This is a genomic window from Thalassolituus sp. (assembly GCF_034111725.1).
Classification (GTDB): Bacteria; Pseudomonadota; Gammaproteobacteria; order Pseudomonadales; family Oceanobacteraceae; genus Thalassolituus.
On record NZ_JAWUWR010000063.1, the window covers coordinates 1 to 57,671 of the forward strand.

52 protein-coding genes and 1 pseudogene (1 of these 53 running past the window's edge) are annotated in these 57,671 nt (G+C 47.1%); 20 read left to right on the forward strand and 33 right to left on the reverse strand.

All coding sequences use genetic code 11. From position 1 onward, the window contains the following. On the forward strand, positions 1–203 hold a 203-nt coding region (locus tag UXZ23_RS10565; protein ID WP_320820542.1), incomplete at its 5' end, for an IS3 family transposase. Between the two features lie 106 nt (positions 204–309). Here UXZ23_RS10565 and UXZ23_RS10570 read toward each other — a convergent pair. From UXZ23_RS10570 to UXZ23_RS10600, 7 genes are all read right to left on the reverse strand, one after another. Then, positions 310–1,992, reverse strand: a complete 1,683-nt coding sequence (locus UXZ23_RS10570; protein ID WP_320820543.1) for a methyltransferase domain-containing protein — start codon at positions 1,990–1,992, stop codon at positions 310–312. Positions 1,993–2,548: 556 nt separating this feature from the next. Then, positions 2,549–2,767 carry a Nif11-like leader peptide family natural product precursor gene (locus tag UXZ23_RS10575; RefSeq protein WP_320820544.1) on the reverse strand — a complete coding sequence of 73 codons (219 nt, stop codon included), beginning with the start codon at positions 2,765–2,767 and terminating at the stop codon, positions 2,549–2,551. A 363-nt stretch (positions 2,768–3,130) separates the two neighbouring features. Continuing rightward, on the reverse strand, positions 3,131–3,928 hold the full coding sequence (locus UXZ23_RS10580) for a transglutaminase family protein (RefSeq protein WP_320820545.1): 798 nt from the start codon (positions 3,926–3,928) through the stop codon (positions 3,131–3,133). Positions 3,929–4,032: 104 nt separating this feature from the next. After that, positions 4,033–4,710 (reverse strand): hypothetical protein, encoded by a 678-nt coding sequence (locus tag UXZ23_RS10585; RefSeq protein WP_320820546.1) that lies wholly within the window; start codon positions 4,708–4,710, stop codon positions 4,033–4,035. Positions 4,711–4,834: 124 nt separating this feature from the next. After that, positions 4,835–6,352 carry a type VI secretion system contractile sheath domain-containing protein gene (locus tag UXZ23_RS10590; protein WP_320820547.1) on the reverse strand — a complete coding sequence of 506 codons (1,518 nt, stop codon included), beginning with the start codon at positions 6,350–6,352 and terminating at the stop codon, positions 4,835–4,837. A 172-nt stretch (positions 6,353–6,524) separates the two neighbouring features. Further along, entirely contained in the window at positions 6,525–7,376 is an 852-nt protein-coding gene (fghA, locus tag UXZ23_RS10595; RefSeq protein WP_320820548.1) for an S-formylglutathione hydrolase, read from the reverse strand. Between the two features lie 26 nt (positions 7,377–7,402). Beyond that, positions 7,403–8,515 (reverse strand): S-(hydroxymethyl)glutathione dehydrogenase/class III alcohol dehydrogenase, encoded by a 1,113-nt coding sequence (locus UXZ23_RS10600; protein WP_320820599.1) that lies wholly within the window; start codon positions 8,513–8,515, stop codon positions 7,403–7,405. Positions 8,516–8,625: 110 nt separating this feature from the next. Between UXZ23_RS10600 and UXZ23_RS10605 the strand changes: the two genes are divergently transcribed. Both UXZ23_RS10605 and UXZ23_RS10610 read left to right on the forward strand, forming a co-directional pair. Continuing rightward, on the forward strand, positions 8,626–9,492 hold the full coding sequence (locus UXZ23_RS10605; protein ID WP_320820549.1) for a LysR substrate-binding domain-containing protein: 867 nt from the start codon (positions 8,626–8,628) through the stop codon (positions 9,490–9,492). Between the two features lie 58 nt (positions 9,493–9,550). Continuing rightward, positions 9,551–11,074 carry a carbon-nitrogen hydrolase family protein gene (locus UXZ23_RS10610; protein ID WP_320820550.1) on the forward strand — a complete coding sequence of 508 codons (1,524 nt, stop codon included), beginning with the start codon at positions 9,551–9,553 and terminating at the stop codon, positions 11,072–11,074. Positions 11,075–11,144: 70 nt separating this feature from the next. Here UXZ23_RS10610 and UXZ23_RS10615 read toward each other — a convergent pair whose 3' ends face one another. The 13 genes and pseudogenes from UXZ23_RS10615 to UXZ23_RS10675 form a co-directional block, all read right to left on the reverse strand. Continuing rightward, a complete protein-coding gene (locus UXZ23_RS10615) occupies positions 11,145–11,603 on the reverse strand; it encodes an acyl-CoA thioesterase (protein WP_320820551.1) in 459 nt (152 codons plus the stop codon). A 458-nt stretch (positions 11,604–12,061) separates the two neighbouring features. Then, entirely contained in the window at positions 12,062–13,354 is a 1,293-nt protein-coding gene (locus UXZ23_RS10620) for an adenylosuccinate synthase (RefSeq protein WP_320820552.1), read from the reverse strand. A gap of 23 nt (positions 13,355–13,377) precedes the next feature. Beyond that, complete coding sequence (locus UXZ23_RS10625; protein ID WP_320820553.1) at positions 13,378–14,544, reverse strand: ATP phosphoribosyltransferase regulatory subunit; 1,167 nt, start codon at positions 14,542–14,544, stop codon at positions 13,378–13,380. A gap of 10 nt (positions 14,545–14,554) precedes the next feature. Next, positions 14,555–14,824 carry a DUF2065 domain-containing protein gene (locus tag UXZ23_RS10630; RefSeq protein ID WP_320820554.1) on the reverse strand — a complete coding sequence of 90 codons (270 nt, stop codon included), beginning with the start codon at positions 14,822–14,824 and terminating at the stop codon, positions 14,555–14,557. Positions 14,825–14,877: 53 nt separating this feature from the next. Further along, positions 14,878–15,747, reverse strand: coding sequence for a protease modulator HflC (gene hflC / locus UXZ23_RS10635; protein ID WP_320820555.1), 870 nt, complete (start codon positions 15,745–15,747; stop codon positions 14,878–14,880). Further along, the gene (hflK, locus tag UXZ23_RS10640) at positions 15,747–16,937 is read right to left on the reverse strand and encodes an FtsH protease activity modulator HflK (RefSeq protein ID WP_320820556.1); all 1,191 of its coding nucleotides are present in this window, start codon (positions 16,935–16,937) and stop codon (positions 15,747–15,749) included. Before hflK ends, hflC begins: the two co-directional genes overlap by 1 nt. A 118-nt stretch (positions 16,938–17,055) precedes the next feature. Continuing rightward, entirely contained in the window at positions 17,056–18,369 is a 1,314-nt protein-coding gene (hflX, locus tag UXZ23_RS10645) for a ribosome rescue GTPase HflX (protein WP_320820557.1), read from the reverse strand. Between the two features lie 17 nt (positions 18,370–18,386). Then, positions 18,387–18,641: an RNA chaperone Hfq gene (gene hfq, locus UXZ23_RS10650; protein WP_320820558.1), complete on the reverse strand. Its 255-nt coding sequence runs from the start codon at positions 18,639–18,641 to the stop codon at positions 18,387–18,389. A 145-nt stretch (positions 18,642–18,786) separates the two neighbouring features. Continuing rightward, positions 18,787–19,707: pseudogene (gene miaA / locus UXZ23_RS10655) on the reverse strand (tRNA (adenosine(37)-N6)-dimethylallyltransferase MiaA). Positions 19,708–19,766: 59 nt separating this feature from the next. Continuing rightward, a complete protein-coding gene (gene mutL, locus UXZ23_RS10660; RefSeq protein ID WP_320820559.1) occupies positions 19,767–21,638 on the reverse strand; it encodes a DNA mismatch repair endonuclease MutL in 1,872 nt (623 codons plus the stop codon). A 52-nt stretch (positions 21,639–21,690) separates the two neighbouring features. Further along, complete coding sequence (locus UXZ23_RS10665; RefSeq protein ID WP_320820560.1) at positions 21,691–23,001, reverse strand: N-acetylmuramoyl-L-alanine amidase; 1,311 nt, start codon at positions 22,999–23,001, stop codon at positions 21,691–21,693. A gap of 54 nt (positions 23,002–23,055) precedes the next feature. Next, entirely contained in the window at positions 23,056–23,544 is a 489-nt protein-coding gene (gene tsaE / locus UXZ23_RS10670) for a tRNA (adenosine(37)-N6)-threonylcarbamoyltransferase complex ATPase subunit type 1 TsaE (protein ID WP_320820561.1), read from the reverse strand. After that, complete coding sequence (locus tag UXZ23_RS10675) at positions 23,544–25,064, reverse strand: NAD(P)H-hydrate dehydratase (RefSeq protein ID WP_320820562.1); 1,521 nt, start codon at positions 25,062–25,064, stop codon at positions 23,544–23,546. The genes tsaE and UXZ23_RS10675 overlap by 1 nt, the downstream gene beginning before the upstream one ends. A gap of 155 nt (positions 25,065–25,219) precedes the next feature. On the opposite strand from UXZ23_RS10675, the gene queG reads away from it, so the two are divergent. After that, positions 25,220–26,290, forward strand: a complete 1,071-nt coding sequence (gene queG / locus UXZ23_RS10680) for a tRNA epoxyqueuosine(34) reductase QueG (RefSeq protein WP_320820563.1) — start codon at positions 25,220–25,222, stop codon at positions 26,288–26,290. A 236-nt stretch (positions 26,291–26,526) separates the two neighbouring features. Here queG and orn read toward each other — a convergent pair whose 3' ends face one another. Next, positions 26,527–27,069 (reverse strand): oligoribonuclease, encoded by a 543-nt coding sequence (gene orn / locus UXZ23_RS10685; protein ID WP_320820564.1) that lies wholly within the window; start codon positions 27,067–27,069, stop codon positions 26,527–26,529. 99 nt (positions 27,070–27,168) lie between these two features. On the opposite strand from orn, the gene rsgA reads away from it, so the two are divergent. Further along, positions 27,169–28,197, forward strand: a complete 1,029-nt coding sequence (rsgA, locus tag UXZ23_RS10690; RefSeq protein ID WP_320820565.1) for a small ribosomal subunit biogenesis GTPase RsgA — start codon at positions 27,169–27,171, stop codon at positions 28,195–28,197. A gap of 76 nt (positions 28,198–28,273) precedes the next feature. On the opposite strand, the gene motB is transcribed toward rsgA, so the two are convergent. Next, positions 28,274–29,299 (reverse strand): flagellar motor protein MotB, encoded by a 1,026-nt coding sequence (gene motB / locus UXZ23_RS10695; protein ID WP_320820566.1) that lies wholly within the window; start codon positions 29,297–29,299, stop codon positions 28,274–28,276. Then, positions 29,299–30,150, reverse strand: a complete 852-nt coding sequence (gene motA, locus UXZ23_RS10700; protein ID WP_320820567.1) for a flagellar motor stator protein MotA — start codon at positions 30,148–30,150, stop codon at positions 29,299–29,301. The genes motB and motA overlap by 1 nt, the downstream gene beginning before the upstream one ends. Positions 30,151–30,295: 145 nt before the next feature. On the opposite strand from motA, the gene UXZ23_RS10705 reads away from it, so the two are divergent. From UXZ23_RS10705 to UXZ23_RS10735, 7 genes are all read left to right on the forward strand, one after another. Continuing rightward, a complete protein-coding gene (locus UXZ23_RS10705; RefSeq protein WP_320820568.1) occupies positions 30,296–32,020 on the forward strand; it encodes an HDOD domain-containing protein in 1,725 nt (574 codons plus the stop codon). A gap of 53 nt (positions 32,021–32,073) precedes the next feature. Next, the gene (locus UXZ23_RS10710) at positions 32,074–32,913 is read left to right on the forward strand and encodes a sulfurtransferase (RefSeq protein ID WP_320820569.1); all 840 of its coding nucleotides are present in this window, start codon (positions 32,074–32,076) and stop codon (positions 32,911–32,913) included. A 10-nt stretch (positions 32,914–32,923) separates the two neighbouring features. Beyond that, positions 32,924–33,781, forward strand: a complete 858-nt coding sequence (asd, locus tag UXZ23_RS10715; RefSeq protein WP_320820570.1) for an archaetidylserine decarboxylase — start codon at positions 32,924–32,926, stop codon at positions 33,779–33,781. A 4-nt stretch (positions 33,782–33,785) separates the two neighbouring features. Further along, positions 33,786–34,700 (forward strand): LysR substrate-binding domain-containing protein, encoded by a 915-nt coding sequence (locus UXZ23_RS10720; protein WP_320820571.1) that lies wholly within the window; start codon positions 33,786–33,788, stop codon positions 34,698–34,700. A gap of 110 nt (positions 34,701–34,810) precedes the next feature. Further along, complete coding sequence (locus UXZ23_RS10725) at positions 34,811–35,329, forward strand: hypothetical protein (RefSeq protein WP_320820572.1); 519 nt, start codon at positions 34,811–34,813, stop codon at positions 35,327–35,329. Beyond that, positions 35,326–36,825: a GMC oxidoreductase gene (locus UXZ23_RS10730; RefSeq protein WP_320820573.1), complete on the forward strand. Its 1,500-nt coding sequence runs from the start codon at positions 35,326–35,328 to the stop codon at positions 36,823–36,825. Before UXZ23_RS10725 ends, UXZ23_RS10730 begins: the two co-directional genes overlap by 4 nt. Continuing rightward, on the forward strand, positions 36,822–37,412 hold the full coding sequence (locus UXZ23_RS10735; RefSeq protein ID WP_320820574.1) for a carboxymuconolactone decarboxylase family protein: 591 nt from the start codon (positions 36,822–36,824) through the stop codon (positions 37,410–37,412). Before UXZ23_RS10730 ends, UXZ23_RS10735 begins: the two co-directional genes overlap by 4 nt. A 34-nt stretch (positions 37,413–37,446) precedes the next feature. Here the strand turns inward: UXZ23_RS10735 and epmA are convergent, their stop codons facing one another. Continuing rightward, a complete protein-coding gene (epmA, locus tag UXZ23_RS10740; protein WP_320820575.1) occupies positions 37,447–38,406 on the reverse strand; it encodes an EF-P lysine aminoacylase EpmA in 960 nt (319 codons plus the stop codon). Positions 38,407–38,425: 19 nt separating this feature from the next. Further along, positions 38,426–38,992 (reverse strand): elongation factor P, encoded by a 567-nt coding sequence (gene efp / locus UXZ23_RS10745; RefSeq protein ID WP_320820576.1) that lies wholly within the window; start codon positions 38,990–38,992, stop codon positions 38,426–38,428. A 39-nt stretch (positions 38,993–39,031) separates the two neighbouring features. Between efp and epmB the strand changes: the two genes are divergently transcribed. From epmB to UXZ23_RS10760, 3 genes are all read left to right on the forward strand, one after another. Beyond that, entirely contained in the window at positions 39,032–40,051 is a 1,020-nt protein-coding gene (gene epmB, locus UXZ23_RS10750; protein ID WP_320820577.1) for an EF-P beta-lysylation protein EpmB, read from the forward strand. 151 nt (positions 40,052–40,202) lie between these two features. Continuing rightward, positions 40,203–42,023, forward strand: a complete 1,821-nt coding sequence (locus tag UXZ23_RS10755) for a hypothetical protein (RefSeq protein ID WP_320820578.1) — start codon at positions 40,203–40,205, stop codon at positions 42,021–42,023. Positions 42,024–42,148: 125 nt separating this feature from the next. Beyond that, entirely contained in the window at positions 42,149–44,254 is a 2,106-nt protein-coding gene (locus UXZ23_RS10760) for an EAL domain-containing protein (protein ID WP_320820579.1), read from the forward strand. 47 nt (positions 44,255–44,301) lie between these two features. Here the strand turns inward: UXZ23_RS10760 and serB are convergent, their stop codons facing one another. Together serB and UXZ23_RS10770 are read right to left on the reverse strand one after the other, a co-directional pair. After that, a complete protein-coding gene (gene serB, locus UXZ23_RS10765; RefSeq protein ID WP_320820580.1) occupies positions 44,302–45,510 on the reverse strand; it encodes a phosphoserine phosphatase SerB in 1,209 nt (402 codons plus the stop codon). A 34-nt stretch (positions 45,511–45,544) separates the two neighbouring features. Next, positions 45,545–45,715, reverse strand: coding sequence for a hypothetical protein (locus UXZ23_RS10770; RefSeq protein ID WP_015488155.1), 171 nt, complete (start codon positions 45,713–45,715; stop codon positions 45,545–45,547). A 136-nt stretch (positions 45,716–45,851) separates the two neighbouring features. Between UXZ23_RS10770 and UXZ23_RS10775 the strand changes: the two genes are divergently transcribed. The 3 genes from UXZ23_RS10775 (at position 45,852) to UXZ23_RS10785 (ending at position 48,936) form a co-directional block, all read left to right on the forward strand. Further along, positions 45,852–47,192 carry an adenylate/guanylate cyclase domain-containing protein gene (locus UXZ23_RS10775; RefSeq protein WP_320820581.1) on the forward strand — a complete coding sequence of 447 codons (1,341 nt, stop codon included), beginning with the start codon at positions 45,852–45,854 and terminating at the stop codon, positions 47,190–47,192. 188 nt (positions 47,193–47,380) lie between these two features. After that, positions 47,381–48,499 carry a hypothetical protein gene (locus UXZ23_RS10780; protein WP_320820582.1) on the forward strand — a complete coding sequence of 373 codons (1,119 nt, stop codon included), beginning with the start codon at positions 47,381–47,383 and terminating at the stop codon, positions 48,497–48,499. Positions 48,500–48,510: 11 nt separating this feature from the next. Continuing rightward, positions 48,511–48,936 (forward strand): phosphate ABC transporter substrate-binding protein, encoded by a 426-nt coding sequence (locus UXZ23_RS10785; RefSeq protein ID WP_320820583.1) that lies wholly within the window; start codon positions 48,511–48,513, stop codon positions 48,934–48,936. Positions 48,937–48,978: 42 nt separating this feature from the next. Here UXZ23_RS10785 and UXZ23_RS10790 read toward each other — a convergent pair whose 3' ends face one another. From UXZ23_RS10790 to UXZ23_RS10800, 3 genes are all read right to left on the reverse strand, one after another. Next, on the reverse strand, positions 48,979–49,536 hold the full coding sequence (locus UXZ23_RS10790; RefSeq protein WP_320820584.1) for a tRNA-uridine aminocarboxypropyltransferase: 558 nt from the start codon (positions 49,534–49,536) through the stop codon (positions 48,979–48,981). Between the two features lie 14 nt (positions 49,537–49,550). Beyond that, positions 49,551–52,382: an excinuclease ABC subunit UvrA gene (uvrA, locus tag UXZ23_RS10795; RefSeq protein ID WP_320820585.1), complete on the reverse strand. Its 2,832-nt coding sequence runs from the start codon at positions 52,380–52,382 to the stop codon at positions 49,551–49,553. A gap of 68 nt (positions 52,383–52,450) precedes the next feature. After that, the gene (locus UXZ23_RS10800; protein ID WP_320820586.1) at positions 52,451–53,131 is read right to left on the reverse strand and encodes a LuxR C-terminal-related transcriptional regulator; all 681 of its coding nucleotides are present in this window, start codon (positions 53,129–53,131) and stop codon (positions 52,451–52,453) included. A gap of 274 nt (positions 53,132–53,405) precedes the next feature. Here UXZ23_RS10800 and UXZ23_RS10805 point away from each other — a divergent pair, with 274 nt between their 5' ends. Then, positions 53,406–54,776 carry an MFS transporter gene (locus tag UXZ23_RS10805; protein WP_320820587.1) on the forward strand — a complete coding sequence of 457 codons (1,371 nt, stop codon included), beginning with the start codon at positions 53,406–53,408 and terminating at the stop codon, positions 54,774–54,776. After that, positions 54,760–55,425 carry a single-stranded DNA-binding protein gene (gene ssb / locus UXZ23_RS10810; protein WP_015488162.1) on the forward strand — a complete coding sequence of 222 codons (666 nt, stop codon included), beginning with the start codon at positions 54,760–54,762 and terminating at the stop codon, positions 55,423–55,425. The genes UXZ23_RS10805 and ssb overlap by 17 nt, the downstream gene beginning before the upstream one ends. 103 nt (positions 55,426–55,528) lie before the next feature. On the opposite strand, the gene rpoS is transcribed toward ssb, so the two are convergent. The 3 genes from rpoS to UXZ23_RS10825 form a co-directional block, all read right to left on the reverse strand. Further along, entirely contained in the window at positions 55,529–56,497 is a 969-nt protein-coding gene (rpoS, locus tag UXZ23_RS10815; protein ID WP_320820588.1) for an RNA polymerase sigma factor RpoS, read from the reverse strand. A 77-nt stretch (positions 56,498–56,574) separates the two neighbouring features. After that, a complete protein-coding gene (locus tag UXZ23_RS10820; RefSeq protein ID WP_320820589.1) occupies positions 56,575–57,354 on the reverse strand; it encodes a peptidoglycan DD-metalloendopeptidase family protein in 780 nt (259 codons plus the stop codon). A gap of 244 nt (positions 57,355–57,598) precedes the next feature. Further along, positions 57,599–57,671: the 3' portion of a DUF368 domain-containing protein gene (locus UXZ23_RS10825; protein WP_320820590.1), read on the reverse strand. The gene runs 824 nt beyond the window's last position; only the last 73 of its 897 coding nucleotides appear in the window; its start codon lies off the right edge, out of view — the gene reads right to left on this strand; it ends in the stop codon at positions 57,599–57,601.

Sequence of the window (57,671 nt, forward strand, 5' to 3'; positions counted from 1 at the left end):
ATGCCTGTGCAGAAAGCTTCTTTGCCTTGCTAAAGCGAGAACGTATTCGCCGTAAAATTTATCGCACAAGAGAAGAAGGAAAGGCAGATATATTTAATTATATTGAGCTGTTTTATAATTCCACGCGTCGCCATGGTAATAGTAATGACTTGTCGCCAAGGGACTATGAAAAGGATTATTTTTTGAACCAAATGGGTGTCTAGATAACTAGGGGCGATTCAAATGCCTCTAACTCAAGATCTTTCATAATGGTCATTCGTTGTGATATGAATTTCAGCTTAGAAATAAGCGGTGCTATCATCCTCAATTCTAGCCATATTCCCATGCCGTTTCACCACGACGATAAATCGCCGCAGCAGCCCGTTCAGATAGGTACTGAAACAACTCCTCTTCCCAACTAACTTTTCGGAATTTTCCGAGCGTGCGCTCAACTTCAAAACTGAATACTTTAGGTTCGACACGATTGGCAAAACGCCACAAATCTACAATCACCTCTTTTCGCTTACGTAACAACTCAGGCGTCGGGATTTTATCGCGCTTTTGGTTATTAACCGCGCTAGCCGCAGGTAACAGATTCCATAAATCGTTATTACGCCACAAAGAAAACGGTAAAGCATGATCGACATCCATCGTCGCGAGAGTTATGGATTTATCACTCCAAACACAGGTTAGGTCGTCATGCTCTTCGTACATCCGCCGTGCAATACTTTGCTCTTTTTCTGGAAGATTTTCTTTTACGAGATACGGAAGTGTTAGACCGCGATCAACGGATGGATCGAATTTTTTAGCAAAGTGTTCACAGAGATTTGCCCAGCGCAGAATGAGCGAATCTCTAATCCAGTGCCCAGACAAACAGAACTCGCGCCACAAATCGACATCCAGCATTACCAGTTTTTTCTCGTTGTCATACCAAAACATTTCGCCTTGCGCGGAATACTTTACAGGGCCTGATACTATCGCGGTTCTAATTGCTGTTAGTGTGATTTTAAGCTGACGAGCAATATCATTGCTTAACGTACCCTTCTTCCAAGCGAGTACAAATAAGGTGTGAGCGATCTCGGAGTGAGGATCAAAATAGGCGCAGCATTGCTGATTCAATAACGAAAGATGAGACCGAAAAGAAATTGGCCGCGCAGAATCGGAGTAGTCGGTCGTGCTCTGGGGAATATGCACAGGTGCTGCAACAAGAGGCCAATAATACGCTAACCAGCATTCGGCCAGTGCAGCAACAGGCATTCCTACATAACCTTTAGGAAACCACTCAACAGCATTTTCATCACGCTCAGCGATATCACAGAATGCCCGCATTAAGGCTAGTTTATAAGTCGCTACTTTACGGTCATTTTTTAGCACTGACTCCACTCTATCTAATGGCCGAGTCGATTCACTGGATTTCTCGAATATAAGTACATTCCAAGACAAACCTGACCGCCCAAGGGAGTCAGCAGTTGTTGCCTGACTGAGAAAGGTAAAACCAATTTGCTCAGCAATTAAACGAATTCGTTGCGGGTCCATCGGTAGAAATAACCGACCATCTGGATCACGAAAATCGTCATCTAAATCATTCCGCGATTCTGGTAAAGAGAGTAATAATCGCCCGCCAATTTTCAATAGATTACGCAAGTCAATAAACGCCTCAAGCTGCTGCCCAAGTGGAATATGCATCAATACCGCACTGCAGAGTACACCGTCGTATTTCTCGACAGATTTAATGCCAGGCAAAACACCTGAAGACACTCGGTCATTAAGGTGAGGAGAGTGTTCTATGATTTTTAGCCGTAGTGCTTCGACAGGCTCAATACCAAACGCATCGTACCCTTCGTCTAACAAAGCCTTTAGATCACGGCCTGACCCACAACCGATATCTAAAACCTTTGCACCAGCGCGGAACGCCAATGGAAAATGTTGCGCAACTGGACTTTTGACGGCTTCATATTGTGCGAAAACATCGTTCACATTGTTGTGGTAAAACTGCTCTGTCTTGTAATCCATCGGTTGTGAACAACTCTTAATCCTTCAATGCAGTAAACTGTACAATACCATCAGCTAGCGTGCGATACTTCTCCACATTTAAACCTCAAAAACAAAAAAGATATAGTAACAACGAATGCCACTACACTTTAACCCTACTATTGATTAATCTCGCCATTGCTTGAGTGGAGTAATCATTTTCTTAAACCCAGTAAAAATTACAACGCTGTGGTTGTTACCTTGGTCGTGATCATGGCTATTACCTCGGCCCTGATGAAATGACTTATGACACATCAAGCCACCACAAACACAAAGCACAGTCATACTCAAATGTAGTGGCCTACCTGAAAAACAACACGAAATCAGCGCTGCTAATGTAATATTTTTATCAGACATAAAAGAAGAGTTAGACGCTGCTAAAACAGCAGACATGCAGACGGTGTGGTTAGTGCGCGAAGGCAAACGACCAAAAGAAAGTGCTCACAAAGCCGTGAGTAGTTTTGCGGATATCAAGCTTTAATGGCAAGCATCCGAGTCAATGAGTCCTCCCATCGACTCAAGCGCTAAAACAAAATCACTAAACGCGCAGTAATGCCTTAGCAAGACGCTCTGACAACTGCTCTTCAGTGAACTGTGGCTCATTAGGTGGATACAAAGCATCCTCCACAAATTCAAAACCGTTCTCACGTGCTAGAGCAAATAATTCCTTCATTTTTAGGCACGCCTTTAGGCTCTCTGCCAATGCTGGATTACTCTTCGCTTTTTCAGAAAATTGCTTGATCGCTTCGACCGACATTTTCAGCACCCTCGTTTGCGTTAATGTTATCAATGTAAAATACCCTATCGCAAAATATAGGCCATGTAGGTTTTCGATCCGTAAATATAAAATTCTTTATATTCAATGAGTTAGAATATGATAAATTGAAGTGAAAGTGTCGTATTTAAGACAATCGAAATAATTGAATGGGGATTATTGTCAGGTTTTGGACAAAGTGGATTGGATGTTAATAATGAATATTACATGTATCAGATATTGATATATGAACCCAACCCCCTTGTTATATTTTACCAACACCCATCACTGCAAATACGAATACAATAATGAGCATTACTAATTTCTTTGTTTCTCCGGTAATTCAAGCAATTCACGGACTTGAGCTTAAACGTCACTCTCATCAATAACCTGCACGCTAACATTCTTAGAAAGCAGGTTCACTGGTGGGCCAAACTGATTAAAAATAGCCACATCGGCTGCGTCGCGGCCATAGCCAATCGAAATATAACCGCCAGTCACTTCACTTTGCGTTGCATCAAAGGTGTACCAACGTCCACCAACGTAAGCTTCGAACCAAGCGTGCAAATCCATGGGCTGTAGGCCGTATAAATAGCCCACCACCAAACGCGCGGGAATACTCAAACTGCGACACAGTGCGATACCAAGATGCGATAAATCACGACACACGCCCCACTGCCTGACATTCACTTCAGCTGCAGACATAGGAATATCGCTACCATCAGCGTCGTAGCGAATGGTGTTACGCAGCCAAGTTTCGATGGCTTTAACTTGGTCGTAACCTAGCAATTGACCTGCAGTAATGTTGAGAGCCATATCGCCGAAACGATCCGATTCACAATAACGGCTTGGTAAAAGATACCCGAGTACAGTCTCAGGTAAATGTTCAATGTCGACAAACGGCGCACCCGGACACTGATCTACATAATCCGCCGTCATCACAGTGGCAGAGGTATGGATAGAGAAATTCCCCGGAGGTGCAACCAGTCGCTGACAAAGATTGCCGTAACTATCGGTAAACTCGTACACAGGAACCATCGGCTTGAGCCCATATTGCTCGCTAGCAACCCATTGCTGGGCGCCGCTGCGCAGTCGTAGCATCAAGATAAAGGGGGTTGGAATAGTGATATCGAAGGTCATATCACAACTAACGCGTAACCACATAGCGTAGATCCTTCAGTAGCAGGCGCAAAAACACTTAACGCCTGAGCTCACCCTACGGTAATGGTGATAGGTGTCAATCGAAAGCCTTTGCCTCAATAAACAATTCAGGCACCCTTTAGGCTAATTTGTGACGTTTCAATCGAAAATATTTCTCCAGAATCTAACGTCACCTCAATAAAAAATATGAAACTATCGGCTACTTCTGGGGCACGATTGAGCACCAACTGCAATCTTGCACCTGCATGCAGATCATCTTGCGCTAAGTACTCAGGCAAACGATAGAAGACTGGTTCGTTATTTTCATATTCATAGTACTCGGCACTCGATGATTCGGCAGCACTAGAATAACTAACATCAAAAACGTCCACTAAAGAGTCGCCAGCGGCTAGTTCGCTCGAGAATGGGGCTGATGATGTGACTTTAATATCTACAATCTTCTCATTCGTATGTGGCGGTAAAGGACTGCAAGCATACGCTTTACTAAATAATGAGAAGCTTATCCCCCGAGACTTATTTAAGTTAACGGCTAGATACTGAACATCAGCCTCAAGTGAAATAATAATACCGTCGTAGTCAACCTCGGTATTGTCATAAGTATTAAAAAAATATCCAGAAATAATATTTCTATCTTCCGGCCTAAGATAGACCTCTGTAGCAAAATCAGTGATATCGAAAACAGAAGAACTAATATTTCCGCATCCCATTATATCTTCTTGTTTTTCCGCGCCACAGGCCACCAGAGCAAGCAAGCTAAAGACGAGTGGTAAAATTTTTAAATTCATTTAATGACGTCCGTATATAAATAATAGGCTTCAATCTTTCACTATCAAAATATTTTAAAGCATCAAGTCTATCGCGAAAAGTTTTCGCTTCTACCGAGTTTCAGTCTCGTTCGTTAAAGCTTGGCTAACGCACTTCACTCCACGGCCCGAGCAGTTCGCTTGATTCACTGCTAATCGACTGTAGTGCAGGAATGACGACGCTATCTTGATCGCGCACGGAGCGAATAGGCATAAGTCCTCTATCGCGCAACGCAGACGCTACACGATCCAGCATATTAATTTCTGCGCAGGGTTTTACTCGGCTTTCGCCATGTTCTTTATATACATGCAACGGTAACTGAGTAATGTGACTGCTGTGAGTCGCCTCTTCCGACCAGCCGCCACCGCTAAAATAATTACCTAGCTGTGCGGTGATTAACCATGCGCCATTACCCCATAAGTAATAGTCGTGTTGGCCATCTTGAGGGAGTTCTTCAAAAGCAAGGGCTTCTACTGAGCTGGTTTTGGCCCCATACGGCATGCGCAGCATAAAACGCGGACACGTAAGCAATGCATACTGGCTATAGTCTTGTTCTCGGATCGCTTGCCACATTAAGGTGAAATCGCTTTCAACTTCACGATGAAGATACCAATGCTCGGGATCTGGTACTTTAACTAGGCTTGGGCAACCTGCAATGCGCTCCGAAGCCCCACTAAGCAATACTGCATGGGAGTCGGCAGCGGCGCTGGCCAAGTTAGCGAGTGCTTCACAGTGACTAACCTCGTCTTGCAATTGATAGTCGGCCATCACCACACTAAAAGGCACAGAGCCTTCTTCTAAGCGATCATCAAGTAATAGCTTATGCAGCTGCGTGATCGATTCTGGATTGGCTTCGTTATCTGTGATTATTTCTTGCAAGCTGATGTCGGCAATAAACAGACGCACGCTACCGTCAGTATCTAATTGTTTTAACAGCCAATACAAACCACGCCAGGACGATTCAATTTCTTGAAAGGCGCTGCTATGCAGGATTTTTCGTAGTAAATGGCTAGCGCCTTGATCGACGGCGTCCATTAACTCAGCCTGACGAGGATCTGGGCTTGGAATCACATAAGGGGCGACAATTTGTTGTATTAAATTTTTAACCGAACCTTGTACATCTGACTTTACTTCGGTTTGCGCGCGGCGAGAGTTCAGCAACATATCGAGTACATCACTGGTTTGCGTAGATACCTCAGGCGCACGTTCTTCCGCTGGGGGCTGAGCAAACCAGCGTTGAATTTCACTCGCGGCAGCAGCAAAACGGTCACGATTCAACAAATCGCGTTTTAAATCGCGAAACTGGCCAAACAGATCAACTCTTTCGTAAATATAGTCGGGGTGCAGGTCATCCATTTCTTCAAATTTGATGGGCCGAGAGCTAACCGGTAGATCCAGAGTAACCCCCATGGTGGCAAATACATCGTCGAAATTATCGCGTATTAATTCGTAGATTTTACGCTTAGAAAGGCTGCCAGCATCGTTTTCGTTACGATGATCACGGCCACTAAAGTCTGCCAACACAAGGATATGACAAGGACGATGACGCACTAATGTGGGTTGGCTTTGCTCAGTAGATGAAGAAAACGAGATACCGCCGGTGTTCAGGGTTGCCCTGCTCATGGTTAAGTCCTTTTATTGGCTTTTCGAAAGAATGCCTGATTGTACCAGAAGATCAAGATAGGGAGATCAATGCTGAATTGTTTGCATCATTGACCGCTATTTAAACGCATAAACGTAAAAAGGCCGTTGATATCAACGGCCTTTTCCTAATCAAGCAGTCAATTCAATGCCATTACAGCCCTTTAAAAAACTGCGCATGAAAGCGTAAATGCTCATCTATAAAGCTGCTAATAAAATAGTAGCTGTGATCATAGCCTTCATGGCGATTCAGAGTCAGCGCATGGCCACCTCGCTTAGCGGCTGCTTCTAGCGTTTCAGGTTTTAGCTGTTCGGCTAAAAATTGATCCGCTTCGCCTTGGTCCACCAACACCGGTACGGCTGATTCCGCTTTAGCGAACAACACAGAGGCGTCATAGGCTTCCCACATTGTGCGGTCATTCCCCAGGTAATTGCTAAAGGCTTTTTGTCCCCATGGGCAATCCATTGGATTGCAAATTGGGCTAAAAGCCGAGACCGAGGAATAGCGTTCAGCATTCTTAAAGGCGATTGTCAGCGCTCCGTGCCCACCCATCGAATGACCGGCAATAGCGCGCTCCGACGACACAGGAAAGGTTGCCTCAATTAATGCTGGTAACTCATCCACAATATAGTCGTACATGTGGTAGTGCTTATTCCACGGCGCTTGGGTCGCGTTCAAATAGAAACCCGCACCTAGGCCAAAATCATAGCTGCCATTCTCATCATCAGGCACGCCTTCGCCACGCGGACTGGTGTCCGGCGCGACAATGGCAATCCCTAATTCAGCGGCCACCGTTAAGGCACCCGCTTTTTGCATAAAATTTTCATCAGTGCAGGTTAAGCCAGACAACCAGTACACAACCGGTACTGGATGACTGCTGCTCGCCTGCGGCGGTAAATAAATCGCAAAACGCATGTCGCAGCCACCAAGGGTTTTTGCAACGTGCGTATATTGTTTATGCCAGCCACCGGCGACTTTATTTTGGGTTACTAATTCAAGTGTCATAACGCCTCGTTAATTCTCAATCGCTATTAATAGTGAATCACGCTGCGGATACTTTTGCCTTCATGCATTAAATCGAAGGCTTCGTTGATTTTATCCAACGACATCGTATGAGTAATAAAATCGCTTAACTTAAATTCACCCGCTAAATAACGTTCGACGTAATCTGGCAATTCGCTGCGACCTTTAACACCACCAAAGGCCGTGCCACGCCAGACTCGACCGGTAACCAATTGAAATGGACGTGTCGAGATTTCTTGACCAGCACCGGCAACACCAATAATGACCGACTCGCCCCAACCTTTGTGGCAGCATTCCAATGCCGAACGCATCACATTAACGTTGCCGATACATTCAAATGAGAAATCCACGCCGCCATCCGTTAATTCTACGATGACGTCTTGAATTGGCTTATCGTAATTTTTCGGATTAATACAGTCAGTTGCACCGAGTTGCTTCGCCAGTTCAAACTTACTTTCGTTAATGTCGATGGCGATAATGCGCGACGCTTTGACCATCGCCGCACCAATCACAGCCGATAGACCAATACCGCCTAAACCGAAGATGGCAACGGTATCACCCTCTTTCACTTTCGCCGTATTCATGACCGCACCCATACCCGTGGTGACACCACAGCCAAGCAAACACACTTCTTCAAGCGGTGCCGTTGGATTCACTTTCGCCAATGAAATTTCTGGCAGTACGGTGTATTCAGAAAAAGTCGAACAGCCCATGTAGTGATAAATCGGCTCACCATTAATGGAAAAACGCGTGGTGCCATCGGGCATTAAGCCTTTACCTTGGGTCGCACGGATCTTTTGACACAGATTGGTTTTACCCGATAAGCAAAACTTACACTCGCCGCATTCTGGGGTGTACAGCGGGATCACATGATCGCCGACGGCAACACTGGTCACGCCTTCACCAATAGACTCAACAATGCCGCCGCCTTCATGGCCCAAAATCGTTGGAAAGATACCATCAGGATCTTCACCTGACAGCGTGAACGCATCGGTATGACATACGCCAGTCGCCACAATACGCACACGCACTTCGCCCTTCTGCGGCGGCATAACATCCACGTCTTCAATAGAAAGCTGCTGATTAGGCCCCCAAGCAATCGCAGCGCGAGATTTGATGATACCGGTCATAACATGCTCCAACGAGAATCTAAAGTTGACCATCATTGTAATTACATACTCGTAAGAGATAATACACTCAATTATAAAATCTCTATTACCCAGAGGTAACAATGGCAAATTGGCAAGGCGTGGCAGAGTTTGTCGCTGTGGCAGAATCGCAGAGCTTTACTCGGGCAGCGGTACAATTAAATGTTTCTACCGCACATGTCAGTCGTCAGGTACGAGATTTAGAGCAACGCTTAGGCTCTGAGCTGCTGTATCGGACGACTCGCCGAGTCAGCCTTACCGAAGCTGGGCAAATCTATTATCAGCACTGCCGGCCTCTTCTTGATGGCTTAGGCAATGCTGAGCGCGCCGTCGGCAACCTGCAAACCATTCCCCAAGGCTTATTGCGCATTACTGCGCCCGTCACTTATGGTGAGCGCCACATAGCGCCGCTGATTAATCGTTTTTTGCAGCAACACCCAAAAGTGACGATTCATTGCGAATTGACCAACCAACAACTCGATTTAATCGACAGTAATTACGATTTAGCGATTCGTCTTGGGCGTCTAGAAAATAGTGATTTGATAGCTAAACGGCTAGGCAGCCGCCAACTATGGACCTGCGCCTCACCAGCGTATTTGGCCGCCCATGGCGAGCCGCATACCTTGTCGGAGTTAAGCCATCATCAATGCCTTGTCGGTACACTAAATCATTGGCGTTTTAATAATGCCGGACAAGATCAAATGCTGCGTGTTGAAGGTGTATTACGTTGCAACAGTGGAGAGGCATTATTGGATGCCGCCCTATGTGATTTAGGCATAGTACAATTACCGGATTACTACGTGACCACCGCCATCGCCAACGGCAAGCTGGTTTCAGTTCTCAACAGTTATCAACCGGAAAACGAAGGGATATGGGCACTCTACCCACCCGGTCGCCAACATTCTCCCAAAGTGCGCATGTTGATCGACTATCTTGTAGAACATCTTTAATTCACCGACACTAACCGCAGTAGCGAGTGAACACGACCTTACTTTTATAGTGGATATTATGTCTTCAGAAAAAACCCGATTAGAAATATGTAACTTAACCGCCGACCAGTATCCTTTGATTAAAGAGCTTATGGATGAAGCATATCCAGAGCTAGGCGGCGCTTGGCCAAAACACACGATATCCTTGTTGATTGAGAAATTTCCAGAAGGCCAAATTGGTGTAATCGACGGCGATGAATTAGTTGGCCTAGCGCTTAGCGTACAAGTTGATTATGCGCGTTACTCCAACCCGCACACCTACGAAGACATTGTCGATAGCAATGATGTGGTATCGAATAACACCGAAGGCGATACCATGTACGGCCTTGATGTGGTGATAAAAAAATCTCACCGAGGTATGCGTATTGGCCGTCGTTTATACGACGCGCGTAAAGAACTATGCCGTCAGTACAACTTCCGTGGCATGTTGGCCGGTGGTCGTATTCCTAGCTATCATACCTATCGCCATGAAATGACGCCGACTGAATTTATCGAAAAAGTTGACCGTAAAGAAATTTACGATCCAATTTTAAGCTTTCAATTAGCCAACGATTTTCAGGTAAAACGTTTATTAAAGAAATATCTACCAGAAGATGAAGAGTCGGTAGGTTTCGCAACCCTATTAGAATGGAACAACATTTTTTATGAGCCAACCGATACCGTATTGGAATCACGTAAAACCACCGTGCGCGTCGGTGCTGTGCAATGGCAAATGCGTTCCGTTAGTTCGCTCGATGAGTTATTAAAGCAGGTCGAATATTTTGTTGATACGGTTTCTGATTATCAAAGTGACTTCATTGTTTTCCCTGAGTTCTTTAATGCACCGTTAATGGGGCTAGGCAGGCAAACCACTCAAACAGAAGCCATTCGATTTTTAGCCGGATTTACAGCCGACATTCGTGATGCTATGTCGCGGATGGCGGTAGAGTACAACGCCAACATCATTACCGGGTCTATGCCGATTAATGAGAATGGCACAATTTACAACGTTTCTTATCTGTGTCATCGCAGCGGTAAAGTGGATGAGCAGCGTAAAATTCATATCACCCCGCACGAAAAAAATGACTGGGTCATTCGCGGTGGCGATAAACTGTCAGTTTTTGAAACGGATGCCGGACGTGTTGGTATTTTAATTTGTTACGATGTTGAATTTCCTGAGTTAGGACGACTCATGGCCGAGCAAGGCCTAGAAATTCTATTTGTGCCTTTCTGGACCGATACCAAAAATGCCTATTTGCGTGTGCGCTTATGCGCTCAAGCACGAGCCATTGAAAACGAATGCTATGTGGTTATTGCCGGTAGTGTGGGCAATTTACCTGAAGTTGAAAGCTTAGATGTGCAGTACAGCCAATCGGCAGTATTAACACCTTCCGACTTCCCCTTCCCACACGATGCAACTTTATCTGAGGCAACATCAAATACCGAGATGCTATTATTCTCGGATTTAGATATGGATAAATTGCGGGTGTTACATAACGAAGGGTCTGTGCGTAATCTTAAGGATCGCCGCAAAGATCTTTATGACGTTATCATGAAGAAATAATAATTTAATTGATGTCTACTTAACGAATGGGTAGCGCTCCCCACCGTCATAATTAGGCATTAATTAGCATTCACACCTTAGCTGTTTCTTTTGCCGGTTCAGCTAAGTGTGGTTCTAACTTCAAAATGCTTTTTACTAAACCTTCTGGAATATCACACGGACGTCCCGCTTTATAGTCGAAAAATACCAACAGGCTATCGCCTTTAGCGACTAAACGAGAGGTTTCGTGACTCCATACCGCATACTCTTGCAGAATACGACCAGACTCCAATCGCACGCCTTTAATACCCACACTGATGGTATCTGGATATTTTAGTGGTGCTAAAAACTTGGCATTGGTTTGTGCCAAAATTGGGCCTTGTGCATAATTATTCATGTAATCAAGAATATTGAGACTATCGAAATACTTCACACGCGCACTTTCGAAATAACGAAAATATACCGCGTTATTAACGTGCTGAAAGGCATCCATTTCTCCCCAGACAACAGGGAGTTCTACAACAACCGGATAATCATATAAATCCAACATAATCGCTCCTAAATTTCATTGGTGAGATACACATTTAAAACCTCCCAACAGGTTTTAAACAGACTGGTAAGAATTAGGTAAAACTTACCAGTAATTCAGTAACAGCAACGAGCGTGCCTGATTTTCAAATAAATTTATAACCTGCATAAAATTTGTTCAATCAGGCCGAATAGACCACCAATTAGCCAAAATGGCCTAAAAACTTAGTTTACTTCTAATGATAATTCATGAATTTATATAGTGGTTAGAAACAAACCGAACACGACTATAAGACTGATAGCGGCAAGATAGTGTCAATGACCGACGAAAACACAACGCTATCTTGCCCGTGTGCCAGAAATCCATTCAATTAAATCGTCAACTTTCCGTGATAATCATCACGAACTTGGTGAAATTATGGGTAAATTAGAGGCAAAAAAAAGCCCGACCATATGGCCGGGCTTTTTCATTTGATTGCTTTACAGATCAAAGCTGTGACGCAATACAATCGTTTCTACGCGATCAGGACCGGTAGAAATAATATCGATTGGAGCACCAATCGCTTCTTCAATAAAACGAATATAGCTACGCGCATTTTCTGGCAGCTCTTCGATGGTTTTGGCACCGAATGTCGATTCGGTCCAACCTGGTAGCTCTTTGTACACTGGCGTCAACTTACAGAACTGATCCGCACTCGCCGGTACTTTTAACGCATTACCGTTTTCGTCTTGATAGCCAACGCATACTTTGATGGTTTCTAAACCGTCTAGTACGTCGAGCTTAGTCAGACAGATAGTGTTGATTGAGTTAACACGGATCGCGTGCTTTACCAGCATGGCATCGAACCAACCACAACGACGGTCACGACCAGTCGTAGTGCCTTTTTCTTTACCCACCGTCGCCAGATGAATGCCGACAGAATCAAATAGTTCCGTTGGGAACGGGCCAGAACCAACACGTGTGGTGTAGGCTTTAGTGATACCTAAGATCTGATCCAAATACAAAGGACCCACACCTGAACCTGTCGCAACACCGCCAGCGGTGGTATTTGAAGAGGTTACAAATGGATAGGTACCGTGATCGATATCAAGCAGCGTGCCTTGAGCACCTTCAAACATAATATCGCCGCCACTTTCACGCACGCTGTGTACTAAATCAACGGCATCAACAACGATGTCTTTAATTTGTGCAGCCCAGTCGATGCATGAGGCTAGGGTTTCTTCATAGCTAACTTCTTCGACACCGTAATAGTGCTTCAGTGAGAAGTTATGGTATTCCATCACTTCTTTTAGCTTGTCGGCAAACTCAGGCTGGTACAAGTCACCAACGCGCAAACCGCGACGGCTAACTTTATCTTCGTACGCAGGGCCAATACCACGACCGGTAGTACCGATTTTATCGTTACCACGTTTAATTTCACGTGCCTGATCCAATGCACAGTGATACGGCAAAATTAGTGGGCAAGCATGAGAAATACGCAAACGTTCCATTACGGGTACGCCACGATCTTCCAGCGCGCGGACTTCTTTTAACAAAGCGTCCGGAGCCAATACCACACCATTACCGATAACGCAGGTAACGCCATCACGCAAAATACCAGAAGGAATCAAGTGAAGAGCGGTTTTAACACCGTCAATCACCAGCGTGTGGCCAGCATTATGGCCACCTTGAAAGCGTACAACAGCGGCTGCTTTTTCAGTTAGCAGATCAACTATTTTACCTTTACCTTCGTCACCCCATTGGGTGCCCAAAACTACAACGCATTTACCCATCGCGGAATCTTTCACTCACAGAATTAAGCTTCGACCAGCTGCCACTGGCCATCCAAGTAGTCCAGACGCGAATCCGCCGGAACCGCATCGTGATTCAATTGCACCAGAACGCGCATGCCTTGGCTGCGCAGTTGCTGGATTGCTTGCCATAGCGCTGGATCATCAGAACTAGGCGCGACCACGGTTTGCTTGCGGTCGGTCTTAACGTCGCCAAGACGGGCGAGTACTTTCAAATCAGCACTGAAGCCGGTCGCTGCACGAGCGCGGCCAAATACAGCACCTGTTTCATCGTAACGACCACCTTGGGCAATAGCATCGCCATATCCCGGTACATAGGCCGCAAACACCAAACCGGTGTGATAATCGTAGCCGCGGAGTTCGGTTAGATCGCACATCATTGAAGTATTCGGAAAACGTTTTGCAACGTGCTCCGCTACTTTCATTACGTGCTCTAACTCGTCTGCTGCGCCTGGAACCAACTCCGCCATACGCGCAAATTGCGCACGCATTGCTTCATGGCCGCCCTGCAAGGTCGCCAATAGCGTAAACGCTTCGACCATACTTGCATCACTCAGTTCGCGCTCAGCCCAAACCGCTAGGTCGGTGGCACACTTAAGCTTCAATAGGGCAAACAATTCCGTTTGCTGATCAGCGTTGATGCCAGCTTGACGTGCCAAAGCACGGAAGACACCAACATTTCCTAAATCCAAATGCACTTGCTGCATGCCGGCTTGCTCTAGCATGGCCAGCATCAAGCTAATAATTTCAACATCCGCATCTAAACCCGCTTCGCCATAAAGCTCGGCACCGATTTGCATTGGCGTGCGGCTGGCTAGCAGTGAGCTGGATTTCGCATGAAACACGGTGCGGCAATAACTAAAACGGCTGATGCCATCTTGGGCGTAGCTGTGCGCATCAATACGTGCAACTTGCGGTGTTGTATCCGCGCTTAATCCCATCAAACGACCTGATAATTGATCGGTTACTTTGAAGGTACGCAAATCTAAATCTTTACCCGTGCCGGTAAGCAAGGAATCGAGATATTCCAAAGCTGGAGGAATAACAAGGTCGTAACCACAGTTATCCAAAAAGTCGAGCAAGTGGCGACGTAAGTGCTCTATTTGCCGTGCTTGGGGCGGCAGTACTTCATCAATACCATCCGGCAGTAGCCAACGGTCAGCGCTTGTCATGGTCCAGCCTTTATACATTGATCAGGTAGAGAAGACCGAGTCCCAGCAACATGCTGAATAGCCCAGTCATACGCATTGTACGATCATCCGTCGCCGCCAATTGCTGTACCAGCCGACGCCACCGCGCGGGATACAAAAATGGCACTATGCCCTCGATGATAAAAACGAGGCCGATAGCGAGCGCCAGAACATGCCAAAAATCCGGTTTCAACAAATGGCCTTTCGATAAATGATCGCACAAAAAAACCGGGCACCAGGCCCGGTTACGGGATTCTACCAAAGCTGGCCGGTAACGGCCAGTTGGTAATCCGCTGACTTACAATTCGTTGAGGACTATTTGCCCTTCGAATTTTTAAAGTAGCGGAAGAAGTCGCTATCCGGCTTCATAAGAATCACATCGTTTTCACGGAATGTTTCTTGATAGGCCTTCAAGCTACGCGTAAACGCATAGAACTCAGGGTCACGATTGTAAGCCGAAGCGTAAACACGAGCGGCTTCCGCATCACCCTCACCACGAGTACGTTCTGCATCACGGTAGGCCTCTGCTTCCAGAACTGTTTTTTGACGATCCGCATCCGCTTGGATACCTTCGGCCAGTTCTTTACCTTGCGAGCGATGCTCACGTGCTTCACGACCACGTTCAGCCGACATACGGTTGTACACTGAATTACTCAGATCTTCCGGTAGGTCGATGGCTTTAACACGTACATCTAATACTTCGATGCCCAATTCTTTTTGGGTTTCAATGTTCAGAGCAGTGGTCAGTTTAGTCATTAACTCGTCACGCTCACCGGATACCACTTCGTGCAAAGTGCGCGCAGCGATTTCGTCACGCAGACCTTTGTTCACTAAGTTAGCCAACAGGTTAGATGCTTGCAGACGATTACCTGAAGCTGCTTTGTAGTAGGCGTTTACATCTTTGATGCGCCATTTCGCGAACGAATCCACGATCACGTATTTCTTACCTGAGGTTAAGAAACGCGACGGGTTAGTGTCGAGTGTTAATACACGTGCATCAAAACGCTTAACCACATCAACAAACGGGGTTTTAAAATGCAGACCCGGTTCGATATCAGCTTGAACCACTTCACCAAACGTCAATTTAATTGCACGTTCAGTTTCATTGATCACATAAAGACTCTGGCTCGCGACTAATCCGACAACCGCGATCAAAATCAAAAGAATGGTAGATTTCGGAGACATTAGCGACCCTCCCTACGAACTGAATTAGTGGAGTTTTGACGCGAACGAATCTCGTTGATTACTTGATCAGCAATAGTCGACATATCGCTGTTGCTCATCTGATCTTTTGATTGTGAAGATGGCATACCTTGGATAATTTTATCCAGAGGTAAGTACATCATGTTATTACCACCTTCAACGTCAACTAAGACCTTGCTGGAGTTGGTATACACTTCGCTAACCGCTTCAATATACAAACGCTCACGGGTAACTTGTGGCGCTTTTTTGTATTCTGATAAAAGATTCTCAAAACGAGCCGCCTCACCTTCTGCACGCGCAACAATGCGCTCTTTGTAGGCAGACGCTTCTTCTAATTGACGTTGTGCACGACCGCGAGCTTCAGGAACAATGGCGTTCGCGTAGGCTTCTGCATCGTTAATAAAACGCTCTTTATCTTGCTTCGCACGCTGCACATCATCAAAAGACTCTTTCACCTGTTGTGGTGGACGAGCATCTTTAATGTTGACGTTAGTCAGCTGAATACCGGTTTGATAACGATCTAGATAATCCTGCAAACGTATCTTCACAGCTTCGGCTAAGGCTGCACGACCCGTGGTCAAAATCGGGTCCATCGCGGTGGAGCCCACTTCATGACGCAAAGCGCTTTCTGCTGCTGAAATCAAGCTAGCTTCTGGCTCTTCTACACGTAAAGCGAATGTCTGAGGGTCTTGTACACGGTATTGAACGTTCAGTTCAACTTCGACGATGTTTTCGTCTTCCGTCAGCATGCGCTCTTTAATTTCAGCTTCACGTACTTTGGTGATATTCACCGGAACCACCTGATCGACGACTGGAATTTTCCAGTGCAAACCTGGGTTCTCAATAGAACTAAATTGACCAGTACGCAGTACAACGCCACGTTCCTGTTCGTCTAAGGTGTAGAACGAATTGAAAGCCAATAAACCGGCACCAATGATCGCAGCGATGATCAACAAACCGCCTAGTCCGTCATTGCCGCCTGAACCTTGGTTATTCCCGTTACCGCCGCCCTTTTTGCCAAATAGACCATTTACTTTGTCCATTAGCTGTTTAAGAACTTCGTCGATATCTGGTGGCTGATTACCGCCGCCGTTTTTATTTCCGCGGTTATTATTTCCCCACGGATCCTTGGGATTGCCTTTTCCGCTTCCGCCAGGCTCATTCCAGGCCATAAATCACTCCAGTCAGTGTGTGCCAGGTGTGTGAATACATGCACACCCAATGATAACGAATTTAATCGTCTACATACTACCGTTCAAAGGACAACAAAACCGGATCTCTCGATCCGGTTTAATGCCATGCCTCTTGCACGGGTTTAATAAATCGTTGTTCTGCAATCTCAGCTCGTGCTAACGCCCGTTTAAAGTCGTGGCGCTGCATCCGCACATTCAAAATAATGTCGCCGTTATCGGCAAAGGCTTCATTACGTATTGCCCCAAACTCATAAAGTATGGCGCGTAATTTAGCTTCTGCAGGACGCAGGCTGATTTCTTGATCGAACACATCTTCGCCAAGCAACTCGCCCATGGCCTGATTTAATAAATCGAAGCCTAAACGTTTTTGTGCCGACAGCCAAACAGCTACGGGCACACCCATATCATCACGCTCAATACGAGCTTCGCCGCCGTGCTCTAACAAATCAATTTTATTGTATACACGCAACTGCGGTACTTCATCAGCTTCAATCTCGCCTAACACCAATTCAACTTGGCGAATATTGCCGTCGCGCTCTTCTGCTGCACAGTCAATCACGTGCATCAGCAAGGTAGCTTCTGCCGCCTCTTGCAAGGTAGCCCGAAACGACTCTACGAGTTTATGGGGTAAGTGACGAATAAAACCAACGGTATCAGCCAACACGACTTCGCCGACATCACCCACTTGAAAACGGCGAATGGTTGGATCGAGCGTCGCGAACATCTGATCTGCGGCATACACCTCAGAAGACGTTAATGCGTTAAATAAGGTTGATTTACCGGCGTTGGTATAACCCACAATGGCGATGGTCGGCACATCAGAACGCTTACGCGAACGACGACCTTGATCACGCTGGGCCCGCACTTTTTCTAAGCGCGAGTTAATGCTTTTTACACGTTCACGTAATAAACGACGGTCGGTTTCGAGCTGAGTTTCACCCGGCCCGCGCATACCGATACCACCTTTTTGACGCTCAAGGTGAGTCCAGCCGCGAATTAAGCGCGTAGATTGATATTGCAACTGCGCCAACTCAACCTGAAGTTTACCTTCATGAGTACGCGCTCGTTGTGCAAAGATATCGAGAATAAGACCCGTTCGGTCGAGAACACGGCATTGCAATGCTCGCTCCAAGTTTCGCTCTTGGCTCGGAGACAATGAGTGGTTGAAAATCACGAGTTCGGCACCATGCAAGCGCACGACGTCGCCAATCTCTTCGACTTTTCCACGACCAACAAAGGTTTTTGCATCGGGCGTTGGACGCTTGGTAGTTACCAGTCCAACTGGGTCGGCGCCAGCCGAAATGACCAGCTCACGGAATTCATTCAGATCTTCTCGATTTGCCCCTTCGGGGAAATTCACGTGAACCAGTACTGCGGTTTCGCCGCCGTTATCAGGGCGGTCAAAGAACACGAATGCTGCTCCTACGATTACTCGTCTGCGTCATCGTTTTCGTTGAACTCAGGCGATGGTGCCAAACGCACGTTACGCGATGGAACAACGGTCGAAATGGCGTGTTTATATACCATTTGCGATACGGTGTTTTTTAATAAAATAACAAATTGGTCGAACGATTCGATCTGTCCCTGCAACTTAATACCGTTTACAAGAAAGATAGACACCGGAATACGCTCTTTACGCAGCTGATTCAGGTAAGGGTCTTGTAGGGAATGCCCTTTTGACATAGTGATCTCCTAACAATTAAGGTGCCGTCCAATGTGGGGACAGCGAATAATAAAAAGTAATAGCCCCAAGTGTCGTCTGGACTGGCGGCATTGCAAGGGAATCGGGTTAATAATAAGACCAATTTCCGAGTGCTATGCTGCGAATTCAGGACGATGCGTTAAATATGGCGTTCGCATGCAGTATTTTCAAGGCATTTCGCAGAAGATAGGGATCATCGGTATCTAACCAGTGCAGGTCCGGCCAACTTCTGAGCCAAGTAATTTGCCGCTTAGCCAATTGACGCGTGGCAATGATGCCACGGTCCACCATTTCGTCATAATCATATTTACCTTCCAAGTAATCCCAAACCTGTCGATAACCTACCGCTCGAATGGAAGGCATATCAATATTGAGATCACCACGCTCATACAAAGCTTGTACTTCGGCAATAAAATCCTGATTCATCATCTGCATAAATCGCTGCGCGATACGCTCATGCAAGCGACTGCGCTCAGAAGGACAAATGGCAAGATTCACAACATGATAGGGCAACGGCTGAGTATCTTGCGCAGCCCAATGCTCGGTCAATGTTTTACCCGATACTAAAAACACTTCTAACGCGCGCTGAATACGCTGGGAATCCATTGGTTTTAACCGCTGGGCAGACTCGGGATCTATCTCGCATAAACGTGCATGCATTGTCGGCCAGCCGAGCTGTTTGGCTTCGTCGAGTAATTGCTGGCGAATGACGTCATCGGCTTGAGGCAGATCAGCTGCCCCGTCGCGTAAAAACATAAACTACATCATAGTGCCGCCCGTCAGCAGAGGCACTTTACCTGCTGCGGTAATATCGGCCATCTCGCGCAGCGCATCTTCGCGAAACTGAGCGGCAGAATAGACTTCCTTAGGATCGATCAAATCAATTAGACGATGCGGTGCAAAGGCTTGCATGGCGGCATCGGGCTTAGCCGTACCAATATCCATGCCTTTATAGATAAGCGCCGAGTCGACGCTTATGATTTCGCAATTATGATTTGCCACCAGTTCTAATGCTAAGGCGGTTTTGCCCGCTGCGGTTGGGCCCATTAAAAAAATGGCAGGCGGTAATTCTGTCGGTGGCGCTAAGTCCAGAGTGTTAGACACGCTTAGCGTCCCCTTAAAAATAACTTATCAAGTTCTGGCATGGTCATTTGCGTCCACGTTGGTCGACCATGATTACACTGACCACTACGCTCCGTCGCTTCCATATCGCGCAATAAGCCATTCATCTCAGGTATGGTTAAACGACGATTAGCACGTACCGAGCCGTGACACGCCATCGTGCCGAGCAACTCATTACGATGAGCTAGAAAGCGATCCGAGCTGCCGTGTTCAATTAAATCGCCCAACATATCAGTAATCAGTTGAGGCACTTCCGCTTGTTGCAACAGCACTGGAATTTGGCGCACCAGTAAACTCTCTGGGCCAACACGGGCCAATTCAACCCCTAAAGTACGAAATTGTTCGGCAAATTGTTCGGCGGTATCCGCTTCGCGTTCGCTCACGCTTAAATTTACCGGCACCAATAATGGCTGGCTTTGCACACCTTGCTGATCAACAGCGATTTTTAAACGCTCGTAGGTAATGCGCTCGTGGGCTGCGTGCATATCCACCACCACTAAACCGCCTGCGTTTTGCGCCAAAATATAAATGCCGTGCAGCTGCGCAATAGCAAAGCCAAGTGGCGGCATATCGGCGCTGGGTGATTCTGGCAAGGCAGTACGATTCATTGCGCCGTAAACATTCATTTGTTCGGCGATATCGGCGCGCGCAGGCGCTTGATTGGCGAAGTTGCTTGGTGCTGACGACCATAGAGGTGTTGCTGAAGAACTTAGCCCTGCTTGTTGATTCGGCTGCCAATCAAGCCGTGTTTGCTCGCTAAATTCTCCCGCTGCGGCACCACTTACAGGCATAGCACTAGATGTTAAGCCACCCGCTAACTCACTTGGCGATGAGCCGTTGGGTTGATTATCTGGGCGCACATCCCCTAAGGCTTTATGTAAAGTACGGAAGAGGAAATCATGCACTAAGCGACCGTCACGAAAACGTACTTCGTGCTTGGTTGGGTGTACGTTAACGTCCACCAGCTTAGGATCGAGCGATAAATACAACACAAACGCGGGATGACGACCGTGATACAGCACATCCCGGTAGGCTTGTTTAATGGCATGCACAACCAATTTATCGCGAACCACACGGCCATTCACGAAAAAATACTGCATGTCGCCTTGTGAACGTGAGAAGGTCGGCAAGCCAACCCAGCCTTGTAATTGCAACCCCGCAGCTTCGGCCTCAATATGCACTGAGCTATCAATAAATTGTGGACTTAATAACGCAGCAACACGCTTTTCGCGATCAATTGGCCGCGCGGCAGGACGCAATGAATGAATCGTACGCTGGTTATGGCGCAAGCTAAAAGCAACATCATAACGGCTTAATGCGAGCCGTTTTACGTATTCTTCCAGATGCGAAAATTCGGTTTTTTCGGTGCGTAAAAATTTACGCCGCGCGGGAGTGTTAAAAAATAAGTCGCGTACTTCCACTGTGGTGCCAACGGGATGGGCTGCTGGGCTAACATTGGCAACCATGTCTCGCCCCTCAGCACTCACTTGCCACGCAGTATCAGCCGATTGCTCGTGCGAGGTTAAGGTTAAACGAGTAACCGAACTGATACTGGCTAGCGCCTCGCCACGAAAACCTAAACTACCCACCGCTTCTAAATCATCTAAGGTTGTGATTTTACTGGTGGCATGGCGACTCAAAGACAAGGCTAAATCGTCTTTATCAATACCGCAGCCATCATCACGAATGCGCAATAATTTAATACCGCCCTGCTCCGCCTCTATATCAATGTGACGCGCGCCAGCATCCAGAGCATTTTCAACCAACTCTTTCACAATGTTGGCTGGCCGCTCGACCACTTCGCCGGCTGCAATTTGGTTCGCCAGTCGCGGCGAAAGTAAATGAATTCGACTCATAGTCAGTCTTACGTGTCCTGTTGGCGTCGGTGAACTGGGCTAAAATGCCTGTTCACGAACTGGGAATTTTGATGCGTTGGCCGATTTTTAGCTGATCACTGCTGAGGCCGTTAAGCTGACGTAATTCTTGAATATCCATACCGCTACGGGAGGCCAATTCAGACAGCGTATCACCCGGGCGAATGGTGTAAGAAACAAACTGACTCGCTGCGTTGCGTTTTGCCGCCAGTAAAGTACCTGTCGGCGGATAGGTTTCGAAATACTGTTTAATACCGGTAAAAATTGCCTTAGCCATGCGCTTTTGGAAATTACGGTCGGCGAGTTTTTTCGACTCTCCAGGATTCGAAATAAAACCCGTCTCAACTAACAGCGCAGGAATATCAGGCGCTTTTAGCACCACAAAGGCCGCTTCTTCTACGCCCGGTTTATGCAGTTTGGTAATAGCACCCATTTGCGACAGGATACTGCGCCCAGCTCGGGCACTCGCATCGCGCTTATGAGTCATAGATAAATCAAGCAAGGTCATGGCTAAGTGATCTTCACGACCTTCAAGGCTGAGACCACCAATTAAATCCGATTTATTTTCTTTGTCGGCTAGCCAGCGAGCAGTTTCACTCGACTCTCCACGATCCGATAAAATAAATACCGAGCTACCACTGGCTTGAGGGATTTTAAACGCATCGGCATGAATAGAAACAAAGAAGTCGGCGTTGGCTTTACGCGCTTTTTCGGTACGCTCGCGCAAACCAATATAATAATCACCGGTACGAACCATAAAGGGCTGAAAGCCCGTTTCGTCGTTTAACAGTGCCTGTAGCTCTTTGGCAATGGACAAGACCACTTCTTTTTCTTTTGTTCGGCCATGCCCTATCGCTCCAGGGGCTTCACCGCCGTGCCCAGCATCAATAGCAATAATAATATTACGCTTCACGGCATCGAGAGATTCCGCACGCTTGATCGGCGCAACCACTTGCGCGGTTTCTTTAGGCTTTAAATCCACCACTAAACGATGATTCGGGTAGGTATCGTTGGGCGGTAATATTTGACTCGACGGCTCTAGCGCTTCATTCACATCAATGACAATGCGTAGGTCTTTACTATTGCGCTTGCCTTTACGGATACTTTTCACCGCTGTCGAATGGATATCAACTTGATCAGGATCTTTCTTCATATCGGCATCGTTAAGATCAATCACGATCCGGTAAGGATTCGGCAGATCAAAAATCCGATACTCTGTAGGCTCAGAGAGGTCAAAAACCAAACGTGTACTGTCTGGCGACTGCCATACCCGAATGTCTTTCACATCCGCATAGGCTGAAATCACTGTCGTACCCAATAGTATGGCAATGAGTAGCGCTCTCATGCGTTGTCGTGCTCCTGTTTCATACGCTCTCACGCAACATCTTTTCAACCATAATTATTGGCTAATCGCCACACTGGCATAGTCCGCAGCCAATATGGATAGCGGCGCCAACCACTGTTGTCCGCGCTCACTACGAGCGTGCCATTCCAACAAGCGAGAATCTCCGCCACCGGTGATTTCCAACACTAAATCGGGGGACGGCAGCACACCCATGCCTTTGTCAGCCCACTCAATGAGATTCAGTATGTCAGATCCTAGGTATTCGCGAATACCCATGTACTCTAACTCTTCTGGATCTCCGAGTCGGTAGAGATCGAAATGGTTCACTTGGGCATCAGCAAACTGATACTCTTCAACCAGAGTGTAAGTCGGACTTTTGACTGCACCTTGGTGACCCAGCGCCTGAATCAAGCCACGACTGAACGTCGTTTTACCAGCACCTAAAGTTCCTTCTAAAAAGACAATGCCACCTTGCTTCAAAATAGAGGCGCAGCCTGCAGCAAAGCGCAACATGCCCTCTTCACCTACGACTCGAATAGCCATTAGTTTATCAACTCTCGTAATATCGGCACTAAATCCGTTGCTAACAAACCGCGAACTCCGGCATCAGCAACGGCTACATCGGCTGCTGCACTGTGACAACAAACACCTAAACAGGCGGCATCCCAAGCATTTAACCCCTGTGCTAACAAAGCTGCAATAACTCCAGTAAGAACATCGCCCATACCACCGCAACTCATTCCCGGATTACCATCGGTGCAAAGGGCAACACGACCGCTAGGATCAGCAATTAAAGAGCCTTGCCCTTTTAATACAACAACCGCTTGGTAACGCTGAGCAAGTAGCCGCGCACTGGCAAAACGATCAGTTTGAACTTCAGCGACTGTCATGCCGAGCATGCGAGCAGCCTCACCGGGATGCGGAGTTAATACCGCAACACGTTCGCTAAATTCACAATGCCAACCAGGGGAAGCCAATAAATTCAGCGCATCGGCATCGAGTACCACCGGCTGCTGAGCACCTAACACCTGTTGCAATAACAGCTCCGACCAACTGGTTTGGCCGAGTCCGGGGCCGATAGCCAATACGGTCGCGCGCTGAATAGCCGGTGCAAGCTCTAAACCAGAATTTACGCCTAAGGCCATGACCTCTGGGCGGCGTGTTAATAGGGCTGGCACGTGTTCAGGTCGTGTCGCACAGCTAACTAAGCCCGCTCCAATGCGCCCCGCCGCTTCGACCGCCATCATGGCAGCACCGCCAAAACCCGATTCACCGCCAATAACTAACACATGGCCAAAATTACCTTTGTGAGCATTACCGCGACGCGGTGCTAAGCCTCGCTTTTCGTCATTTAAACGAGCCCAACTAATTCGTTCCGCATCAGCAACAGTTTTCGTGTGCGCACTATCAACAACCGACAATTCGGCCAACTCAAGTGCGCCACAAACGTCAGGGCCGGAGGCCGTTAGTAAACCGCGCTTAACACCAATAAACGTAACGGTGACATCGGCATTCACGACAGGACCATAAACGACACCCGAATCGGCATTCAAACCCGAAGGTACATCTAAGGCAAAAACTGGCACATCAGCGCAATTAATTGCAGCTATAGCCTGTGCAAACTCATCACGTGGCTCACTGCTTAGTCCTGTGCCCAATAAACCGTCGACCAGCACATCGCCGTTGAGATCACTCGCTGGGCTCAAACGCTCAATCGAAATACCGGTTTGCACGGCCATATTTAGAGCTTTTTGCGCGGCCAACGTTTGCTTGGTTAAATCGCCAACCGTAAAAACACGCACCCGAATACCACACTCAAATGCCAATGCCGCTAAAATAAATGCATCACCGCCGTTGTTACCAGGGCCGGCGATAACAGTAAGCTTTCTGGCATCGACCCAGTGGTGCTGCAATACCGACAAAGCCGACGTTGCCGCTTCATGCATCAAAATAAAACCATCATCCCCCTGAGCTGCTATCGTCAGGCGATCCAACTCACGGATTTGCGCCACACTGAACAACTGCGCGGGCAAGTGGTCTTTGGCTGAAAACGGTCGGTTCATCGCAAGGTGTCTGCCATAGTAAGTCGAGGATACTGAGACAATGAAAGTCTCTGAATGTGGTACATTGGACGAAATTATATAGGAAGCCGCCGCTAAGTCCCACGCCATAAGGAGTTAATGGCAACGACAGCTTCTTTCGACGTGAATCAAACTGCATGAATCAAACCGCCACCACACCCTTAACCGCCGAACAGTTAACGCGTTTACGTGACGATATTCGCCTGTGGGCCAGTGAACTTGGCTTTCAGCAAGCTGGGATAGCAGGCGTGGAGCTAGGCAAGCATGAAGACTTATTGCAGCATTGGCTTGAACAAGGCTACCACGGAGAGATGGACTACATGACCAGCCACGGGAATATGCGCTCACGCCCAGCGGAGCTATTACCCGGAACGCTGAGTGTCATCAGTGTGCGCATGGATTACCTGCCCCCTGACGGCAATATGCGCGAGCAGCTAGGCGACCCGAATAAAGCCTATGTATCGCGTTATGCTCTGGGGCGTGACTATCACAAACTGATTCGCAAACGCTTAACGGAACTGGGCAAACGCATTGAACAAGCCGCCGGCCAACTTGGCTTTAGAGCCTTTGTTGATAGCGCACCCGTTCTCGAACGGGCGTTAGCAGAACAAGCGGGGCTAGGCTGGATTGGCAAAAATACCATGCTGATTAACCGCAAAGCTGGATCGTATTTTTTCTTAGGTGAAATCCTCACTGACCTGCCGTTACCGGCGGATAATAATCCAGAATCCGACCACTGCGGACGCTGCACCTCCTGCTTAGACATCTGCCCCACCCAAGCTTTTGTGGGTGCGCACGTACTCGATGCTCGACGCTGCATCTCCTACCTTACTATTGAGCTCAATGGTCCGATTCCCGAAGGCCTGAGAACTGGCATGGGCAACCGCATTTTCGGCTGCGACGACTGCCAAATTGGTTGCCCGTGGAACCGCTTTAGCAAAGCCACCAGCGAAACCGACTTCACTCCCCGCCATCAACTCGACAAAGCCACCTTGCTGGAGTTGTGGGCATGGGACGAAGCTGAGTTTTTAAGCAAAACGGAAGGCATGCCAATACGCCGCACAGGCTATGAAAACTGGCGGCGTAACATCGCCGTGGCCTTAGGGAATGCGCCAAAGAGTATCGAAATTGAACAAGCCCTGCGGGCTAGGCTGGGGGAGTCTGCATTGGTGGATGAGCATATTGAATGGGCGTTAAGGCAAGGTTAAGTTGTAGAACACTGGATTCGAATTGCTTTGTGTTTGTAGGAGGGAGTCAACGAACGCTTTTTGTTCGTACTCCCGATAGTGGCTTTTCATTGTAATTCGGCACTGCTCGCTAGCGCTCCCTGAGTACCTCCTACAAAAACATACCTTTCAATTTAATGCAGCGTTGCGGATATCAATTGGTGGCTTTTGTTTCCCGCTTGAGGATAAGGCCGTAAACCGAGCCAGCAGCTACCAACCTACACCGCCAAAAAATGCTGACGATAATGCTGCATCTCAGCAATCGACTCACGAATATCATCCAATGCCTGATGCGTGCCCTTTTTCTCGAACGACGATACCACCGCTGGCTTCCAACGCTTGGCCAGTTCTTTCAGGGTGCTAACGTCGACATTGCGGTAGTGCATAAATGCTTCTAATTCGGGCATATATTTCACTAAGAAACGACGATCTTGGTGAATGCTGTTGCCACACAAAGGCGATGCGCCAGCTTTTACATGTTCGCGTAAAAACTCTAACGTGGCCAATTCTGCAGCGCGGGCGTTGGTTTTGCTATCACGTACGCGCTGGGTTAGCCCTGAGTTGCCATGAGTGCGAGTGTTCCACTCATCCATACCATCCAGCAGGATATCTGGCTGATGAACCGCGAATACTGGGCCTTCGGCGATTATGTTGAGATCGCCATCGGTGACTATGGTAGCAATTTCGATAATGACGTCACGCTCTGGCTCTAGGCCGGTCATTTCTAGATCCATCCACACTAGGTTGTCGCTTTGGCTCATAACGGTTACTCATTGGGAAATATGAGCAGTCTAGCAACTTGTGTAATGCACGGCCAACGCGGACAATGGCAAACGTCTTAAATCCGGTAACGCATTCGCATGTCAAAACGCAAACTGAATAAGCGCCAAGCTTGGCGTGTCGAGAAAATTCAGCAAGAAAAAGCCAAACGCGCCACGCAAAAAGAAGATGTCATTGCGGAGCAGTTGACTGCCGGAGAATTGGGCGACGAATCCGAAGGCCAAGTGATGGCGCATTTTGGTAGCCAAGTCGAGGTCGAAGATAAGCAATCTCAAGACCGTTACCGCTGTTTTTTACGCGCCAACCTCGGTTCACTGGTAACCGGTGATCGTGTGGTCTTCCGCCCCGGCGCCGATAACCAAGGCGTTAAAACCGGTGTGGTCGAAATGGTATTACCGCGCACAACAGAGTTATCACGCCCAAACCCCTACAACGAAATCAAACCCGTTGCCGCCAATATCGACTTCATTGTCTTGGTGGTCGCGCCTGAGCCGGAAGCTCATGCGAATTTGATCGACCGCTATTTGGTGGCCGCCGAAAACTGTGAAATTGAACCGATAATCCTGTTCAACAAAATCGATTTATTAACCGAAGAAACGCGCCCACGTTATGCGTCTTTGCTCGCTAGCTATGAAAAGTTAGGCTATCGCACGCTGCGTGTGTGCAGTCACGATGACAGTAGTTTGGGCGAACTTAAAGAGTTCTTAAACGGACGTATTAGTGTGTTCGTTGGCCAATCGGGGGTTGGTAAATCGTCGCTGATTGGAACATTGTTACCCGGCGAAGAACTGCGCGTTGGTGCGCTGTCAGAAAACACTCGCAAGGGTAAACATACGACCACCACAGCGCGTCTGTATCACTTCCCCGCAGGTGGTGATTTGATCGACTCACCAGGAATTCGTGAGTTCGGTTTGTGGCATATGTCACCCGAAGAAGTGCTGTATGGCTTTCGCGAAATTCGCCCTGAAGCCGGTTATTGCAAGTTCCGCGATTGCAAACACGAAAAAGAACCGGGTTGCGCTATGCTCGGAGCTTTAAAAGCCGGACGTATTAGCGAAGCTCGCTTCCAAAGCTACCGACGTATTTTGCAAACTCTAACCGAGCTTTAAACAAGCGCGAGAAGTGTCGCCAACAAAAAAGGGAGCCTAGCTCCCTTTTTTGTTACTCTTTAACGGCATAAATAACTCACCAAAACACTTCACCTTTGTTCGGTGGGTTATCGTAGCTATTGTCTACTCGCTCGCGCTCTTGTTGCAATTTTTCCAGCAAACTCCCCGTTTTGTTTAACACTGGCTTACGCGCATCCGTTGATGGTGGCGGCCCATCGTTGATAAATTCAACTTCTGTTTTAGTACCCGAACGCTCAAGCACGTTGTGCTCTGATATACGGTTAAGCATCACAATGGCGATTCGCCGATTCACCGAGGCCGAAGGATCATCGGGAATCAAAGGAGCGGTATCGCCCATGCCGATTACTTGGGCAATTTGTTCTTTTGGCACACCGGCTTCCATCAGCGCTCGTCGTGCAGCATCGGCACGCAAAGACGATAGCCCCCAGTTCAAATCATCCTCATCTCGCTGACCGCCCAAACGCGACGAATCAGTATGGCCAGTAATGGATAAACGATGATCTAAGGTGGCCAGCATGGGGGCCATTTCCCAGAGGATATCTTCAGAATAATATTTTAAATTGGCGCTGCCAGGATCAAACATAGGTCGGTTCGTTTGATCAACAATTTGTAGACGTAGACCTTCCGTAGTGATGTCTAACAGCAACTGATTTTTAAATGGACTCAGCGTCGGGCTTGCATCAATACGCTGTTCTATTTTCACTTTCAGTTCTTCTAAGCGTTTTTGTTCAATCGCATCGGCGAGACTTTCGATCTCATCTGCTTGCAGTATTTTTTCAGGATCGATGGACTCAGAAACCGCAATATTATCGGCTTGGGAAGGTGAACCACCGAGATCAATCACGTATTTAGAGGGGACTTTATTACCTTCTTCAAACGCTAATGGATCTTGAAAATAACCTGATATCGCTGCCCGCTCTTGCTCATTCGACGAGTTAATAACCCACAACACCAAAAACAGCGCCATCATGGCCAAAGCAAAATCGGCCATGGCAACTTTCCATGCCCCACCGTGCTCTTCGTGCTTACCTTTTTTATAACGGCGAACGATTATATTTTGATGGGGGCTAAGATTTTCCATTAGCGTCCACGCACTTTACTTTCTACTTCTTCGAAACTCGGGCGGCCATGAGTGAAGAGCGACTTTCGACCAAACTCAACCGCAAGCTGCGGCGGCAATCCATTAAGTGAAGCTATAATGCACGCTCGGGTCGCTTCATAGAGCTTAATTTCATCTTCGGCGAGATGTCTCATGGTTGCCGATATCGGGCCGACCATACCGTAGGCGAGAAATACACCGCTAAAAGTTCCAACCAGTGCTGCCGCAACGTGACCACCAATTTCACTCACTTCGCCGCCAATCGCGCCCATAGTAATAACGATACCTAGCACCGCAGCGACAATACCAAAACCTGGCAAAGCATCAGCGACTTTACCCACGGCCATTCCTGGTTGCTCTAGCTCATGCAGGCGTGCCTCGATTTCTTGATCCATCAAGGACTCAAGCTCAAATGAGGTCAAATTACCTGCGGCAATAATACGGAAATAATCGGCTATAAAATTCGATAGTTCTTGATTACCTTGGATGGCCGGATAGCGCGAGAACACGGCACTGGAGGATGGGCTTTCAACGTCGCTCTCAATCGCCATAATACCTTCGCGGCGAGCCTTATTAAGGATATCGTAAATTAAGCCGAGCACATCCATGTACATAGCTTTATTCACACGGCTACCCATGATGACCTGAGGCATCATACGGAAGCATTCCAAAATCACATGCAGTGGATTCGACAAAACAAATGCACCGAATGCCGCACCACAAATAATCAGGATTTCAAAAGGTTGCCACAGCGCCATCAACTGACCATGTGACATCACAAAGCCATAAAGCACACTGCCGAACACAATCAACAGTCCCACAATAAACAGCATTCAATAGGATCCTTGCAGCAAAATCTGACAATATAGAAACGTTTAGTAACACCAGTGACGAAATTGTCACACATCCGTCCAAGCAAAATTCATAAGCCGACTATAGTAAGTAAAGGTCACAAATAGCAGTTGCACAAACTTGGACATGACACAGACTACCTTTACGCACCCTAGCGCCGGTCAATGGGAAGAAGTTCTCGCTTTTACGGACTTTCCGATCTTGCAGGAAACGCGCGAACAGCTGCGCCTGCATCTGAAAAATCCACAAGTGAGCTTTGATGATTTGATCCTCGTCGTGGATCGAGACCCTGCGTTGTGCTGGCACCTATTGCAGGTCGCCACCCAACAAAATCCAGATTGCAGAGATCAGTTGTCTGGGGCCTTGAGCTGCCTATCACTATTGGGTATGCAGGAACTTGTGCGGCTGGTGAAACACTTGAAAGTCGTTGCCCCTAACAGCGAAGACGAAGGGGATCGTCTATATCGGCAGGCGTTAACCACCGCCTGTCTTGCAGGGAATCTTGCTGCGCAATGGGCAAAAGACAAAGGCACCTGTGCCCCGGGTTATGCCCAGTGGAGTACTATGCTGGCACACTCAGTATTTTGGCCTTGGCTGCTACTGCATGGCAATGCCCGCAACTGGTTGCATTACGTGAGTACAGGATACGATTTAATACCGGCTACCGAAGTAATATTCGGGGCAGATAGCCGCAACTGGCAGCGTCTTGCTAAACGTTATCAATTACCGCGTATGGCGTTAGATTTATTCCGTCACGAAGCCTTGCCTAACGCTCATGACTGGCAATCGTTGCGCCGCCACGATCCACGCGATGACGGCAAACAGAGGGCGCTCGTCCATCAATGCCAAACACCGGTGATGACCGCTATGCTCGCAAGCTCTATGGCTTGGCATCTGCATATGGCACCTCAAGGTCGCCACACCGAACGTTGGTTGGCAATTGCAAGTCATGGCTTAGGTAAACCGCTAATACAAGTTCAACAAGACACACGCCGTGCTCAAGTAGACATCAGTCATCAACAGAACTGCGGCTTAGCAACAGGTTTATCGCTACTCGCTAGCCCACAGCCTACGAGACGCGAATATCCTATTTATGCGTTGCCATCGCTCGTTGTTCAAACACCGATAAGATCAGTGGCCTCTATGGCGATTGCAGAACCCAGAATAACCCACGTATCAACGTCGAATATTGATCCAGAAGCCAAACAACCGACGTCAACCAAGGCAATATCTGCAGTTGTACCAGAACAACCCCCAGCAAAATTACGGAAAGCAGAAGCTGCCGATCATGGCCAAGCTTTTCTGGCGAAATTAATGCGGCAGCTGCAGCAAGAGCCTAATAGCTTTGGCGATTGGCATTTGTTAATGCAGGGAGTGCTCAAGGGGATTTGTCGCGGCGTCGGCCTAGGGCATGCCTGCGTGATGTTGCTCGACCGTGATCGCCAACGCTTGCGCATGGTGTACAGCGAAAACTTTGAAGCAATGGGAGCGCTAGCTCAGGTGAGAATTCCACTGGACAGTGCGCCGCTGTTCCGCCAATTGCTGAAAAAAAATGCCTGTTTGCGTTTAACTGAATCGAATCGCGAACAATATTTAAGAGGAATGCCAACAGCCATTACCGAGCTGATTCCTTTACAAGTTTCAATCATGTCGATTTCGGCTGGCAATGCGCCTATCGGAATTGTTCTAGCTTGCAATAAACAAGGTAAAGGTATGATTAAAGCAGAGCAGTACGAGGCATTTAGGCAATTATGTACCATGACAAGTCGCAGTCTTGCGGCATTGAGTTCTAATACAAGTAAACAGATCAAACCAGAAGTAACACAAATCGTTCACTCATCCGGAACCTGACAGACGCCAGCCGCTCAGATACACTTGCGGTTTTCTGATCAGAGCGACTTACCATGCCGACATCGTCCTCTCATACCTTGCCATTATTATTAGAGCCCGAAGATCTAGCGGAATTACTGCCGCTAGATGGCGTGTTGATTATTGATCAATGCAAAGCGGAGACGTTTTTAGAGCACCACATTCCGGGTGCTATTCATCTCGACTTCACACGCTTGCAGTTAGGAATCGCACCAACGCCCGGCGCGCTGCCATCCAATGCCGATTTAACGGCAGTATTCAGTGAACTTGGACTAACGCCAGAAACTCACGTCATATGCAGCGATGATGAAGGTGGCGGTTGGGCTGGTCGCTTGATTTGGGTGTTGGATAGTATTGGCCATAAAAAATACTCCTATTTGAATGGCGGTATTGTCGCTTGGCTTGATGCTGAATTACCGACCGAATCAGGTGCCAGTACACCGACTTCATCTGAGTATGTGGTTGATCACATTGACCAGACCGTATCCATCACCAAAGAGCAGATTAAAGCCGCTTTAGGCTCATCTAAATTTGCCATTTGGGATGCACGCTCACCGGCAGAATACTCTGGCGAAAAAGCTATTTCACCGCGTGGAGGCCATATTCCTAGTGCTGTGAATTACGAGTGGACATTGGGTATGGATAAATCCCGCGCACTCCGTATCAAAGAGCTGAACACATTTAAAACTCAGTTGGCAGAAATGGGATTGGATAAAACCAAGACCATTGCCACCCACTGCCAAACGCATCATCGCTCCGGCTTTACTTATCTAGTCGGGAAAATTTTAGGTCTGACTATGCGCGCCTATGCGGGCTCATGGGCTGAATGGGGAAGTGATACTACGACCCCAGTGACCACTGGCAAAAAGCCATAAGGACTTATCTGTGAATACCGACAAATTATTTATCGCGACCCAACATTTGCTGCCACAGCACATACTCTCTCGCTGCGTCGGCTGGCTTGCCGGTTGTGAAGTGAGCTGGATTAAAAACCCATTAATTCGTGCATTTATTAAGCAATACGATGTAAATATGGCTGAAGCAAAACGCCAGACCGCGGAAGAGTTTAGCTGCTTCAACGACTTTTTTACTCGCGAATTACTCACCGGCGCGCGTACTGTTGCACTAGAAGACAACGTCATCACCTCCCCTGCCGACGGTGCCGTATCTCAATTAGGTCCGATTAAAGCCGGGCGTGTATTTCAAGCTAAAGGCCAAGATTACTCGCTAGTGGAGTTGCTTGGTGGCGATGAAGAACGCGCGCAACCCTTTCAAGAGGGTGAGTTCGCAACCATTTATTTATCACCAAAGGATTATCATCGCGTACATATGCCGATCACCGGCACTCTGCGAGAAATGATTTATGTACCGGGGGATTTATTCTCGGTAAACCAGACAACGGCTGAAAACGTACCACGTTTATTTGCCCGCAACGAGCGCGTTGTCGCGATTTTCGATACCGCCCGCGGCCCCATGGCTATGGTATTAGTCGGCGCTATGATTGTGGCGGCGATTGAAACCATATGGCACGGCTTGGTCACTCCGCCAAAGCGCGAAAAACGTGTAGCTCGCTACGGTATTCCAGAAAACATTACCATTGAAAAAGGTGATGAAATGGGACGCTTCCTATTGGGTTCAACTGTAATTTTATGCTTCCCGAAAGATACCATGCATTGGTTGGAAACTCAGACAGCAGGTACTCCGCTACGTATGGGTGAAGCCATCGCCATGACGATGGAATAACGTCGTGATTCGGCAGTTAGGCACAAACAAACTGCCAACATTGAACCTGCTGCGCACGTTTGAAGCAGCAGGAAAACATCTGAGTTTCAAACTTGCAGCTGAAGAATTGTGCGTTACGCCATCAGCGGTTAGCCAACAAATTCAGTTACTAGAATCTCAATTAGGCGTAGCGTTATTCGAACGTAAAAATAGATCACTATTATTTACCTCAGCGGGTGCAGAATATTGGAAAAACGTTAATCAACAATTGAATAACTTGCGAGATGCAACCACTCAATTACGCCAGCAACACGGAGTGCAGAGGCTAACCGTTAGCGTCATGCCCCCAGTTGCACATCAGGTCGTTTTTCCCAATTTAAATGATTTCAAACAACAGCATCCAGACTTAGAACTTCATATCGAAACGGGATTAAGCTATGCCGATTTACAACAAGGTACTGCGGATATCGCTATACGCTATGGCATTCCACCATGGCATGAACTTGAACATGAAAAATTACTCGATGTTTGTATACAGGTAGTGTGTCCTCCCGGATTTACCCAACGCTATCAATTAACGCAAAATTCCAAAAATATTTGCGATGTTCCACGTGTAGAAATGACTGGCCGCCCAAAAAGTTGGGAGCGCTGGTTCGAACAGTCTGGTAGCCAGAACGATGAGAATAATAGTTTTACCGGCGCTGTATTTTACGTTGACGATTATCCTGCTGCGATTCAAGCGGCCGAATCACTCGGTGCCGCTTTAGCACTCTCCCCCATAGAAAACAACCTTATTAAATCTGGACGTTTAGAGGCGCCCTATCCACCGATAGGACCTTTAGAGGAGGCCATCTACGCGGTGTATTCTCCAGCAAGGAAATTTGATCCAACCGTTCGAAGCTTTATTGACTGGTTGAAGGTGAAACTGGCTCAACTCTAGCAGCAGATTTGAATTCAAGTAAGCACAGCTAATCTGATTCGACGCTTTTTATCGTTTGTCGGCGAGTTTAAGGCTTTCTATAGTGACGTATCACTATAAGAGGCCATCACATGAGTAAAATCATTTCGCTCTCGTCTGGCGATTCACCAGACAAGCACATCGCCCAATCTTTTTTTCACCATAAACAAACAGAACTTGATGAGCTTTTTGATACCTTGTGCTGTCCTGAGGATGCGCAACTACAAGGAGTTACTCACGGCACCTTATTCGCCATCAAAGGTTTTAATGCGTTGCCACGCACAGCTCATGCCATTGTTTATCGTCTGCTAAGCACCTGGATTAATCCTTGGAAAGGCAAAAAATTCGATGCCCTGCAAGGCGCCAATATTTTACTTTCAAAAAAGGGTTCAACCGCCTTTGGGTATTACCATGTAGCCCAAACGAAAGACGACAAAGGACGGCCTTTCATTAGCCTAAATTATGACCACAAACGTAATATGGCTTTACTTAAATGTATACGCGGTGAAGCTAGATTATTGCGAGAAGGTACTTGGCTTGCCCGCATGCGTTTAAAATCACGCAAAGGCCTTTCGACTTTGCTGTATTTTACGCTGGAAGAAAATGCATGAAACTGAGCTATGACACCATAATTATTGGTAGTGGTTTCGGCGGCTCTGTTGCCGCGAGTACACTATCGAGTGCTGGACAAAACGTTCTGTTAATTGAGCGCGGCCCTTGGCGCGATAGCGCGGCTGTCCGCGCTGCTGGAATACAAAACGCTAGCTCTTTACCTAAAGGATATTCATCTTATTTAGATCTATTGCATCGCGTTGGCTATTCAAAAATCAAGGGGACAGGAAAACGGTTAAACCGCCATGGTCTGTTTGATATTCATTTCGGCAGCGAAATGACCGTCGTTTGCTCGAATGGCGTTGGCGGCGGCAGTCATGTCTATAGTGCAATGAATACTCGCCCAGCTAATAATCAATATTGGAATCACCGCAGTAACGAATTGTCTGCCACCAGTATGGAAGAACATTATCAGTGGATGATTTCAACCATGGGAGCAAAAGAGCCTAACATCGACGATAAAATACCTAATTTTACCGGCGAGCGTTTTGCTTCGTCACCACACTTCATCGCTAACGATAAAACCGGGCAGCCTGCGATGTCGGTATCCATGATTGGCGATGCCGAAAATTATCGTGATAATAGTTTTTTCGGCAGTGAGAATGGAGCGAAAGCAACACTTGATCGAATCCTGTTGATTCCTGCAAAGGCACAAGGATTGGAGATAGCGGCATTGCATGAATGTTTAAGCATTTGGAAAACTCATGAAGGCTATCGTTTAGAGGTGATGGATCACAATGCTAAACGTATCCGACAATTTAGTGCTAAGCGCGTCATATTAGCCGCAGGTACATTGAATACCTTACGATTATTATTTCGTAGTCGCGCACTAGGCGGCCTAACAGGGCTCAAGAATCTTGGTCATGGCTTTGGTGGCAATGGTGATGTACCTGGATATTGGGCAGTCAATGAAGCCGGAACTGATTTCACCCAAGGCATCCCCTGCCATGGTCGTTTTGCATTACGCGATAGCAATGGTGATATAGAAATATTACCAGGTTTATTACCAGTCGACCTGACGAGCTATGGATTAAATGGTATCGGCAATTTACCGATGCCCAACTTTTTACGTCGACGTTTAAAACAAGACTTAGTCGTCGTTGGTATGGGTTCTGACAATGCCGATGGCGTTGTCGAGTGGCATAACGGCAAACTAAACATTCATTACATAAGGCAAAATAATCCAATATTAAAAAGTATCTGCCACCATTTTGACGAAATAGCACGCCGCAGTCAGCGACCCATTTATTATACCGAACGCCATCCACTAACTGTCCATCCACTCGGTGGTGCACGTTTATCAGCCACACCAGATGAGGGCGTTATTAATGGCAATGGTGAGGTTTGGGATAGCCCTGGTTTATTTATTGCCGATGCGAGTGCCTTGCCAGCAGCTCCCGGGACTCCACCATCAATGACAATTTCTGCATGGTCACGTCACGTAGCGCTAAAAATATTAACACAGCAAAATAACAACTCAGGAATCAATACATGAAACCCATTTTTCGTAAGCGCGTATTTACGCTAGGTCAGTTCCTAAATATGCTATTCCAAGCGATTGTACGACTGCCTATTCTTGTGGCAGCTTTAATTAAACCAAAGACTTCTCGCCAGTTACGAGAACAGGTCATGCTAGCCTGTACATCGGTAAATGATTGTCGTTATTGCGCATGGGCACACACGCACTTGGCGCTTAAAAATGGTGTCGATATTGAAGCAATGAATGCCTTACTAGCATCCTCAGACAACCCATTGGGCGGCGAACAAGAAGGAATCGCTATATTATTTGCACAGCATTTCGCGGAATTCAAAGGACGACCATCAGGCGATGCAGTAGCACGTTTGCAGTCCGTATACTCTAAGGCACAAGTAAAAGAAATATACGCTTATTTGTACGCTATTTACTTTGCCAATCTGAGCGGCAACACCTTTGACGCTTTACTGGCACGATTGCGCGGACAGAAAGTAGAAAACAGTTACATTTTCACTGAAGTTATTAGCTCTGCTTTAAGCTGGCCTATATTAGTATTTATTATGTGGCAATCAAAAAATGATCGTCGTATTGGTTTAGGCTCACTATAAGTATTTGAACAAAGCGGCTGTCGCAACTGCAGATTTAAGCTCGCGTCCAATCAAAACTCAGGACTTCTGCAATTGAACTCGCCTGCTGTTGATGCATCAGTAGGCGATCCAATCCCATTGCTACACCAGCACAACTAGGCAAGCCCGAAGCCAAAGCTGCTAATAGGTTTTCATCTAGCGGGCGCTCTAAATTGAGCGTGCCGCGCTCCCGCTCTTGCTGAAAACGCTGGCGCTGCTCGGCAGGATCAGTGAGCTCAAAATAGCCATTGGCCAGCTCAGTACCATTGAAAAATAGCTCGAAGCGTTGCGCTACAGGAACACTATCAACATTCGTCGTTATCTGCGCCAAGGCCGCTTGGGATGCGGGAAAATGATTAATAAACACAAGCATATCAGAGGGTAAAGCAGGCTCAACCTGATGACTCATGATGATATCCAGCCAGCCATCTCGGCTAAGCCCTAAATCTTGGCCCGCCAAAGAAATACCGATAGCAGCGAGTTCGCTATCAGTTGCCCTATGCACATCAATATCGACAAAGCGCCGTAGGGCTTCAGCATAACTCAGATGTAGCACTGGGAGCGTCGGCCAACGCATCTCTAACGCTTGCTGCACAATAGTAGCGACCTCAGCCATTAACTGCGAAAGACTCCAGCCAAGGCGATACCATTCCAGCATAGTAAATTCAGGATTATGTCGCTGCCCTGCCTCTCCGGCACGGAACACTTTACAGATTTGATAAATATCGCCGCTGCCCGCACATAACAGGCGTTTCATCGCGTATTCTGGGGATGTATGTAGATACCGCCGAGTATCAGTATGAACAAGATCAATACTCATCACATCGATATTAGGATCTGACACAGGTGCCTGACCTAAAATCGGCGTATCAACTTCTAAGACGCCTTGTTCGGCAAAATATCGACGAATCGTCTGGTAGAGTGACTGACGCGCTAACAGCGCTGTACGCGAAGCGGATGGCTGCCAGAGCGTCATCTTAATCGATATCCTGTAATTAAGCGCGGCTCACGTATTCGCCGGAGCGAGTATCAATACGTAGCATTTCACCAATATTAATAAATAAGGGCACCTTAACAACGGCACCGGTTGAAAGTGTCGCTGGCTTGTAGACACCTTGTACTGTATCGCCTTTAACACCTGGGTCGGTTTCTGTTACCTCTAGCTCAATAAAATTTGGTGGTGCCACGGTCAAAATCGCACCGTTGTATAAGACAACAACGTATTTTTCTTGTTCTTTCAACCACTTAATCGTATCACCTACGGCTTCAGCCGATGCGCCATGTTGCTCGAACGAACCATCCGTCGCCATAAAGTGCCAGAACTCGCCATCGTTATAGAGATATTCCATATCCAACTCGATAACATCTGCGCCTTCCAACGAATCACCCGACTTGAACGTCTTATCAAGGGTACGGCCAGTGCGCAAATTACGCAGCTTCACTCGATTGAAGGCCTGTCCCTTGCCTGGCTTCACATAATCGTTCTCGATAATCGAACAGGGCTCGTTGTCTAACATGACTTTAAGACCTGATTTGAATTCGTTGGTAGAATAATTTGCCATGTCGATATCCAATCACTTTCTTTAGGAATATAAAATAAGGTGCGTATCATAACGCGAACTGACGCTTCAATCGAACCGAGGGACTGGCGCCAGATACTTTCCAGCTCAATTCGGGACCTCAATGAACTGCTAGACCGCCTGAATCTGAGCCCTGAGGACCTGCCAGCACAGCAACGAGCGGCACTCGACTTCCCGATATTAGTGCCCGAGCCTTTTCTTCAACAAATGAAGCTTGGCGATCCCAATGATCCACTGCTGCTACAAGTGCTACCACGCGCAGCAGAAACTGAACTCGTTAATGGGTACATCACCGACCCGCTGGCGGAAAAACACGCCAACGTGAATCGCGGCATCATTCACAAGTATCATGGCCGCGTGCTTCTTCTCGCAGCCTCTGGCTGTGCGGTCAACTGTCGTTATTGTTTTCGTCGCCACTTCGCCTACGAAGATAATCGTATTAGCCGCGAAGAATGGAAAGAAGCACTAGACTATGTGCGACAAAACAAAAGCATTACCGAAGTTATTTTAAGTGGCGGGGATCCGCTAATGCTACGAGATTCAGCGTTATTCGAATTAATTGTCGAAATAGAAAATATTCCTCACGTAAAACGCCTGCGCATTCATTCTCGTCTACCAGTTGTTATCCCTCAGCGCTTAACGGCAGAATTGATAAGGCGTTTAGGTGATTCTCGATTAAGCACCTCAGTAGTAATGCATATCAATCACCCAAGTGAGCTGTCTGAATTACATCGCGATCGGTTCAAAGAATTACGACTTGCAGGCGTACTGATTCTCAATCAAGCCGTTTTACTACGAAATATTAACGATAAACTCATAGTTCTTTCTGATTTAAGTGAGCTACTGTTTGAATTTAATGTCGTACCTTATTACCTTCACTTGCTTGACCCAGTAAAAGGGGCGCACCATTTTGACGTTCCAGAGCATGAAGCTCAGCAGTTATATCGAGAACTGCTAGCACGACTGCCCGGATATTTGGTACCCAAGCTAGTCAGAGAGTTATCCGGAAAGGCCAACAAGTCACCAATATGTCCGCCATAACAGGCCAATATTGGGGGGTCGGTCACACCTTCTTTCTGTGCAATGTTCCATTTACTGTAAATACGCGTTTAAATTGCGTTGCTGGGGTGGAAAAATCACGCCATCGGGTCTATACAGAACTATCAATAGTATTTTTTATTAGCAGGAACGCATGGAAAGCCCGAATACGCCGATAAAACTACATATACCGACAACAACTATCAGCCAACTGACATTTTGCTCAGCAACAGCTGACGGTGTATCTAAGTGGGCCAAAGAATTACCTATGGCCAATACAGGAGAAGCGTCACGTCGGTTGTATCTGGCCATACGCGAATTAAATCAATTCGACGTGGCTCCGGCACTCCGTTATCAAATTTTAGAAATAGTACGCCCGTACATATATTCAGTTTGTGAGTTACTTAATAAGCATTTTTTACAGTCTTCTATTTCGTTAAATGACAAGCAGTTGAAAATTGCGAATTTAAGTCAGGCACTGCAAGGCCACTTGGCAACTGGTTATAAAATGGTTGTAGCACATAGTCTTACCAGACTAGCGCCAACCGAAAAGCCGAATAAAGTTGTAACTCAGGCAATTCATCGCGCTATTACCGACACAAGCCAAACCATTCTTCGCGCATTTCAACTTTATTGTCAGCCCCCTGAACGAGCGTGGCTGGAGATAAATCAGCTGTATTTATTAGCTGAAATGCACAAGCTTGCGGATTACCGCATGGACAACCCAGAAACGCGCTTTTTATCAGAATCATCCATTAAAGATGTATTCATGCGCGCTCACTTGCTCGGAACGGCAAAACCAAACAACTTGCGCCAGCAAGATCTCGCATTGCTCTATGATGCAAGCGAGTTGTGGGCTGAGCACGTTGATTTAACAGCAGCTGACGATGAAAGTGCTTTATTTATCATTAACTTACATCGTGATCGTCCAGGCCAGTACCGTCAGCATTTACGCGATGCGCAAAAGCCGTCCTACCGCAGCTTAAACACGACACAACTGGTTCAAGCATTAAAATATTGGGCAGCCAACCCTAACGATAAACACACGATTACTATCCCAGGGAAGCTCAGCGATACCTTGCTGTCCCATGCAATCCAGTCTTGGGGAATTCATTGGCAACGGTCTTTCCGTAGAGCGTCATCGCAAGGCAACCTGAGGCTGTGTATAGGTTTGTCTGCACTGCATTACTTTACCGCTGGGCAGCGTGAGTTCGAACAACTGATCCTAACCATGAAACCAAGCGCTATGGATGGTGATAGCGGGATCAACACTGTTGATACTGGCCGACCTGTGCAAGATGATGTTTGGGCTGATGCGTTTGATGCCGGCAGTGTACGCATGCCAGAAAATGCGGGAATGAGTTTAGATGCTATTGAATTTATCAATAAGCATAAAGGTGAACAAGCCAGTGTATCTGCACCAGTTCCCGGTAAGTATCACGCCCATGAAGTTGATTTGGTTAACACTAGCCCTGGCGGGTACTGCTTACATTGGCATGGTGATATTCCAGCCAGCATCCAAGCGGGTGAGCTTATCGGCATCCAAGAAAACGGCGTAAGGCTATGGTCTGTTGGCATTATTCGTTGGATTCGTCACTTACGCGATCAAGGCACCCAGTTAGGTGTTGAACTACTGGCACCTAAAGCAGAGGTCGGTGTTGCACGCTTACTGCAAAAAACCGGCTCTAATGGCCCGCGTATGCGCGCTCTAGTATTACCCGAAATTAAAGCGATCGCCCAACCGGCAACACTGCTGTTGCCTCGAATTCCATTTCGCACAGGAAATAAAATCGAGTTATTGCACACCGAAATGAGCGGTCGTTTTCAACTGACCCGCCGCTTAGCTTCGACCAGTAGTTTTAGCCAATTTCAGTTCCGTTCAGTGGGTGTGGGAAAATCGGATACAGGTGATTTTGGTCAAGCGGGTTCAGAATTGATCGAGGACGATTTCGACTCGATTTGGAATAAACTCTAATAAATAGCCTCTCATTGGAGAGGTTTTGTAATTCTAATTTGCCTACTGACCATTTTTGTCAATTTCAGACATTTTATTTTTCTGGTCGAGCTCTATAATTGGCGTTTTAGAATTCTGAGGTTTTCATGGCACTAAGTCGCGACACACTGCATTTGTTGCTACTAACCAACACGCAAAATGATGCTGAAAGTTTGGTTAGTTTGATCCGCAACAGCGGCAGTGCCACCCGTGCTCAAAGCATTACCTCTCTCGCTGATTTTGCTGGAATGATTCAGGAAAAAAACTGGGATATCGTTGTCGCAGAGCCAAGTGCTTGCGGTATCACCTATGAAGAATTATTGACCCAGATTCAGCGCCTGAACAAAGATCTACCGCTCATTTTGATTCCTCGTGATGCCGATCCGATGCAATTAGAAACAGCCTTACAACGCGGTGCAGCGGCGGTCGTGCCGTTTGAAGAAAGTAATATCATCATGCTATCGATTCAACGCGAGCTTAATAATTTGATGTGTCGTCGCGACTTACGCATCCTTCAGGTGCGCTTACGCGAAACAGAAAAACGCTGCAGAAACCTGCTCGAAAGTTCGAAAGATGCCATCGCCTATGTGTACGACGGCATGCATGTCTACGCTAACACAGCCTATCTAGAGTTATTTGGCTATGACTCTGTCGAAGAGCTGGAAGGCATGCCCATTATGGACATGGTTGCAGGCAATGAACAAAAGACCTTCAAAAGCTTCTTAAAAAGTTATCAGACCGATCCGCTAAACAACAGCGAGCTACACACTACTGGTATTGACCCTAACGGGCTAGAGTTCCCTATGGGAATGACATTCAGTGCGGCAATGTATGCCGACGAAATGTGCACTCAGGTCCTTATTCAACAAGAAGAAAAACACGAAGTACTCGAAGCGGAAATTGATGAGCTGCGCATCCGCGACATAATGACAGGTCTATATAATAAGCCTCATTTTGCCGATAGATTAGCCTCAGTAATCGACCGCGCCGTCATGCTCAATGAAAGCAGTGCTCTGCTTTACATTAATGTCGACGGCTTTGGACGAGTGAAGCGTGATATTGGTATTCAACATTCTGATGATGTCGTATGCGCGGTTGCTAACTGCTTAAAGGAATATATGACCGACGATGATGTCGTCGCTCGCATTGGAGAGGACGTATTCGGTTGGTTAACGCCCATATCAAATCCAGAAGCTGCGCAAAAACTGTCGCAGGAACTATGTCACGCCATTGCAGAACGGCTAATCGAAGTCGACAACCGAACAGTCCAAGTCACCACCAGCATCGGTATCACACTGATTAACAGCAATAGCCCTAGTCCTGAAGACGCCCTGCAACAAGCACACGTTGCGGCGGATGCCGTGCGCCAGCAAGCAGGACACGAACACGGCAATGGGGTTAGCTTGTTCATGTTACGTGAAGATGTGACCCCAGCCGGACCTCCACAGTTAGAGCAACAGTTAGCTTCGGCTCTAAAAGCAAACCACCTGCGCTTATTGTTCCAGCCACTGATTAGCTTACGTGGTGAAGACCTTGAGCACTATGAAGCTTTGCTGCGCTTACCGACTAATTCCGGTGAGGATATTTCAGCAGGCGAGTTCCTCAACACACCACACATCAGTGATGAACTAAAACGTAAAATCGACCGTTGGGTCATTATTCACACCACAAAATTACTCTCCGAGCATCATCGCAAAGGGCATAAAACCCGAGTATTTATCAATATATCCGCAGCATCATTGCGTGATGATACTTTGGCTAACTGGATAGTCGTGGCGATGAAAGCCGCAGGTTTGGCTTCTGGATCCGTCATATTCCAATTCAATGAGGATGATGCTGGCCAGCACTTAGCCCAAGCGAAACGCTTCGCTTACGGCGTACGTCGCCACGGCATGCTGACTGCGATTAGTCGCTTTGGTTGCGCTTTAGTACCAATGCAAACTCTTGAGCATATCGACGTTGATTATGTAAAAGTCGATGGTTCCTTCACTCAAGAGTTAGCGCAAAATTCAGGCGCACAAAAACAACTTAAAGCACTGCTAGCGGACATTCACTCTGCCGGAAAGATCAGCATTGTGCCGCTCGTCGAAAGCGCAGCATCAGTTTCATCCATCTGGCAGATGGGTGTGCATTTCATTCAGGGATTCTACGTACAAGGTCCGCAAGCAGGGATGACGTACGACTTCAGTGATGAGGCTTCAACAGCCGAATAGAGAATAATGACTAAGCCTCTGACTACAGAAGCTTAGTCATTGAGTGATCAATTAATATCGCGGTCGTGATAACCCAACAGGTATAAAATCCCGTCTAGGCCCAAGGTAGAAATTGCATGTTTAGCATTTTCACGTACAAGAGGCTTAGCACGGAATGCAATACCCAAACCGGCAATACTAAGCATTGGCAAATCATTAGCACCATCACCAACGGCAATCGTCTGCTCTAAGCGGATTCCTTCACGTTCGGCCAGCTCGCGCAGTAGCTCAGCTTTGCGCTGACCGTCGACAACGCGTCCAGTGACTCGCCCAGTGACAACATTACCTTCCATTTCCAGCTCGTTGGCAAAGACGTAATCAATACCTAATTTTTGCTGTAAATAGTGGCCAAAATAGTTGAATCCGCCCGATAAAATCGCAGTTTTATAACCTAAGGCTTTTAAGTTACTGATCAAACGCTCAGCACCTTCGGTCACCGGTAAACGCTCAGCAATACCTTGCAAAACGTCGCCACTCAAACCTTTCAGCAATGCAACACGCTGCTGAAAGCTCTCGGTGAAATCTAACTCGCCTTGCATCGCCCGTTCAGTGATCGCCGCTACTTGCTCACCAACACCCGCGGCATGTGCTAATTCGTCGATCACCTCGGTTTCGATCAGCGTTGAGTCCATGTCGAAACACACCAAACGGCGGGTACGACGATAAACATCATCTTCTTGGAAGGCGATATCAACACCAAGGTCATTGGCAACTTCTAGAAATTGCGCGCGCATGGCTTTCTGATCTGCGACACCACGCACTGAGAACTCAACGCATGCCCGAGTCGTTTCAGAACGCTTATCTAATGGAACACGCCCAGACAAACGATTGATTTGATCAATGTTTAAACCATGTTCAGCAACAATTGCGGTAATACGCGAAATGGCTTCAGCTTCGATAGCACGGGCGAGCAAGGTAATAATATGACGCGCCTTACCTTGGCCAGATACCCATTGATCGTAACTTTCGGGGGTTACTGGTGCAAAGCTAACGTCTAACCCTAGCTCGTGCACCTTAAACAATACATCCTTCAACACCGGTGCTGATTCAGCCCGGGAAGGGATGGCGGCCAAAATACCGAGCGACAAGGTGTCGTGGATTTCGGCCTGACCAATATCGAGAATCGTTACATCATACTGCGCCAATATGGCACTGATGCTTGAGGTTAACCCGGGCTTATCGGCCCCAGTCACACGGATTAGAACCAATTCCGTCACGGACTTCACCTGTATCAATCTCGATTGTTAACTATTACAGCTTGTTGGCATCTGCTTTTGCAGCGGCCACTACGGCACGCAAATCTTCGATCAGCTCTACTGTCTCATGCACAGACAGAGCACGTACACGATCAAGGCTCATCAGGAACAGGCCTTTTTCCAGTTGCTGAAGTTTATCTTGAAGAGACTGCTTCACATCACTCATGGTGTTTCCCCATACAAATTAACCGTTTATATCGTGTAACACCGCTCAAGTTTGCCCGTTGGGCGCTGGCGTTACTGCAGGCGGCGCATATAATACCATTAAAGTTATGGAAATCTTCGATTCTTTAGGTCGTATCATGCTGTTAAGACGCTTACGTCAACAAAAACTGAACACCAGTCAGATTATCGGCCTCACTGCAGCCTTAATGATCTTAGTTACCGGCTTACTCGTCAGTGTGCTGACATACAGCCACTTGAGTACGCAGCTGCGGAATAGCAGTATTGAAGACAGCACAAGGCAACTAAGACAACTCAGCGTCGCCTTGACGCCGAGCCTGTTACGTCAAGACCGTATTAGTTTGAATTTGACTCTAAATGACTGGGACAGTGGCAATGCAATTGATGGCATTCGTGTTTTAGATACAGAGCAACAAATTCTCGCCGAACGCGGACAAGAGCAAACAGGCAGTCAAAAAATATCCGTTCCGGTTCTGCAAGATGCAAAAAACATTGGTTTGATTATTAGCTTTGCTAACACAGCTACCGCAACTCAACTTTCGCAACGTTACTTTTCGATTGGCTTAATCGCTAGCAGTGTACTGGCTTTGCTTGGCGCACTCATCGCCTATCAATTTGGCGAAAGACACTCGTATTACACGCGCCGCTTGCAGCAACAGATGTTGCTCTGGCAACAAGGTGAAGATCTAGCGCTACCGGCTAAACCCAGCGACGCCGATAACTTAGCCTTACATCTAACTCTAGAAAAAATCGCACGCCGCGAGAGCCAAAAGCGCGCAATGAATATCGCACTCGGTCAGTTCATGTCGAACAGCGACTCCCCTTATCCCGACCCACTTAAATATTATGATGCCGCACTATTATTTATTGAGATCCAAGATCTCGAGATTCTGCAGAATCGCCTGAGTGCCGCTGAATTAACCCAAACACTTAACCAGTACCACCGACTGCTCAGCCAGGCCGCGAAGCTATATAACGGCAAGGTGGATCGCTACCTTGGCGATGGCGTGGTAATGATGTTTGGTATACCCAATAACGATCGCAATGCGTCGCTACATTGTTTATATGCTGCGCGCTTATTTTCTGGTTTGGTCAATTATTTACGCGAGCATGATAGCCCTCTACTAGCGCTTGAATTCCATATCGCTGCACATTGGGGGCCGGTATTAATGGCACCGCTACAAGAAGATAACCACACCCAATGCAACTTAATTGGCGATACCGTGCACTGGGCATCGCATCTCGCCAACCAAAGCGAAGAAAATCGAATTCTGGTAAGTCATACTTTGGTCGAACACATTGATGACGAACTCTGTATTGAATGGCATGAAGGGCCGCTAGTGTCCGACCTACATGGTCGTGAACAAATCACCTATTGGCTGAAAGAATTACCCGAAAAAACCGAATCTCTCATTCAACGTCAAATTAAACACATCACCTCTATGACAGAAAATGCGTAAGTAATTAGTATTCAAAAAACGCCGACTAGTTCGGCGTTTTTTATGGGTGCGCGAAAGCGCCCAAGGCAAAAATAGCCCTAGAAAGCATATAAAGTGATTAATTTAGGCCAAAATAAGCAAGATAAAGTTGACGTTCCTTCGTTGTTTACTATCGTTGTAATAACCCAACAAAAGTAAGGATAAGGTCCATGCTTAGAATTAAGCCCACATTGTTAGCTGTAGCCATACTGGCTTCTGCTCAGGCTTCCGCTAGTGACGATGATTTACACATCAACGGTTTCATGTCTGTTGGCGTAGGTATGTTATCTACAGATGATATCGCTGTATCTGGGTTTGATACCGATGCGAATTTTTCTAACGATACCGTTATTGCTCTGCAAATCACCAAGCAAATTAATGATAAAACCTCAGCAACCACTCAGTTAGTATCACGCGGAAACGAAGCCTACGACACCAATGCGGCATGGGCTTATGTTTCTTACGCTATAGATAGTGACACCGACGTTCGCGTTGGTCGCCTGCGCACTCCATTCTTTTATTATTCTGACTTCCTTGAAGTAGGCTATGCCTATAACTGGGTGCGTCCGCCAGAGGAAGTTTATCGCTTAGACGCATTTTCTTCAGTAAACGGGATTGACGTCACTCATCGTTTTACCATGGGATCAACCGATGGCTCAGTGCAAACCTATTTTGGACGTTTTGGTGGTCCAGTAGGTTTGGCCGGTGAGATCTATGAATTCGAACTCAAAAACTTTGGAGGGGTAGTATTAAATCTTAATCGCGGTAATTTTGGTACGCGCCTGTCATACCACCGTGCTGATGTATATTCCGACTTGGATGCTACCGGCAGCAGAGCTCTAGACGGTTTACTGGCGGCAGCAACCTTCTTTGGCCGAGGCGATGACTTTGATATCGCAGGACAAACCTCTCAATTTATAGAGGCCGCTGGTACTTGGGATAATGGTGATTACGCCGTGGTTGCCGAATACACTGCCCTGCGCCAGGACTCCGAAATGATTCTTGATGACAATGCTTTTCTAATATCAGGGGCAAAACGTTTTGACACAACGACCGTACACCTCACCTATACATCTCAGCGTGATTTAACCGAAGGAGACACCTTACAAAAAACCCTGAAAAGTAACGTTGAGGTACATGAGCAATCTTATATTTTGGGTGCTCGATATGATTACGACACCGGTACAGCCTTTAAGTTTGAAGTCCAATACCAAGATGAAAAAACCATTACAGGCGTTGATGGTAAATCTGGCATGTTGTATTCAGCAGCAATTGACTTAGTATTTTAAGGAAAAGCATTATGAAATTTAATTTAATAACTCGTTTTTCACTATGTCTGTGCGTATTGTTGGGTGCGAATGCTTATGCAGAAGTTTCTGTCATTGTTAGCACTAACAATGCTAACGCCAGTATTGATGCAGATACCTTATCGCGGATATTTTTAGGTAAAACTTCAAACTTCCCTGATGGCAATCAAGCGATTCCTGTAGACCAAACTGATGGCGCTGCGGCTCGCGAGAGTTTTAACGACAAAGTACTCGGTAAGAATTCAAGTCAGTTAAAAGCTTACTGGTCTCGTTTAATTTTTACCGGCAAAGGCACACCACCAAAAGAAAGTGGTAGCGATGCAGACGTGAAGGCGCTTGTAGCCAACAATCCAAATATTATTGGATATATTGATAGCTCGGCTGTCGATGGATCGGTGAAAGTGGTTTATAGTTTTTAAATCAAACGCACAAATAAAAAACGCTGACTTGTTCGGCGTTTTTTATTTTATAAATGATTGTTGTAATTCGACCATTTTATCCAACACACTCAGCGACGCTAGATAATCGCTATTTGGATCTAGCCATTGGCAGGCCAACAACCCAGCCTCCATCGTCGAGACACCGTCCTCTCGAGGACTTTTACGTATGCTATAACGACTAAGTTGTTCAGGCGCTAATCGAATATGCGGCAAATCATACAGCCACGGATTTAAGTGAAATAAACGCCTCACTTTTCGCCATGTACCGTCTAATAGCAGCAAGGTCCCAATCGGTGATTCATCGCTACTGCCGGTTAACGCCAATTTATGTTCTAGCGGAAAAACAAGTGCAGGCTGGCCTGCATCTTGAAAGACGTCATCATAACTAAAGACATCACCCACTAGTAACCGACTACCAAGCAAAGTCTTATGCAATAGAGGTGTCGTCGACAGCCTATGCCGTGCTTCAGTCGGATCTTGCCAGATAACAACTGAGCACGGAGGTTTAACCGCAACGACACTCGCGCATAAACAGACAGACACTGGGCGTTCACAGCCGCCACAAATCATTCGTGACATGTAAACGCCTCTGATTACCGTTGTTTTAGTAACGGTTTCAAAAAGTGGCCTGTGTGCGATTCTTTTACTTTAACCACATCTTCCGGAGTGCCTTCAGCGACAATATAGCCACCTTTAGAGCCACCCTCAGGGCCAAGATCAATAATCCAGTCTGCGGTTTTAATAACATCCAAGTTATGTTCGATGACCACAACCGTATTGCCGTGATCACGCAATCGATGCAAAACCACCAGCAGTTGCTCAATATCATGAAAATGTAAACCCGTGGTTGGCTCGTCCAAAATATACAAGGTACTACCGGTATCACGTTTAGATAATTCTTTCGCTAATTTAACCCGCTGAGCTTCACCACCAGATAAAGTCGTCGCGGCCTGACCTAATTTTATGTAGCTCAAACCGACATCCATTAGAGTTTGCAGCTTGCGCGAGACCGCTGGAATCGCTTCAAAGTAATCGCGGGCATCTTCAACTGTCATATCCAAAACTTCGTGGATATTCTTACCTTTATAACGAATATCTAACGTTTCGCGATTATAACGCTTACCTTTACAGACATCGCAAGGCACGTAGATGTCAGCCAAGAAGTGCATTTCTACTTTAATAACACCATCACCTTGGCAAGCTTCGCAACGACCACCTTTGACGTTGAAAGAGAAACGTCCAGCCTTATAGCCACGCGACCGCGCCTCTTGCGTACCAGCGAACAAATCACGTACAGGAGTAAAAATGCCGGTATACGTTGCGGGGTTAGAACGCGGGGTACGACCAATAGGAGACTGATCAATATCGACCACTTTATCGAGTTTGTTTAACCCGGTGACTTCGTCATACTCCGCCGCTTTTAATGTCGTCGCGCCATTCAGGGCAGTCGCAGCTAGCGGATATAAAGTACGATTAATTAATGTCGACTTACCTGAGCCAGAAACACCCGTCACGCAGGTCATCACGCCTAATGGAATGGTTAAATCGACATTATTTAAATTATTGCCACGAGCGCCGGTTAATTTAAGCACTTTTTTGGGATCGAATTCAGTACGCTTTTTCGGTACTTCAATGCGACGTTTTCCCGATAAAAACTGCCCAGTTACCGACGCGGGATCGTTAATTACATCGTTCGGTAAACCTTGAGAAATAATCCGCCCACCATGTACTCCCGCACCTGGGCCGATATCGATTAAATAATCGGCACTGCGGATTGCATCTTCATCGTGTTCAACAACGATAACGGTATTGCCAAGATCGCGTAAATGAAACAAAGTTTTAAGAAGGCGATCATTATCTCGTTGATGCAAACCGATGGACGGTTCATCAAGAATATACATAACGCCAACCAAACCTGCGCCAATCTGTGACGCCAAACGAATACGCTGAGCTTCGCCACCCGACAAGGTATCGGAGCTACGATTTAAGGTTAAATACTCTAAACCTACATTCACCAAAAACTGCAAACGCTGACGAATTTCTTTGACAATTTTTTCTGCGATTTCTCCACGGTGGCCATCCAATGTCAGCCCAGAAAAATACTTGTACGCATCCTCAATCGGTAATGAAGTACACGCGTGAATTGTTTTATCACCAATAAAAACGTTACGAGCCTCACGACGTAAGCGCGAACCTTCACATACAGGACACGGCTGCACGCTTAAGTATTTGGCTAGCTCTTCACGCACCATTTGTGAATCCGTTTCGCGATAACGACGCTCAAGATTCGGCAACACCCCTTCAAATGGGTGCTCTTTCGTCATACGGTCGCCGCGCGAGTTCACGTAAACGAACTTAACTTCATCTTCGCCTGTGCCGTTTAGCAATAGTGATTGCTGTTCGGGTGATAAATCGGCAAATGCTTGATTAAGATCGAAACCATAATGCTCTGCGACCGACGTTAGCATCTGGAAATAATAGATACTGCGACGATCCCAACCACGAATAGCGCCTTCGGCAATCGTTAGACTATCGTTGTGAACGATTAATTCGGGATCAAAATACTGCTTAACGCCTAAACCATCGCAACTCTGACAAGCACCCGCAGGATTGTTAAACGAGAACAAACGCGGTTCTAATTCTGACAGGCTGTAGCCACAATGAGGACAGGAGAACTGCGATGAAAACAATAAGGGCTCTGCTTTTTCATCGTCCATCGAAGCAACAATAACGAGGCCTCCGCTTAGCTCTAAGCAAGTTTCGATCGACTCTGACAAACGCTGCTGAATGCCATCTTTAACTTTGAAACGGTCAACCACGACTTCGATCGTATGCTTACGACGTTTATCAAGGTCAGGGGTATCATCCAAATCGCATACCGTGCCGTCGATACGCACGCGTATAAATCCCTGCGCACGTAAACTTTCAAAAACGTGCACATGCTCGCCTTTGCGATCGCGAATAACGGGCGCCAAGATCATTCGTTTGCTGTCTTCAGGCAAAGCGACAATAGCATCGACCATCTGACTGACGGTTTGTGCTTCTAGGGGAACATCGTGATCAGGGCAACGAGGAATACCGACGCGAGCAAACAATAATCGTAGATAATCGTAGATCTCTGTCACAGTACCCACAGTAGAACGCGGGTTGTGCGACGTAGACTTCTGTTCGATCGAAATAGCTGGAGATAAGCCTTCGATCAAATCGACGTCAGGCTTTTCCATCATAGATAAAAACTGGCGAGCATACGTTGAAAGTGATTCAACGTAGCGACGCTGGCCTTCTGCGTAGAGTGTATCAAACGCCAACGATGATTTACCCGAACCACTAAGGCCCGTGATCACGACTAGCTGATCTCGTGGTATATCAATATCAATGTTTTTAAGGTTATGGGTGCGGGCCCCGCGAACCTGAATCTTATCCATAGATGGCGATCACTGCTTATGAGAAGAAAGCCACCATTGTAGAGCAAGCGAGGCGCAGGTTCAGCCGCTTATTCAATACTCTCGTGCAACAACTCATCCATATTCTCTTGCGCCCAGTTCACCGCTTGAATGCGATTGGTTACGCCGATCTTTTTAAACAAGTTATAGATGTGCGTTTTTACCGTATGCATACTGACACTCAGCGACGTCGCAATCTCAGTATTCGTGGCACCTGTAGCGGTTAATTGCAGAATTTGCTTCTCGCGCTTGGTCAGCAAACCATCAAACGCAGTTAACCTCTTAGGCTTATGACGATTACGCTCCAAGTACTGCGCCATCAAATGACGAGGTAACCAGTATTCCCCATCGAAAATACCAAGAATGCCTTTGCTTAACTGCTGCTGTGAAGTCTCACGATAGAACAAGCCGTTGACCATAGGCCAAACGATCATGCGCTCTACTGGGTGACTACGACTGGTATTGAAGAAGGCAACCGATATATCGGCCTGCTGATCGTGTATTTGTTCGAGTAGCTCTTGAATTCGATCAGTACGGGCACTATCGGCATCAATCAACGCGAGGGTTTGACCTGCATTGCTTGTCCACTCGCCACGCCACTCAGGCACGCTAACCAATTGGCAGTCGACGCGAGTGCGCTGGTGAATAAAACCGATAAGAATAGAATTTTGCAGATTTTGTTGGCCAAACAAGATTACGCGGCGATCGGCGGCATCAGTTGCTTTACCCATAACATAGCTCCTTTATGTCTTTTTTTCATCCATGAAGGCTTATTAAGCCCTAGCCTGAGTTTACGCATTCCGGCCCAAAATGCCACTCTACTTATTGTTTTTTTTCTTATTTTTGTAACTGTGTGTAATTCTTTTTCTGATCTATTTACGCCATATCGTGAGTTTACCTCGTCGAAATCAAATCAATCTGCAGCATGATCTAATCAAGCGCAGACAATACTGCTAAACTGGCGCCCTTTTTGACGATACTCGGACAATACAGCAAGCAATGACTATGTCTGCCACCACTCGCACCGAACAACGTGCCGTCGCCTCGTTAGCCTCTTTGTATGCCCTACGCATGCTCGGCTTATTTATGGTTTTGCCGGTTATGATGATTCATGGCCAGTCGCTATCAGGAGCAACACCGCAGCTACTGGGCTTGGCGATGGGGATTTATGGACTAACCCAGGCCTTACTGCAAATTCCCGCAGGGGCTTTATCCGATCGCATCGGTCGCAAACCTGTGATCATTGGCGGTTTAATCATATTTGCATTAGGCAGCATTATCGCGGCCAGCGCTGATTCGGTATACGGCGTCATCTTTGGTCGAGCACTTCAAGGCTGTGGCGCGATTGCAAGTGCGATCATGGCATTGGTAACCGACTTAACTCGCGAAGAACACCGCATGAAGGCGATGGCCTCTATTGGCGCGAGCATCGGCTTATCATTTTCAGTCGCTTTAATTCTCGGTCCATGGCTCGCTGGCATGGGCGGCTTAAGTTTGATATTTGGCCTAACCGCGGCACTGGCCATCGGCGGTTTACTGGTTACGCTGTGGGTTATTCCCAATCCACCAGCTCAACCTCATCGCGATGCGACCGCTGTCATGGCGGAAGTCGGTAAACAGTTACGTAACTTACGTTTGTGGCCATTGAACCTAGGGATCTTTCTACTACACGCCCTAATGGTAGCCATATTCGTAGCGATTCCAGGTCAGCTAACGGTTTCAGGATTAACTCCCGATCATCACAGCTGGCTCTACCTTCCCGTATTGGGCGTTGCCTTTATTTTGATGGTGCCTTTGATCATCATTGCCGAGAAAAAGCGCCAAATGAAAAACGTCGTGCTTATCGCGGCCATTATTATCGCCATTGCCTTAATTGGCATGAGCCAAGCACATCAACTATGGCATTGGGTTGGCTTATTATTGCTCTATTTCTGGGGCTTTAATTTGATGGAAGCCAGCTTGCCATCTTGGCTCAGCAAGATAGCGCCAGCCGGTGCAAAAGGCAGTGCAATGGGCATCTATTCCAGTATGCAGTTTATGGGGGCATTCGTCGGCGGAAGCCTTGGCGGATGGGTTCTGCAGAACTATGGAGTTAGCGTATTATTTGTCGGGCTAGGGGTCTTGGTGGTACTTTGGGGGATCGTCATTGGACAGTCCTCGGCACCTCAACATCTAACCAGTGTCCGCCTGACGACCGACGGCAACTGTTCTGAGCAACAGCTCACCAGCTTGATGTCATTATCCGGCGTTTCTGAAGTACTTCATCTAGCGGATGAGTGCGCCATCTATTTAAAAGTGAGCGCAGACGTCTTCGATCGTAATCAGGCCTCTGCCATAATTCATTCCACAGGAGATAATCATGGGTCGCAGCGTTAATAAAGTGACACTTATTGGTACTCTGGGTCGTGACCCAGAAGTTCGTTACATGCCAAATGGCAATGCCGTGGCCAACGTCAATCTGGCTACCGACGAAAGCTATACCGATAAGCAAACCGGTCAAAAAGTTGAAGCCACTGAATGGCATCGTATTACCGTTTACGGAAAATTAGCCGAAATCATTCAGCAATATCTGAAGAAAGGCTCAAAAGCGTATTTCGAAGGTAAGCTGCGTACTCGCGAGTGGGAAAAAGACGGCGTAAAACGCTATACCACCGAGATTGTTGCTAACGATATGATGATGTTAGATGGTCGCGGTGACGGCATGTCTTCTGCTCCTGCAATGGCCGGTAACGCAGCGGCAGCAATGGGCGGCATGGGTGGTATGAATGCACCGCAAGGTGGTGGCTATCAGCAACCAATGCAAGCTCCGCAACACGCACCACAACAAGCGCCGCAGCGTGCGCCTCAACAGGCTCCGCAATACGCTCCACAACAAGCAGCACCACAGCATAGTGGCTACCAGCAACCCGCTCATCCACAAGCCGCGCCGCAAGGTCGTCCGGCACCAGGTGGTTATCAGCAGCCAGCTCAAGCGCCACAGCCAAGCAATAACTTTGATGATTTTGACGACGATATTCCGTTCTAATTCATCGAGAGCTAACTCCGCCGCTAGTATTTATTAGCGGCCAATAAAAAACCCAGCAATTGCTGGGTTTTTTATTAGATCAGGAATGTTTACTACGAATTGCTTACGCTTCACCGAACAGGGTCATGGCGTTCAGACCTTGTTTTTCCATGATTTCACGTAAACGCTTCAGGGCTTCAACTTGGATCTGACGTACACGCTCACGCGTCAAACCAATTTCACGGCCCACATCTTCAAGGGTGCTGGTTTCATAACCGCGCAAGCCAAAACGACGAGATAAGACTTCACGTTGCTTCTCAGGCAGCTCTTCGATCCACTGATCCAAGTTCGACTGAATATCTTGACGTTGTAATTCTTCGCCAGGATCAGATACACGATCGTCAGCGATGGTATCCAAGATCGACTTATCAGAATTCGGACCTAACGGTGTGTCCACTGATGTTACGCGCTCATTAAGCTTGAGCATGCGCTTTACGTCTTCTACAGGCTTCTCTAGCAAGGCTGCAATTTCTTCAGCAGTCGGTTCGTGATCCAACTTCTGAGTAAGCTCGCGAGCAGCACGTAGGTATACGTTTAATTCTTTCACCACATGAATCGGCAAACGAATGGTACGCGTTTGGTTCATGATGGCACGTTCGATCGTTTGGCGAATCCACCAAGTAGCGTAAGTCGAGAAACGGAAGCCACGCTCTGGATCAAACTTTTCTACTGCTCGAATCAGGCCTAGGTTGCCTTCTTCGATCAAATCCAGCAGGGATAACCCACGGTTTACATAACGGCGTGAAATTTTCACTACCAGTCGTAGGTTACTCTCAATCATGCGACGACGGCCCATCTCGTCACCCTTACGTGCTAAGCGAGCGTAGTGCACTTCCTCTTCTGCTGAAAGCAAAGGCGAGAACCCAATCTCATTGAGATACAACTGAGTAGCATCCAGAGCTTTGTGCGAAGTATCCGCAGCAAAACGCTCTTCTACTCCTTCGACGTCTGCTGAGTCTTCAATCTGCTCTTCGATCGCTTCAACATCATCAAAAACGTCTTCTTCACGAATTTCCCGTTGTTGTACTGCCATGTTCATTCCCGCCTATTTTTGTTATCGCCCTGAATCTGAACCGAAACAGATTTTGTGCCAGAACGATTGATTAATTTTCATCCACTGCCCCCACCCGTTTTGGGAAGGAACTTCAGCGGATCAACCGGCTTGCCGTTTTCTCGGATCTCAAAGTGAAGTTTCACTTTGTCGGTACCAGTAGATCCTATTTCGGCAATTTTCTGCCCCGCTTTAACACTTTCGTTCTCTCGAACCACAATGCGGCTAGCGTGGGCATAGGCACTTAGGAATTTTTCGTTGTGTCGAATGATCACCAAGTTGCCATAACCGCGTAATCCGGTTCCCGCATAAACCACGGATCCGGCCGCTGCTGCCAACACAGATTCACCCAAAGAACCGGCGATATCAATCCCCTTGTTCACCGGCTTTTTGGCTGAAAAGTAACCAATCAGACGCCCATTTGTCGGCCATTTCCAGTCAGTTTCCGCTGAGGATGGTGGCAAAATCGGCGCGTTATGACTTTTTTGCGTAGTAGGCTTAGGTACACTTTCCTTGACCGACGGTACTTTTGACGGTTTTTCGACGCTCGCGACGACGCCTTGACGTACCTGAGATGGTGGGTATGAGATGTCAATTTTTTGACCAGGGTAGATAACATAGGGGCTAGAGATTGAGTTAGCACTCGCCAACTCCCTATAGTCCAGTCCATAGCGCCATGCAATGGAAAACAGTGTGTCGCCACGGCGAACCTGATGGAAACCTGACGCCCTTTCTCCTTTAGTGAACTTCTCTTCAACTGAGACGAATTCGCGACTAGAGAGGCACCCTGAGACGAGTGTTACTAATGTGACTAATATGACAGTGGCCGCTAATTTCATGGTTGTCCGTATGTGGTTGTTTTTTGACACTGCAAAATGACGGTTTTTTACAATGTTGAAAAGTTATGTCAATAACTAACTTTTTGAACTTTAAAAATAATTAGTTATTCCTAAACAATCTAAAAAATATAGGAATTTTTTCATATTAGTCACTGTATACAGGAACTTACTAGGGTGTAACAAAAAAAGCGGCCATCGAGGTGGCCGCTTTGGTGATCTTGTGCTGAACTTAATGTCCCATTTGTTATTTATGAGAGACAGCTACTCGCTCCATAATGAGCACAACAAGCGCTCCAATCACCATCAAAACCACTGCC

Bases quoted from the DNA above. Each gene is read 5' to 3' on its own strand.
- UXZ23_RS10570 (WP_320820543.1), bottom strand. From the start codon at position 1,992: ATGGATTACAAGACAGAGCAGTTTTACCACAACAATGTGAACGATGTT.
- UXZ23_RS10575 (WP_320820544.1), bottom strand. From the start codon at position 2,767: ATGTCGGTCGAAGCGATCAAGCAATTTTCTGAAAAAGCGAAGAGTAAT.
- UXZ23_RS10580 (WP_320820545.1), bottom strand. From the start codon at position 3,928: ATGTGGTTACGCGTTAGTTGTGATATGACCTTCGATATCACTATTCCA.
- UXZ23_RS10585 (WP_320820546.1), bottom strand. From the start codon at position 4,710: ATGAATTTAAAAATTTTACCACTCGTCTTTAGCTTGCTTGCTCTGGTG.
- UXZ23_RS10590 (WP_320820547.1), bottom strand. From the start codon at position 6,352: ATGAGCAGGGCAACCCTGAACACCGGCGGTATCTCGTTTTCTTCATCT.
- fghA (WP_320820548.1), bottom strand. From the start codon at position 7,376: ATGACACTTGAATTAGTAACCCAAAATAAAGTCGCCGGTGGCTGGCAT.
- UXZ23_RS10605 (WP_320820549.1), top strand. From the start codon at position 8,626: ATGGCAAATTGGCAAGGCGTGGCAGAGTTTGTCGCTGTGGCAGAATCG.
- UXZ23_RS10610 (WP_320820550.1), top strand. From the start codon at position 9,551: ATGTCTTCAGAAAAAACCCGATTAGAAATATGTAACTTAACCGCCGAC.
- UXZ23_RS10615 (WP_320820551.1), bottom strand. From the start codon at position 11,603: ATGTTGGATTTATATGATTATCCGGTTGTTGTAGAACTCCCTGTTGTC.
- UXZ23_RS10620 (WP_320820552.1), bottom strand. From the start codon at position 13,354: ATGGGTAAATGCGTTGTAGTTTTGGGCACCCAATGGGGTGACGAAGGT.
- UXZ23_RS10625 (WP_320820553.1), bottom strand. From the start codon at position 14,544: ATGACAAGCGCTGACCGTTGGCTACTGCCGGATGGTATTGATGAAGTA.
- hflC (WP_320820555.1), bottom strand. From the start codon at position 15,747: ATGTCTCCGAAATCTACCATTCTTTTGATTTTGATCGCGGTTGTCGGA.
- hflK (WP_320820556.1), bottom strand. From the start codon at position 16,937: ATGGCCTGGAATGAGCCTGGCGGAAGCGGAAAAGGCAATCCCAAGGAT.
- hfq (WP_320820558.1), bottom strand. From the start codon at position 18,641: ATGTCAAAAGGGCATTCCCTACAAGACCCTTACCTGAATCAGCTGCGT.
- mutL (WP_320820559.1), bottom strand. From the start codon at position 21,638: ATGAGTCGAATTCATTTACTTTCGCCGCGACTGGCGAACCAAATTGCA.
- UXZ23_RS10665 (WP_320820560.1), bottom strand. From the start codon at position 23,001: ATGAGAGCGCTACTCATTGCCATACTATTGGGTACGACAGTGATTTCA.
- tsaE (WP_320820561.1), bottom strand. From the start codon at position 23,544: ATGGCTATTCGAGTCGTAGGTGAAGAGGGCATGTTGCGCTTTGCTGCA.
- UXZ23_RS10675 (WP_320820562.1), bottom strand. From the start codon at position 25,064: ATGAACCGACCGTTTTCAGCCAAAGACCACTTGCCCGCGCAGTTGTTC.
- queG (WP_320820563.1), top strand. From the start codon at position 25,220: ATGAATCAAACCGCCACCACACCCTTAACCGCCGAACAGTTAACGCGT.
- orn (WP_320820564.1), bottom strand. From the start codon at position 27,069: ATGAGCCAAAGCGACAACCTAGTGTGGATGGATCTAGAAATGACCGGC.
- rsgA (WP_320820565.1), top strand. From the start codon at position 27,169: ATGTCAAAACGCAAACTGAATAAGCGCCAAGCTTGGCGTGTCGAGAAA.
- motB (WP_320820566.1), bottom strand. From the start codon at position 29,299: ATGGAAAATCTTAGCCCCCATCAAAATATAATCGTTCGCCGTTATAAA.
- motA (WP_320820567.1), bottom strand. From the start codon at position 30,150: ATGCTGTTTATTGTGGGACTGTTGATTGTGTTCGGCAGTGTGCTTTAT.
- UXZ23_RS10705 (WP_320820568.1), top strand. From the start codon at position 30,296: ATGACACAGACTACCTTTACGCACCCTAGCGCCGGTCAATGGGAAGAA.
- UXZ23_RS10710 (WP_320820569.1), top strand. From the start codon at position 32,074: ATGCCGACATCGTCCTCTCATACCTTGCCATTATTATTAGAGCCCGAA.
- UXZ23_RS10725 (WP_320820572.1), top strand. From the start codon at position 34,811: ATGAGTAAAATCATTTCGCTCTCGTCTGGCGATTCACCAGACAAGCAC.
- UXZ23_RS10730 (WP_320820573.1), top strand. From the start codon at position 35,326: ATGAAACTGAGCTATGACACCATAATTATTGGTAGTGGTTTCGGCGGC.
- UXZ23_RS10735 (WP_320820574.1), top strand. From the start codon at position 36,822: ATGAAACCCATTTTTCGTAAGCGCGTATTTACGCTAGGTCAGTTCCTA.
- epmA (WP_320820575.1), bottom strand. From the start codon at position 38,406: ATGACGCTCTGGCAGCCATCCGCTTCGCGTACAGCGCTGTTAGCGCGT.
- efp (WP_320820576.1), bottom strand. From the start codon at position 38,992: ATGGCAAATTATTCTACCAACGAATTCAAATCAGGTCTTAAAGTCATG.
- UXZ23_RS10755 (WP_320820578.1), top strand. From the start codon at position 40,203: ATGGAAAGCCCGAATACGCCGATAAAACTACATATACCGACAACAACT.
- UXZ23_RS10760 (WP_320820579.1), top strand. From the start codon at position 42,149: ATGGCACTAAGTCGCGACACACTGCATTTGTTGCTACTAACCAACACG.
- UXZ23_RS10770 (WP_015488155.1), bottom strand. From the start codon at position 45,715: ATGAGTGATGTGAAGCAGTCTCTTCAAGATAAACTTCAGCAACTGGAA.
- UXZ23_RS10775 (WP_320820581.1), top strand. From the start codon at position 45,852: ATGCTGTTAAGACGCTTACGTCAACAAAAACTGAACACCAGTCAGATT.
- UXZ23_RS10780 (WP_320820582.1), top strand. From the start codon at position 47,381: ATGCTTAGAATTAAGCCCACATTGTTAGCTGTAGCCATACTGGCTTCT.
- UXZ23_RS10785 (WP_320820583.1), top strand. From the start codon at position 48,511: ATGAAATTTAATTTAATAACTCGTTTTTCACTATGTCTGTGCGTATTG.
- UXZ23_RS10790 (WP_320820584.1), bottom strand. From the start codon at position 49,536: ATGTCACGAATGATTTGTGGCGGCTGTGAACGCCCAGTGTCTGTCTGT.
- uvrA (WP_320820585.1), bottom strand. From the start codon at position 52,382: ATGGATAAGATTCAGGTTCGCGGGGCCCGCACCCATAACCTTAAAAAC.
- UXZ23_RS10800 (WP_320820586.1), bottom strand. From the start codon at position 53,131: ATGGGTAAAGCAACTGATGCCGCCGATCGCCGCGTAATCTTGTTTGGC.
- UXZ23_RS10805 (WP_320820587.1), top strand. From the start codon at position 53,406: ATGTCTGCCACCACTCGCACCGAACAACGTGCCGTCGCCTCGTTAGCC.
- ssb (WP_015488162.1), top strand. From the start codon at position 54,760: ATGGGTCGCAGCGTTAATAAAGTGACACTTATTGGTACTCTGGGTCGT.
- rpoS (WP_320820588.1), bottom strand. From the start codon at position 56,497: ATGGCAGTACAACAACGGGAAATTCGTGAAGAAGACGTTTTTGATGAT.
- UXZ23_RS10820 (WP_320820589.1), bottom strand. From the start codon at position 57,354: ATGAAATTAGCGGCCACTGTCATATTAGTCACATTAGTAACACTCGTC.